We start from the raw sequence: 46646 nt of genomic DNA, 5'->3' as shown, positions 1-46646 counted from the left end.
ATGCGGCAGCAACCGCCCCAAACCCCCTGAACCGCACACCCGGTAGATGCCCAGATCAGGCAGGTGACGTCACAAGATCCCCGACAGAGCCGAATTACGTGACCGTCGACACCCGTACCGGTCAGCACGCCGCCGGCCTTCTACGCCGCGCCCCCGTAATCGATCAGCCGGCAGCCCACGTCCCCGGCCCGCTCGGCGAGCGGCTGCACGGCAACGCCGAGCGCCTGCGCGACCTCGCCGACGCCCACCACCGCACCCGCATCACCCTCCAGGACGGAGCCGTTGGAGCTGCTCGCCATGAGCGGCGCGGAACTGGGTGACGATCTTCCCGCCCGATCCGAATCTCGACGCGCCCTTCGTCGACCTCGTCGACACACACGGACCCGACGCCATCCTTGCCGCCATCGATGAACTCACCGCCGAGAAGCACGCCGACGTCACCGTCTCCACGGTCCACAAGGCCAAGGGTAGCGAATGGCCTACCGTCAAGATCGCCGAAGACTTTCCTCCGCCCAAGGACACCGACCAGCATGACGCCCAAAGCCGCCCGATTCCGGAACCGGTCAACGACACGGATGCCCGCCTTGCCTACGTCGCCGTGACTCGGGCTCGCTATCAACTCGACCTCGGCGGCCTGTCCTGGATTGGCATGTACCCCACGGCTTCAGCGGGAACGAGTCCAGCGCGTCGGTAGCTGTCGCCTTTCCGGGCTTGGGGGCTGCGTTTTCGACGGTGGGCATAGGGGCAGCGGCCCATGAGAGTGGTGCCTGTCTTACGACCCGGCCATCGTGATCAACCGCGGCCCCGGGCCTGCTGCGACGCCTTCTAAGCGCTCGCTGTCGGTCCGGACACACACGACGATTGCGACCTCCTCGTCGACCGCGTCTCCGGCGCACTTTGCGAAGTCAGCTGCTCGCCCACCCGGGGCCGTATGGAAGAACTCAAGTGCCGCCTTGCCCATGGCAGCCGCCGGTGGGCCAGCCGGGGCTTGCTCACACTGCTGGCGGCCGCGTACCAGAGCCCGACCAGCGCGTAGCAGACGACGCCGCCCGAGCCAGCGACTTCAGCCGGTGCCAGGTGTGTCAGCCGGAGCCTTACTTCCGTACTCTCTTATGCGTTCAAGGATCTGCTCAGCTTCCGTTCCGCAGTCGAGCCGCGAGTAGAGTGCTGCGGCCAACTCTCCGCTGGCCACCGCCTCAGCGGTTTCGCCCGCCGCTGCGAGAGTTTCCGCGAGGTTGAACAGGGACAGGGCCTGACCGGGTTCGTCGCCCGCGGTGCGACAAATATCGAGATGCTCGCGGATAGCGGTCTCCGATTCGGTGTACCTCTCCATGCCCCGAAGGGTGGTGCCAAGGTTGTTGAGGGCATACCCGCGCAGAGTGGCCTCGCCGGCCCGGCCGAAGAGGTCTGCGGCTCGGCGCAGTTGGCGCGCCGATTTCTTCAGACGGCCCGCCTTTTCGAGGAGGAGGCCGGCCGAGTTGCGTAGCCGTCCCTCGTGCGCCCTGAGATCCTTCCGCTGCAGGAGTTCGGCTGCCGCCAGCAACTCGTCGATCACGCTGTCCGGTACGGAGTCCTGGCGCCCTAGTACTGCCTGGATGCCGGTCAATAACTTGATGGCTTCGTTCTGCTGTTCTCCCTCCAGCAGCAGGATTGCGCGGGCACTTGGAACAGCGGCGGCGGCGTAGTGTCCTTGGTTCCAGTGTGCCCTTGCTGCGTCGGCCCACGCGTTGCCCTCGGCTGCCTGCTCGTCGAGGGTGTGGAGGAGAGCGGCTGCCCGTAGGCAGACGTCGACGAGCCGCGCCCAGTCTTCCACCGATTGCAGTTCCCGCGCGGCGTTGATAAGGATGCTCACCTCCCCGTCCGGCTCACCGGCGTTCCGTAGTCGATCCGCAATCGCGAGCCAGGTATCGGCGGCTTCTGAGTTCCGGTTGCCCTTTCTCAGGTTTCTTGCGAGATTCGCCAGCGAATTGAGTTGTCTGAACGTGTCACCAGCTTTCCCAAGTAGGTCGGCTGCCTGACGGTGGGCGGCGGTACTCTCCTCCGACTGCCCGGCGTCCCAGAGGGCGTTGGCGAGGTTGTTGAGTGCCGTGGCCTCCTGGTAGTCGTCGCCGAGATCCCGGCATGCCCTCACGGACTGGCGGTGGACGTCGACCGACTCCGTATGGTGTCCCGCTCCGCGCAAGGCATTGCCGAGGTTGTTCAGTGCCAACTGCCGCTTCCGTGGCCAGCCCATTTTCGTGTAGATCGCGAGGGCCTCTCGGCTGTGTTCGGCAGATTCCTCGTACTGACCTGCCTCCCGGCAGGCCGTTCCCAATGCGGCCCGGATCAGGGCCACTTCCTCCGGGACGGCGCCCCGACGTACGGCTCCGAGTGCCGCCCGCAGAATTTCCACAGCTTCCAGCGGCCGATCTGCATTCGACAGTGCGAGTCCATGGGCCAACCGCATTTCCAGTTGGTTGTGAGCGTCACCAACCGAGTCGGCGCGTTCCAGAGCTACGCGGGTCAGCGTCACAATCTCCTCGCCTTGGCCCCACTGCACGAGTTCTGCGCCGAGGTTGCGGATGAGGTCGAAGGCGGCGGCTTCGTGCCCGTCGGAGTCCAGGGCGAGTTGGATGCAGGCGGTGATGTTGCCGTACTCCGTTTCCACCCAGCCCAGTGCTTCGGCCGTGGTGGTGAAGCGTCTTTCCGCTGGCACGTTGTCCAGGTGCTCGACCTGGCATCGAACCGCTGCGGCGCGCCATGCGTAGAAGGTGAGCAACCGCTGCAGCGCGATGTCACGCTCATCTCGGTGCGCGGGCTCCTCGCCCCGCTCCTGCGCGTAGATCCTGACGAGGTCATGCATCGACCAGCGCTCAAGCCCGCTGGGTGTGCGGCTCCGTTCGATGAGATGGGCGCGGGCGAGTTCGGCCAGCATGTGCCGCGTCTCCCGGACCGGTCGCCGTGTCAGGGCCGCCACTGTCTCGGAGGCCAGATCAGGGCCGGGATGCACCGCCATGACACGGAAGATGTGGGCGAGATCGGGTCGGAGGTGTTGATAGGACAGGTTGAAGGCGGCTCGTACGGCCAGGCCAGCGCCCGCTTCCCCTCCGCTCACCACCGACAGCGCATCCAACCGCTGCCGTGCGTCAGTCAGTTCGTCCACGAGATCGGTCAACGGCCGCTCCGGCTCCGCCCGCAGAATGGCCGCGATGATCAGCAGCGCCAGCGGAAGGCCGCCGCACAATGCAGAGAGCCGGATCGCTATCGCGCGCTGGGCGCCGGATCCACGTGGATCGGAGCGGCGGGCAACGCGCAGGGCCCGCTCGATGACTCTGGCTCCCTCCCTCGACTCCATAACCATCACGTCGAGAAGCTGGGCGTCTAGCGTGGTCAGCGTGTGGCGCGAGGTGATCAGGACGCGATGGTACTGAGCAACGGGCAGCAGCGGAGCGACCTGGCCAGCGTCGAGGGCGTTATCCAACACCAGGAGTACGGGTGATGCGGCCCGGTCCAGGACGGTGAGGTGCTGACGCAGCGTCGTTAGCACGTCGTACGTTCCGCGTGGCATGTCGTCCTCCTGCATGCCGAGGGACCGCAGCAACTGGGCTGCCACCGCCTGGGGTTCGATGCGGGCGGCCGGGCCGTGGCCGTGCAAGTCGATAAGGTGCGCGCCACCGCTGAACCAGCCCCGTGAGACAGCCTCGCCTGCGGCGTGGAGTGCCAGGGCGCTCTTGCCGACGCCCGCCATTCCGGCCAGTGCCATGACTGGCACGCCGCGCTGGTTGCCCTGGCCGTCCCGGGCTGGCCGCAGGAAGTCGAGCAACAGGCGCACTTCGGCCCGTCGCCCGGTGAATGCCGCCGGAGGCGGGGGGAGTCCGGGCACTACGCCGGAGGGCTGCGACCGGGCAGCCAGCAACGCGGCTGCTGCGGGGGAAAGATGGTCGGTGAGAGCCGTAGGGACGCTGCCTCGCAGGCGCCGTGCGTCTTCGGGTGTCAAGAAGAACTGGAGGACGTCGCCGTAAATCTGGCCAGCGGCGACGGAGAAGTCCGACGCCTCGGCGACCGTCCTGGCCAGGGCCGTCTCCGGTACGGACCCGGACCGAGTCAGTGGGTGAGCTGATGGGATGCCGGGCGAGTTCAGCTCGTCTGCCCGCCCGGCGGGGAGGGGTTTCCCAGGCCCGCATTTCCCGGGGCCTCGGTTCCGGCGTCACCGTTGCCTGTGTCCCTGTTCCCCAGGCCCACGTTCCCTATGGTCACGTCGCCGACCCTTTGTGCTGCGACGGAACCTCGGTCTGCGCGGTTGCTCACGTTTCCAGCGATGGCCACGCCCTCGTCGGATGCCACGGCCCCACCGGCTGCCTGGACAGCTGACTGCGCCTCCCGTACCGCCGCGTCGAGGGCTGCGGCGAGATCCGCGTCGTCCTGGGCCGCGGCGGTCAGAGCGTCGGCTACCCGGCGGCGCGTCAGTACCGACACCTCGCCCGTCTCGGTCGCTGCTTCTGCCCCGGCCCGCTGCAGTGCCGGGTCGTCGCCAAGCGCGCGCGACACCACGTCGTGCACCTTTTCCGTCGCAGCATCCACGAGCCGGTCGACCTCTGCGTCTGCCTTGCCCGCAGCCCGGCGCGCCTTGCGTACCAGGTAAGCGCAAACGTACCCGACAGCGACCTCGATACCTGTCATGGCTGCCCCCCTGTCGTTTCCTGGCCTCGACCGTAATCCCGCCCAGGCCCCGCTCGCAGTCGAACTCCGGAACAGCGGCGTTCCTCGCTCGGCGGAACGCAGCGCTTCGCACCCTCTTGTCGCGGTCGTAGCCCACGCGCGGGTCGGGCTCCTCCGCCACCGGGAGCCGATCGATCGCCGTGAACAGCGAGACCGTCTCCGGCGCCGCCCGGTGTCTGCCCGCCGGGGGCCTGGCAGGAGAGGTTGCCGGCGTGGGCGGGCGGGTGTCGGCCATTGCCGCTGGTGAAGCCATGGCGGGCAGAGGCAACAGGGCGAGCGCGGGCAGGAGTCGCAGGAGGCTCTTCATCATGAGCCGGTTGTAGACCCGCGCCCCTGCTCTTCTCCCTCGGTGCGGTGCCTGCTTCACCCAGCCGGGTCCGGCGATTCACTGCAGAAACGATGCGGTGATCCGCCGCTCGTATTCGCTGCATCGCCCTGGTGGGGTACTAGATCAGGATGCGTGCCCACACCGCCTTGCCCTGGCCCTGCGGGCTCCACCCCCAGACCGCCGAGAGGCCGGCGACGACGGTCAGCCCCCGCCCGTCGGTGGCCGGGTAGTCGGCCGTACGGGGAGCGGGCTGCTGGGGGCTGGGGTCGAGCACAATGCACACCACGGTGCGCGGGCTGGTGGCCAGGGCCAGCCAGGCCCCGTCCTCGGCCGTGGGCGTGTGCCGGACGGCGTTGGCCGTGAGTTCTCCCATCACGCTGGTCACGTCGTCGACCACTGTCCCTTCCAAGCCCCACCGCAGCAGGTGGCATCGGGTGAACTGGCGTGCGTGGGCGAGTCCGTCCGCGCTAGCGGTGACCTTCGTGGCGGCGAAGTTGGCGTCGGAGATGCCCATGGCCAGCCCCCAGTCCAGCGCCCGTGATTCGCCAGGAGTCGCTACCCCTGCAGATCCAGCCAAGCTGACCACCGGCACGGCCTCGCCCGAGGACATCGACACCCACCCCCATTCATCGGATCATCACACACGAAGAGAGCCCTTTCGAGGGACGGCATGCATGAAAATCACCCCCTAAAATCGACCATATTCCACGCGTCCATGAAAATTTCACGGACGCCACGGTCCCAGCCCTGCTCGCCGATGCCTGGATGAGACGGGGCCGACCGTACGGAACTATGGCGTCGACAACGGCGAAAGGACGAGACTTGGCAGCCTACGCAAACGGGGTCGCGGCCGACTCCATCCCGGGTGTGCAGTGGGTGAAAAGTTCGGCGAGCACCCCTGCGGGCGGCAACTGTGTAGAATTTGCGGCCCTGCCGAACGGCGATACGGCCGTGCGTAATTCCCGGTTCCCTGCCGGGCCCGCACTGGTGTTCACGTGTTCGGAAATCCTGGCGATGCTCGCCGGTGCGAAAGAGGGCGAGTTCGACCACCTGACCGTCTGAAATTCGACGTTCCAGGCTTGCGGTCGCCCGTCCTGCGTCCCCACTCTGGGGAACTGATGTTGAACCATGGGTGATCAAGGAGTCTGAGTGTCGGACGGTCAAGTCCTCCGGACTGTCGGGGACAGCGACGATCCCGGCAGCCTTCCGGCCGGCGCAGGCAGGGTGGTGGGAGCTCACCTGCGCCGGCTGCGCAAGGAGCAGGGCCTGCGGCTGGCGGATGTGGTGCGGGCCGGCGTGGTCGGCTCTGTGGCGACACTCAGCCGCATCGAGAACGGCACCACGCCGCTGAAGGCGAACATGGTGCTGGACCTGGCCCAGTTCTACGGGGTCACCAGCGAGCGCCAGCTCGACTCGCTGGTCAAGCTCGCCAGCAGATCACGCGAGACGCTGTGGTGGGAGGAGTTCCGGGACGTGATCCCCGGCTGGCTGGAGCGTCTCATCAGCGTCGAGACGGCCGCCGAGGAGATCCGCACCTATGAAGTGCAGTATGTGCCGGGCCTGCTGCAAACGCCTGAGTACGCGCGCGTGCTCGCGCAGCACGCTCTTCCCGACATTTCCTCCGACGATGCCGATAAGCAACAGGCGTGGCGTGAACGCGTGGTGAGGGTGCGGCAGCGGCGGCGGCAGCTTCTGCACGAGGCCGACGCGCCCAACTACTACGCCCTGGTGGACGAGGCCGTGCTGGCCCGGCCGATCGGCGGAGCGGCTGTCATGCGTCAGCAGCTGCGCGAGCTGTACAATCTCGAGGAGAACGCAGAACACATCCACATCCGTGTGCTGCCCTTCAGCGTGGGCGACGAGGCCATGGCCCCGGCCCCGTCCATCACCTACCTGTCGTTTCCCGCGGACCGGGAAGAGGACATGGTGTATCTCGAGGTGCACAACGGGGGCAGCTACCTGACCAACACCCAGGACGTGGACCGCCACCGGCTTGTGCTGACCACCTTGTGGCACCGGGCGACCACCCGCGACGAGACACTCGCGTTGCTGCAGCGCTACATCGACGGCCTGGCCAAGTGAGATAAGACTCCTTAGGGTTTGCGGGCGATCCCGCCGTAGATGATCCAGGCTGCCTCGGGCAGCGGGAGTTTCAGGTCGGTGCCGGGCCTCCAGCGTGCGACGTCGCCAATCGGGCCGCCCACCGGTTCCAGACCGTCGAAGAAGCGCTCGACCTCGGCACGCGAGCGCACCCGGGCCCACTGCCGGCCGGTGAGCCGTCGCATGAGCCGGGAGGCTTCTTCACGCAGCGCGGCATCGTCGCTGACGAGATGACTGAGCACGAGACAGCTGCCGGACGGCAGCTGGTCCATCAGGTCTGTCACGCGCTGCCAGGGGTTGCGCTCGTCAGCGATGCAGTGCAACGCACACAGAAATAGCGCCCCCACCGCCGCGTCGCGCTTGAGGAAACCGGCCTGCCTGCTGGTGGCGAGGATGTGGCCGGTGTCGAGCATGTCGGCATCGAGGATCAGGGTGTGGGCGTCGTCCACCATCATGCGGGCGTGTGCCAGGACCACCGGATCGTGGTCGATATAGACCACGCGGGCGGCCGGGTTGGCGCGGCGGGCTACTTGATGGACGTTGTTGCGGGGCATGGGCAGCCCCGCGCCATGGTCGAGAAACTGGCCGATGTCGCAGGCTCCCGCGAGATAACGCACGGCTTTGACCAGGAACTGCCGGTTGATGCGGGCGAGTTGCCGGGCGTTGGGGACCACGTCCAACAGGCACCTGACGGCTTCCCGGTCGGCCCCGTAGTGATCGCTCCCGCCGAGCAGGAAGCTGTAGATGCGTGCATCGCTGGCCTGGCTCACATCGATCAATTCTGCGCGCCCCCGCATGCCGTCACCGCCGCACACTCCCGCACAGGAAAACCTATGTGACGGCGTGTCAAGTAGGCGCACCATGCTAGGAGTTACGCACCACATGATCCACCCCGGCAGACACTTTCGTGTACCCCCCTCAGGAGTGAAACTGCAGCCCGGTGGCCCGAACCGGGGGTGGTCGGGGGCCGGCGTACGCGGGCGCGCCACGTCGCCGGTTTGTGATCAGGGGGTTTCAGGCTGCTGCGCCGGAGCGTACGGCCGCCTTCAGCAGACAGGTGAACTCGCCCGGCTGCCAGCCCATGACCTCGGCGGCCTCCGCGGCAGGAAGGCCCAAGCGGTAGCGCAGCAAAACCGCATCCGCCTGCAGGGCGGGCAGCACCCGGTACAGCTGAAGGTCGTCCGGCGCCACGCCGCTGATGCGGGCGGCGAGCAGCCGCCAGGCAAGCGCAGCGGGTGACGGGCTCTGCAGTGCCTCCGCCCACGCCATGGCCAGATCTCCCAGCGCTGCCTGTGCCAGCACCCGCGCCTGCCGGTCGTCCCCGACCCGAAGCAGCGCATAGCGGATGTAAATGTCGAGGTGGCGCTGGCAGAACGCGGCGAAGGCCGCCGGCATGCCGATCTCCACCTCCGATCGTCCGGCCCGTGATGCCGCCAGCACCGCCGTCCGGGGGGACGAGGGGGGTGCAGCCGGGGATGGCCGCCGTCGGATCGCCAGGTGATCGCGCCACCCACGGCGGCCCCAAGCCCTGTCAAGAGAGGTCGCTCGCACCAGAAACTCCCAGAGCCGGAAAGAAGTCGTGCGCGATCAGGAACGTGTACTGGACGTCCTCCCACAACGGCCGCACCTGAGCCGGGTTCCCGCCCAGCTGCTGCACGACCTGGTGCGTCGTTGCCCAGTCAGGAACGAGATCACCGCTGAGCACAGCGGTGAGAACGTCGCCGCGTACGCCTTCGCCTTGCGGGGGGCGGGTGCCTGCCGTCCGTCCCGAAGCCCACTGCAGGCCGCGCAGCGCGCCGTGGAACCGGGCCAGCGAAGCCGTCGCGGAACTTCGGGGCGTCTGACGCTGCCCCCGCGCCCACTCCCACAGCAGCCGGAACTCCTCGGGCCGCCCGCCGGCCGCCGTCACCACGGTGAACACCGTTGGCCAGTCGGGGATCCGCTGCCCGGTCAGCAGCCGGGACAGGCACGAGGGGGACACACCGGCTTCCCGCGCCACCGACTGCGCCGTGACCTCTTTCGAGCGCAGGAGAAACGATACCGCCGTGCCCAGACGCTGCCGGTGCTCCGATGCTCCCGTGGGCAATCCCGCTTCGGCGGGCACTGCGAGGGGGACGGCAGCAGCCTGTTGGGCGCGCTGGCGCATCTGCCGCCGAAGGGTTCGCTTTCCCCATTTGGCGCGCGCCGTCGCCTCGCTGACACGGGTCTTGCGCGCCACCTCGCCCCAACTGGTGCCCTGCGCACGGGCATCGTGTACGGCTGCTCCCAGATAGTGTGTGACCTCGGCGCCGACGGCCGCGGCATGTCCGACCAGTTCTTCGAGGTCGCTGCCCCGGTGTTCGGCTTCCACCAGCTCTGCGGCCAGTGCCTGCAGCCGGTGCGCAACCCCCGGCCCCCAGCGGGGTGAGTACACCACTGCCGGCTCCAGCCCCTGCTGGCGGCTGCGCATCCGCTGCGCGCGCCGCCGACAGACGTCCTGGCAGTACGTTCGCGGCCGGCCCGGCCGTTTCAGCCGCCGAAACCGGCGCCCGCACGGCGCGAACCCGCAGGTGCCGTACTCATACGGCTCACCGTGTGAGGAGCGTGTTCCGCTCTGCTTCATGTTTTTCGTCCATCCGCTGAGTCTGTGGCATCCCCGGGAGCGGAAACCCGCACCACCCCGCCCCAGGCCGAACTGCACCGCGGTGCAGGCGGGACGCCCTTCGACGGGAGCCCCGCCCACACCGCACGTGTCAGCGACGGCGGAAGCGCTGGTAGCTGAACACCGACCCGTCGGTGATCGCCCCCGCCACGACGCCCCACCACACCTTCTCCGGCACCACCGGACCACAGGCCGCCGACACTGCCGCCAACGACGACATGGCGGCCGCACCCCAGCGCACCTTGACGGCCAGACAACTCAGCAAATGGGTTTGGGCGAGCAAAACCAGCGGAATGCTATTTTCTGTTGCTGCCGGACGTAGCGATACGAGCAGCCGGCGAACGTGAGTCATGTTGCAACTCCTTCGGGAAAGCGTGAGGCATGGTTCACCGTCGGGGCCCCTCTTCCCAGGGGCCCCGACTCATGTGCGGAAGAACGCTATAGGCGAGCCCTGACCAACACCACGTCACCGCGGGCCCGTGAAAACGGAACCCGTCACGCCTCATGAACCAACTGAACAGCCACATACGACAACGCGCAGTCAAATCCGATCACTTTCGGAGCATTGCCGCACAGGTACGGACGACGACAGACCCAGGGAATGCCACTTCACCTGTAGGGCGCATTCATCCGACCCTCGGAGAAGTAACCCGAACGAGTGAGCACAGGAGCCCTCTTCCGCCCTTCCGTGAAAACGGCCCGCCAGGAGTTCCACCGCGGCAACCTCGCCGACGTCTGAACTACGTTCCCCGTGTGCTCCAGTGCCGGTTCACCCCCGCACCGACGGGGACCACGTGCAAACCCTGTGGCAGGCCGACGTGTGCGGCGGTTCACCCCCGCGTCGGCGGGGACGGCGAGTTGAGGACGATCACGCACCCGGCGACGGACGGTTCACCCCCGCGTCGGCGGGGACAACAGAACCTGCTCGCCTCGGAGCGCAGCAGCGGCGGCCAGCGCCAGTACGCGGACAGCGCCGTCGACCGGATCCACCTCATCCGCCAGCTGTACGCCGCCGGACTGAGCAGCAAGGCCATCGCCGAACTGGCGTCCTGCGTCATCGACGGCAAGGCCACCCCCGAACTCCTTCAGCGCCTGGCCGCGGAACGCAAGCACCTCGACCAGCGCATCGCGGACCTCGCCCACGCCCGCGACCGACTCAGCTCCGTCATCGACGGAGCCTCGTCCAACATGCACACCGGCACCCCCTGCCAGCGGAACGGGCAGGCATAGAGCTGAGTTGGCCCTGTGTTTCAGCCGGTCGCCGCTTCGGTGAACTGGTTGGTGTCGAAGAGTTCGTTGATGTGGCCGCCGAGTTCGGACCAGTGGTGACCGGAGAGTTCGGCGGCCGCGCGGGCGTCGCCGCCCGCGCAGACTGCGATCAGTTCGTCGTGGTGCCCGATGGTGTTGCGGCCGCCCAGCAGGGTGGAGAACTTGCGGTAGAGGATGCGGTGGATCTGCGGGTGGAGTTGCTCGACGATCCGGCTGAGTACGGGGTTGTCCGCAGCCGCGATGGGTACGGCGTGGAAGCGGTCGTCCGCGGCGAGCGCGGCGGTGGTGTCGTTGGCGGCGACGGCCCGTTCGAAGTCGTGGTTGGCCTCGCGCATGCGGTCCAGGTCCTGTTCGGTCATGGCCGGGACCGCCGTCTCGACGGCGAGCTGGTCGAGGGAGCGCAGCACGGCGAGGGTCTTCTCGACGTCGCGCCGGTTGAGGGTGGTGATGCGGGTGTAGACGCCGGGCTTGGCCTCGACCAGACCGATGTCGGCGAGCCGGGCGAGTGCCTCCCGCACCGGCGTCCGGCTGAGTCCGAGGCGCTCGGCGAGATCGCCGTCCTTGACCTTCTCACCGGGCAGGAGTTCGCCCCGCACGATCGAGTCACGGAGCCGCTCGAAGACCTCGTCGCTGAGGAGACGGCGTGAGACAGGGCGGTCAAGTGACATATTGCGTACGATACATCGCTCCTCCGTCGTCCCGTTCTGCCGTGCCCGCGGGCCTGGCCCGGCGGACGAGAGCCCGGGCCAGGACGAGCGCCGGGTCGACGAGGGGAACTGCCACGGCGTCGGCGGGCAGGCCGAGAGGGATCTCCGTGCAGCCGGCGATCACCGCCTGCGCTCCCTGTTCCGTCAGGCGATGTGCGGCGCGGGCCAGGAGCGCGGTCGCCGTGTCGTCGCGGGTGCCCGCCTTCACCGCGTGGATGGCGGCCATGACCTCGGCGTCCTGGGCCGCGGCGTCGGGCAGCACGAGGCGGATACCGACGCTCTCCAGCCGCTCCTGGTAGAGACCGGCGCGGACGGTGCCCGTGGTGGCCAGCAGTCCGACGGTGTGGATGCGGGGGCGCAGGGCGGTCAGATGCCGGGCGGTCTCGCCGATCATGTGGACGATGGGCAGGCCCACATGACCGGCGATGCGGGGGACGAAGGCGTGGGCGGTGTTGCAGGGGATGGCGATGACGGTGGCACCGGCCTCACGCAGGACGCGGCCGCCGTGCAGGAGCCAGGGCGTGGGATCGGGGCCGCCGCCCAGCAGGGCCTCGGTGCGGTCGGGGATGGTGGGGTCGGACCAGATGACCGTACGGAGGTGGTCCTGGTCGCCGGTGCCGGGGGTGGCCGCGACGAGCTTGGCGTAGAAGTCGGCGGTGGCAGCCGGCCCCATGCCGCCGAGGATGCCGATGATCTCGCCGTCGGCCATGCGGTTGTCGATGGTCACCGTGCGGGTTCCTCTTCCAGGGCCGCGAGTTGGGGTTCGGCCGGGGTGGCCGCAGGACTGCCGAGCCTGGCCTCGCGCCGCTTCTCCGAACTGTCGACCACGGCCGCCGCCAGCGAGTTGCCGACGACGTTCACGCCGGTGCGCGCCATGTCGACGATGAAGTCCACGCCGAGGAGCAGGGCGATGCCCTCGGCAGGCAGGCCGATGGAGTTGCCGGCGGCGATCAGGACGACGATGGACGCGGAGGCGACGCCGGCCATGCCCTTGGAGAGGATCACCAGCACGCCGACCATCAGGAGCAGGGCGGGCAGGGAGGTGTCGGCGCCGTAGGCGTTGGCGAGGAAGACCAGGGCGGCGGCCTGGTAGAGGACGGAGCCGTCGGTGTTAAAGGAGTAACCGAGGGGGACGACGAAGGAGGTCGTGGAGCGGCTGAGGCCGAAGTCCTCCAACTTGCCCATCAGCGGGGCCAGGACCGATTCCGAGCTGCGGGTGACGAAGGCGATCCCGGCCAGCCCGCCTATCGACCTCAGCAGTTCGACGTAACGGATGCGGAAGATCGCGGCGATGAGCGGGAAGAGCACGCCGAGGACGATGGCCAGGCCCGCGTAGACGACCGCGATGAAGCCCAGCAGGCTGCGCAGGTTGCCGAAGCCGTAGTACGCGACGTCGTAGGAGATGAAGCCGAGCACGCCCAGCGGCGCGACCCTGATCACGTAGCCGACGACCTTGAACATCACCGCGGCGACGGAGTCCAGGAGGTTGGCGAGGGGAGCCGACTTCTCGCCGATCGCGGCCATGGCGACGCCCACGAGGACGGCGAAGACGATCACGCCGAGCAGGTTGCCCTCCCCGAACGCGGCGAAGATGTTCTTCGGCACGGCGTTCAGGAGCAGGGCGTGGAAGTCGACGCCGTGGCTCAGGCCGTCGAGGTCCTTGCCGTCGGCCCCGTGCACGGGGGCGCCCTTGCCGATGCCCGTCAGCTTGGCCAGGCCCACCGCGATCAGCAGGATCACGGTGGTGACGAGTTCGAAGTAGAGGATGGCCTTGCCGGCGATCCGGCCGACCTTCTTGACCGACTCCATGCGGGCGACGCCCAGCACGATGAGCGGGAAGACCAGGGGCAGGACGACGACCTGCACCAGGTTCACGAACACGTCGCCGAGGATTTTCATCTGCTCGCCCGCGGACGGGGCGAAGGTTCCGATGAGGGCGCCGAGGCCCACGGCGATGAGCGACTGAATGCCGATCGGCATCCGCAGACATCGCCTCCAAGGACTCGGTGGGGCGTCTGTGCTGGTGGGGCGGGTGTGCGCGGTGTTCATGTGATCCTCCGGCCAATCCAGTGTGCAATATATTGCGTTCTGCGTGTTGGCCGGTAACACTGAGGCCGGAGACGGCCGCCTGTCAAGAGGTGCCGCGCGAACGAGGAGCACTCAATGACGGAGCACTCAATGGCTCAGGCCACCCGTATCGAGCACGACCTGATCGGCGACAAGGAGGTTCCGGCCGACGCCTACTACGGCGTGCACACCGTGCGGGCCGTGGAGAATTTCGCGATCACCGGGTCGACCATCGCCCAGTTCCCCGACCTGATCGCGGCGCTGGCGGCGGTCAAGCAGGCGGCCGCGCGGGCCAACCGCGAACTCGGCCTGCTGCCGCCGGACATCGCCCAGGCGATCATCCGCGCCTGCGAGGAGATCCGCGCCGGGCGCCTGCACCGGCAGTTCGTCGTCGACCCCGTCCAGGGCGGCGCCGGCACCTCGACGAACATGAACGCCAACGAGGTCATCGCCAACCGGGCCCTGGAGATCCTCGGCCACCCCCGCGGCCGCTACGACGTGATCCACCCCCTGGACCACGTCAACCTCGGCCAGAGCACCAACGACGTCTACCCCACCGCCGTACGCCTCGCCCTGGTCACCTCGCTGCGCCGGCTCGGCGGCTCACTGAAGGCACTGGCCGCGGTGTTCACCGAGAAGGCGGCCGAGTTCGGCGACGTACTGAAGATGGGCCGCACCCAGCTCCAGGACGCCGTAACCATGACGCTGGGCCAGGAGTTCACCACGTACGCCGTCATGATCGAGGAGGACCGCCAACGCCTCGTCGAGGCCGCGGCCCTGCTGCTGGAGTCCAACCTCGGCGGCACGGCGATCGGTACGGGCATCAACGGCCACCCCCGCTATGCCGAACTCGCCTGCGCGTACCTCGCCGAGATCAGCGGCGAGGACGTCCGCCCCGCGGGCGACCTTATCGAGGCCACCCAGGACTGCGGGGCCTTCGTCCAGCTCTCCGGCGTCCTCAAGCGGGTCGCCGTGAAGCTCTCCAAGACCTGCAACGACCTGCGCCTGACCTCCTCCGGCCCCACCGCCGGGCTCGGCGAGATCAACCTGCCGCCGGTGCAGGCCGGTTCGTCGATCATGCCGGGCAAGGTCAACCCGGTGATCCCCGAGGTCGTCAACCAGGTCGCTTTCGAGGTCATCGGCAACGATCTGACCGTCACCATGGCCGCCGAAGCCGGACAGCTGCAGCTCAACGCCTTCGAACCCGTCATCGCCTACAGCCTGCTGCGCTCACTGACCCACCTGCGCGCCGCCTGCGACACCCTCGCCACCCGCTGCGTCCCCGGCATCACCGCCAACCGCGAGCACCTCCACGACAGCGTCCACCGGTCCGTCGCACTGGTCACCGCACTCTCCCCGCACATCGGATACGCCGCTTCCACCGCCCTCGCCTGCCAGGCCCTGGCCACCGGCCGCCCCGTCAAGAGACCTCGCCGCGGAGAGCGGTCTTCTCACCGCCGGCCAACTGGACACGATCCTGCGGCCGGAGAACCTCACCGGGCGCTCCGCCCGCGCCTCGACAGCGGCCACCCCGTGACACGCGCGGCCGTGACACGCCGCTCTGCCGCCCCGCGACCGCGTGCTCGGGTCCGGCGACCGGGTGCACTCACGCGGACGCCGCCCGCGAGGGCGACACCCGGGCCGAGTTCCTGTGACGCGGATGGGTCCATGGCTTCCTCGGCGGGCGGATCCGGTGCGAGTCCGCGGTCGCGACGAGCCGCCACGACGCCGAGGGCGCACCGCGGGCCGTAGAGCGGCGTCCGGGCAGGGCATCGGCCACCTCGGCCTCGCATCCACGGGTGTGATACTTGCCGCGTGACGGAGAGCAGGCCGACGAAGGCGCCCACGATCATCGACATCGCACGTGAGGCGGGCGTGTCGAAGTCCGTGGTGTCGCGGGCCCTGCTCGACCAGGGCGGGGTCAACGAGGACACCAGGCGGCGCGTCGCGGAGGTCGCGAGGCGCCTCGGGTACGTCAAGAACGCCATGTCCCAGGGACTCGTCGCGCAACGCACCCACACCATCGGGGTCCTGGTGCGCAATGTCACCCAACCCGTTCTACGGCCACCTCCAGGCGGCCCTGGAGGAGCGCGCTGCACACCTCGGCTACCGCGTGGTCGCGACCACAGGCACCGGCGCCTTCGAGTTGACCCAGGAGCGCAACGCGCTGCGCACCCTGCTGTCGCTGCGCGTGGAGGGACTGGTGGTGTGCAGTGGACTGCTCTCGGCGGCGGACATCACGCCATTCGTCCAGCATGTGCCCACCGTGGTCGCCGGGCGGCCAGAACGGGACCCCGCGCTCGGCAGCGTCTACTGCGACGAGCAGGACGGCGCCGCCCAGCTGGTAGCGCATCTCACCGGGCTCGGTCACCGCCGGGTGGGGGTGCTCATGGTGCCGCAGAGGCTGTCGATCACCCAGTACGAACGCGGCACCGCAATGGTCAGATCGCTGCGCGAAGCGGGGGCCGAGCCGGTCGTGGTCGAGCTGGACGAGGGCGCGGACAGCGTCGCGCGGGCAGTCGGTTTCCTGCTGTCCGCGGGCGGTGCGCCGGAGCGGGTGACGGCGGCCACGTGCCCCTCGGACCACGCGGTGCTCGCCGCGACGGAGTTCCTGCACGGCCGGGGGCTGAGCGTGCCCGGTGACCTGTCGCTGACCGGCTTCGACGGTGTCGCGCCCCTGTCGACGCCGGTGCTCGGGCTGACCACCCTGCGCCAGCCCGTGACGGAGATCGGCCGCCGGGCGATAGACCTCGTCCTGGGCCGCTCGCGCCCGTACCCCGGGGACGTTCCCCATCTCGCCCTCCGCGGAACCCTGGTCGCCGGCCGCACCACGGCACCGCGGCACATCTGACGACCACACACGCTCACGCCGCTTCATCCCGCCGGGCGACTGGTCGCGTTCAACAACTGTTTCCGTGTTGCACCTTGCCCGTTTGTCCGGCGCGTGCTTATTCTCTCGCTCACGTTCGGGAACGTTCCCTATCGCTGTGATCAGCGCAAACGCAGAGGCGCAACACTGGGCCCGTGGCTCCTGGCCCCGGCCCTCGTGCTTCTGCTGGTCTTCCTCTACCGGCCGCTCGCGGCCACGGTCGGACTGAGCTTCCGCGGCACCGGCCTGCTCGGAAACCCCACCCGGTTCGTCGGGCTGGACAACTACCGCGAGCTGTTCACGGACCCCGCGAGCCGCCGGGTCCTGCTGACCACCCTGGTCCTCAGCGTGCTCAGTACGGCGCTCGCGACGGGCGGCGCTCTGGCCGCGGCCCTGCCGCTGCGGCGCCGTATCCCCGGTGGACCGGTGTTCCGCACGGTGTTCTCCGTGCCGTTCGCCTACTCGGCCGCCACCGCCGCCACCTGCTTCGCCGGAATGTTCGCGCCCTCGGTCGGCACTCTCAACCAGGTCCTGGCCTGGTTCGGACTGCCCGGCCCCGACTGGCTCCAGTCGCCGACGCTCGCTGTGCTGTGCGTCGCGGTCACCACGGCCTGGTACGAGTTCGGATTCACCTTCCTCGTCCTGCTGGCCGCCCTCCAGGGGGTGCCGGGCGAGGTACTTGAGGCCGCCGAACTGGACGGAGCCGGCGGTGTCCGGCTGGTGCGGAGCATCATCGTGCCGCTGGTGTCGCCGAGCCTGTTCTTCCTGGCGGTCACCCAGACGGTGAGCGGCCTGCAGATCTTCACCCAGGTCCAGGTGCTCACCAAGGGCGGCCCGTCCGGCTCGACCACCACCCTCGTCTACGAGTTGTACCGGCGGGCGTTCGGCGCGGGGCTGCCCGACTACGGCCGGTCCTCGGCGGTGGCCGTGGTACTGGTCGTCCTGGTGGCGCTGGTGACGGTGACCCAGTTCGCGTCCTGGAGCCGGAAGGTGACCACCTCGTGAGCGCCCTGCCGCCCGCACTGCCCCGCACGGACGCCTGGACCGCCGCCCGCTGGCTGTGGCTCCTCGCGTTGGCCCTGCTCGTCGGCTTCCCCGCCTATGTCAGCGTGCTGAGTGCCTTCCTGCCCGCGCAGGACGTCGCCCGCGGCGTGCTGCTGCCGCACCGGCTGACCCTGGACGACTTGCGCACCGCGCTCGACAGCGTGCCGCTCGGCAGGCAGTACGCGGTGAGTTCGGCGGTCGTCGTGCTCCAGACCTCGGCGCAGCTGATCACCTCGGCGCTTGCCGCGTACGCGCTGGTCTTCCCGCGCTGGCGGGGCTGTACGGTGATGTTCGCGCTGATCGTGGCCACCCTGGCGATCCCCAGCGAGAGCCTGGTCATCCCCAACTACACGCTGGCCAGTGACCTCGGACTGCGTGACACCCTGCTCGGCGTCGTCCTGCCCTTCCTCGCCGCCGGCTATCCGGTGTTCCTGCTGCGGCAGGCGTTCGTGTCGCTGCCGCGCGAGGTGTGGGAGGCCGCCCGGCTGGACGGCTGCGGCGATCTGCGCGCCCTGTTCCTCGTCATCCTGCCGATGGCGCGACCCCAGGTGACCGCCGCGACCCTGTGGAGCGCGCTCTCCGCCTGGAACGGCTACCTCTGGCCGCTGCTGATCACAGACTCGCCTGACCGGCGCACCGTCCAGGTGGGCATCGCCCAGCTGACCAGCGCCGAGTCCACCGGCCCCGCAGTGCTCTACGCCGGACTGGTCCTCGTCCTCCTGCCCACCCTGGTGCTCGTCACCGTGGGCCAACGCTTCCTGGTCCGCAGCCTTGCCGCGGGCAGCGTCCGCTGACGTCTCCGTGATCAGCCGGACGTCTCCTTCCCTTTCCCTGATCCGCTGACGTGTCCCCGATCCGTCACGCACCCGTTCCCCCGCACCGCTTCCACCCGCGCCTCTTCCGCCCGCATCTCTTCCACGCGCACCTCTTTCACCCGCACACGTTCTGGAGCGAACCATGAGAAGAACCGTTTCCGCATCGATGGCTGTTGTCACCACCGCCCTGGCTCTCACCCTCGTCAGTGGCTGCGGAGGCTCGACAGGCGGCTCCGGCACCATCGCCGAGGCCACCGCGCCCGGCCCCTCGGCGCTGGCCGGCCACAAGGGCGAGATCACCGTCACCCTCTGGCACGGCCTGGACACCAACTCGGCCACTGCCCTCGACGGGCTGCTGGCCGAGTTCAACGCCGCCCACAAGGGCAGGATCAAGGCGAGGGCCGTGTACCAGGGCGCCTACGCGGACGCGCTCGCCAAGTACAGCGCCGCCGTACGCGACAAGAGCACCCCGAGCATCCTGCTCTCGTACGACGTGAGCACCGGCTACCTCGCCGACGCCGGCCAGAGCGTCAGCGCCGCCGCCCTCGACAAGGCCAACCGGGGTACCGTGCCGACCGGTTCGCTGCGCCCGGCCGCCGCGAGCTACTACAGCGCCGGCGGCAAACTGCTCGCCGTCCCCTTCAACACCTCCACCCCGCTGCTCTACGTCAACACACGGTTGCTGAAGAAGGCCGGGCTGCCCGCCGACACCCGGCTGAACACCCTCGCGCAGGTGGCCGCCGCCCGCACCGTTCACGCGAAGCTCCCCGGGGTCAAGGGTCTCGACCAGCCCTTCGACGGCTGGTGGGCCGAGCAGTTGACGGCCGCCGCGGGGCAGACCTACTGCACCCCGGACAACGGTCGCGCCGGCAAGCACCCCTCCGGCGTCACCCTCACCGCCCCGGACCAGAAGGCCGCCATCAAGACCGTCGCCGACCTGTACACCAGCGGCGCGGCCCTGGACACCGGCACGGCGGGCGCCGACGCGGTGAAGGCGTTCCAGGGCGGCAAGGTCGCCATGATCTTCGGCAGCAGCGGGGCCGCGAACACGGCGACCTCCGGTGCGGACTTCCCCGTGACGGCCCACCCGTACCCGTTGTCCGGTCCAAAGGCGTCCTCGGGCCCGGTCATCGGAGGCGCCGCCCTGTGGGTCGACGGACCCGGCCACAGCGCTGCCGAGCAGGTCGCCTCCTGGCAGGTCATCGGCTTCCTGACCTCCGCCAAGGCACAGGCGGAGTTCGCCCGGAAGACCGGCTACCTGCCGGCCAACCGCCAGGTCGACACGGACAGCGGCTGGAAGTCCTTCCTCGCTGAGAACCCCGTCGTGAAGACCGCCGCCACCCAGCTCGACGCCGTTCCGGCGGTCACCGCCACGGCCGGCTGCCTCACCGGCGCCCTGCCCCAGATCCGCACCGACGTCGTCAGCGCCCTGCAGAGCGCCTTCTCCGGCCGTACCCCACTGGACACCGCCCTGAAGAACGCCCAGAGCGCCGCCGACCGCGACATCGCCCAGTACCGCAAGCAGGCCGGCCAGTGAACCACCAGCACCCCCGCACCGGCGGCCACGGCGAGCACTCCGGCCACCGCGGCTACCGCTACGGCGTCTTCCTGCGCCCCGACGCCGCCACCAGCCTCGCCGTCACCACCGTCACGACCGCCGTACGGCAGCAGTACGGCCTCGTCTCCGCCGGCGCCTTCCCTCCGCACGCCACCCTCGCCGGGCACGTCGTCGTCGCCCGCAACGACACCGCCACCGCCGACCGCCGACCGCGCGGTCATCGACCATGTCTCGGCCGGCCTGTCCGCAGCCGGCACCACCGCCTTCGGCGTGCGCAATCCCGGCACCCTGGTCCGCGTCGGGCCCACTATCGCCTACGCCCTGCACGGCGACCACGAACCGGGCCTCGCCGACCTGGCCGCCACGGTCAACGCGGCGCTGGACGACCTCCGCAACCCCGACGACCCACACCCCCACCGCTACGCGCCCGACACCTTCCGCGCCCGCCTCTCCCTGGCCTCCCACGACCTGTACGCCCGGCCCGACCTGACAGAGGAGGTCGAGCAGTTCATTCAGGACCTCCCCGTCACTCCCACCCCCGCCTTCACCGCCCGGGTGGTCAACGCCTACCGCTTCCACAGCCCCGACTGGTCCGCCGAGTGGTGGCGGACCATGACCTGGGAGCACCTCCACACCTGGCACCTGCCGCCGCGGGCCCACTGATCCCGCACCACTCGCGAAAGAGACACAGCTGGGGAGCGTGTCTGAAAGATCGTGTAAGTCCGTGATGTGACAGGCTGGCCGGAGCCCAGGCTCGGGCTCTGGTCAGCTGGGACGGACATGGCATGACGGACAACGAGAATGCCTCGGCTGTCGAGTCGGTCGAGGACAAGCTGGTGGACGAGGTCGTTGAGCGGCTGATGGACCGCGCCGACGCCTCGGGAGCCGCTCTGCTGGGCCAGGGCGGGCTGCTGACCGAGGTCACCCGGGCTGTGCTGGAGCGGGCCCTGGATGCCGAGATGAGCGAACATCTCGGCTATGAGAAGCATGATCCGGCCGGCCGCGGCTCGGGCAACAGCCGCAACGGGACCTCGCCGAAGACCGTGCTGACCGACGCGGGCGCGGTCACCGTGGCGGTTCCCCGGGACCGCAACGGTGACTTCGAGCCGAAGCTCGTGCCCAAGCACGCGAGGCGGCTGGCGGGCTTCAACGAGCAGATCCTGTCGCTGTATGCGCGAGGCATGTCGGTGCGGGACATCCGCTCCCACCTGGCCGGCATGTACGGGGTCGAGGTGTCACCCGATCTGATCAGCAAGGTCACCGACGCGGTCGCCGACGAGCTCGCCGCCTGGCAGAACCGGCCGCTGGACGCCATCTGGCCGATCATCTACATCGACGCACTGTGGATCAAGATCCGGTCCGGATCGGTCGCCTCCAAGCCCGTCTACCTCGCCGTCGGGGTCGACATGGACGGCTGCAAGGACGTCCTTGGCCTGTGGGTCGGCGACGAGGGAGAGGGCGCCACGACCTGGATGACCGTCCTGTCCGAACTGCGCAACCGCGGAGTTGAAGACGTCTGCATCGTCGCCTGCGACGGCCTGAAGGGCCTGCCGGATGCGGTCACCGCGACCTGGCCCAAGGCCACGGTCCAGACCTGCGTGATCCACTTGATTCGCGCATCGCTGCGGCTGGCCGCCAAACAGCACCATCCGGCGGTGGTGTCGGCGCTCAGGGCCATCTACACCGCGCCCACCGAACAGGCCGCCGAGCAGGCGCTTGCAGACTTCACCGCATCGGAGTTGGGCCAGCGTTACCCGGCCGTCGTGCGCACCTGGCGGGCCGCCTGGAACGAGTTCACGCCCTACCTGGCCTTCCCGCCCGAGATAAGGAAGGTCGTGTATTCGACGAACCTGATCGAGTCGATCAACGCGCGGCTTCGCAAGACCACCCGCAACCGTGGGCACTTCCCCTCGGAGCAGGCCGCGCTGAAGGTGCTCTACCTCGCCGTCCGCGAGCTGATCACCCCCAAGGCCCGCGATGTCAACCACGTCGCGGCACACTGGAAGAAGGCGCTGAACCAGTTCTCACTCTTCTTCGAGGACCGGCTCAACACCAGGTGAACCCCAAGGACTTACACAAAGCTACTGACACGCCCCAGCTGGGCCGCAAGGGGCGTTGGTCAGGAACGCCGGCTCCGGTAGGCCGTCAGTGGTCGGCCGAGGAGCTTTCCGAACGCGGCCGTATAGGCCGCAGGATTGTCGTAGCCGAGCAGAGCCGCGATGCGGGTGACGGGCATGCCCGCGGTGAGGTGCTCCAGGGAGTGCAGGATGCAGGCTCGTCGCCGCCATTGGGAGAAGCTCAGGCCGGTGCCGCGCCGGAAGAGGCGGGCGAGGGTGCGTTCGCTGATGTTGAGGGCCGCGCACCAGCGGGCCGGCGGGTCGTGGATGGTCGGCTTCTGCAGGAACGCCTCGCACAGGTGGCGCAGTTGTGGATGGGACGGCAACGGGACTTCGAGCGGTAGCGGCGTGAGGTTCCTCAGCTCGTGCAGGACGAGGGCGGCGACCGCGGCGTCACGGCTGTGCTCGGGGTGGAACGGCTCCATCTCCACTGCCGCCAGGATCAGTTCCCGCAGCAAGGCCGAGACGTCGACGGCCTGGCAGCGGGCGGGCAACCAGGGCACGGCGCCCGGCTCGATGTAGAGGCTGCGGGTGCTGACGCCCGCCATGGTGACCTGCGCGACCGGTTCGGTGGCATTCTTTCGGTCCCCTGATTCCTGACAGTCAGCTCGCCATACGACCGCATTCGCATCGGTGGCAGCTCTCACGGTGTCGGCCGACGTGTACCCGGCAAGCAGGCGCCAAACCGGCGCCATCCATTCCTGCGTGCGCATGCGGGGGAACCGGGTGCTGATGCATACGCCCCCCGCATACTCCCTTCGCTCACCAGCGAGTCTTACGGAGGGTACGCAAGGGGATGAATTCCGTAACCGCGAAAATCCAGGAAAGCGGCGACCCAAGGAGAATCCTGTGCACAGTCACGCCCTGTTATTGTTACGCACGGTTGCAATGCGTGCCGTTGAGTTATGCCAGCGGTGGGGAGTCGTCCTCGTCCGTACGACTCTCGGCCTCGTCTACATCTGGTTCGGCGCCCTGAAGCTGACGAACGACACGCCGGTCGCGGACTTGGTCCGCGACGTGATTCCGTTCGCCACGCCGGCATGGTTCGTTCCGGTGGTGGGAGCTGTCGAGGTCGCGATCGGCGTGTGGTTCCTGGCCGGCCGGGCGCTGCTGTACCTGGCACCGGTCTTCGGTGCCCACATGGCCGGGACCTTCGGCGTCCTGCTCTTCCTCCCCGGCCAGGCGTTTATCCACGGTCACGTGTGGGAGCTGACGATGACCGGCGAGTTCGTGGTGAAGAACCTGGTGCTGCTCGCCGCCGGACTCCTCGTCTGCACCTCCTGTCCGGCCAGTACGCGGACCGAGGTGCCGGCAGCGAGCGCCCTGAGGCCGACGGCTGACCCAGCACTCTGACGGTTGACCCCGCACTCTGAGGGGCACCGGCGCCCAAGTCCCGGACGGGACCTGGGCGGCGGCACACCGGACAGATCTGAAAGTCGATCAGCCCGATGCGGGTGAACAGCTCGCCACCTCCCCCCCCAGGTGCGCCGCTATGGAGGTCAGCTGCCGCGAGTTTCGTGGCGGCTGATCTCGGCAGTGGCGGTTCGGGGCGGGGGGTGCGCCGCTGCGCGTACATCATCCGAATCCACTCCGCGGCCCCGCACTTTTTGCGGGTGATTTTCACTGCGCCTGTAGTGCAGGTACAGGTCCTCGGAAGAGGACGGCGCCAGCCGGGAGGCTCGTCGTGGCGGTGGGATCGGCAGGCCCGTCATTTTCCGCGAAGGGCAACGTGGAGGTGCACGGCACCAGCTCCGCGCCAGCGGATTCGGTCCGGTCGGCCGTGAACGGGTCGTTGACGTAGGTGACTCGGTGCCCGCGGGCCACCAGCTCACAGATGAGCGCCAGGCTGGGTGGACATGGCTGACTATGGGGACGCCGACCATCGCGATAGGGGCGCGGCGACGGGAATGGGCGATTACTCGTTTCTGGCGCGGGACGGATGCGGGCGGTGTGGGCGAGAACGCGGTGTCAGGGCTAGCCGATCTGCGCTGCGGCCTCCTCCAGGTCGGCGACGGTCCCCGACATGATCGTCCGTACGTGCCTGGTGATGGACTGCAGGGGCCAGTCCCACCACGCCACGGCGAGGAGCCGGGCGATGTCCGCAGCGTCGTAGCGGGTGCGGATGAGCCGGGCCGGGTTGCCGCCGACGATGCCGTAGTCGGGGACGTCTCCGGTGACCACGGCGCCGGCGGCGATGATCGCGCCGTGACCGATGCGTACACCGGGCATGACCGTGGCGCCGTGGCCGAACCAGACGTCGTTGCCGACGACCGTGTCGCCCCGGCCGGGCAGGTCGCTGATCAGGTCGAAGTGCTCCGCCCAGGAACCCCCCATGGTGGGGAACGGAAAGGTGGAAGGACCGTCCATGCGGTGGTTGGCGCCGTTCATGATGAACCGGGTGCCTGTCCCCAGCGCGCAGTACTTGCCGATGACAAGCCGCTCGGGACCGTAGTGGTAAAGGACGTTGCGCGTCTCGAACGCGGTCGGGTCATCCGGATCGTCGTAGTAGGAGAAGTCACCGACGTCGATCAGCGGCGACTTCACCAGCGGCTTGAGCAGAACCACGCGCGGGTGCTCGGGCATCGGGTGGAGCACGGTGGGGTCAGCGGGAACGGGCGGCATCCGGGAGTCGGTTCCTCTCTGGTGGACCTGGCTGGTGGACCTACGGCGTAATCCTGGTGTGTGCTGGGAGGTGTCCCGCTGGAGGAGCCTCCAGCGGGACACCTCCCAGCCGAGACTGTTGTCGTTGTCAACGGCGGTTCGCGGATGCCACGTTCGACGTGGTGACCGCATCTGGATCGGTGGAACGTTGCGGCGCCACGGAGCCTTCCGCGGGCTTGGCCCTCGCCAGCCACAGGCCGGTGAACACGGCTGTGGCCAATGTGATGGCGCCGGCCGCGAGGAAGGCGCTGTTGAGGCCGGTCTCGAAGGAGGCGCCGCCGGATTGCCGGGTGCGGACGATGGCTCCGAGTACCGCCACGCCGAGCACCGCGCCGATCTGCCGTGTGGTGCTGCTGATGCCTGATGCGAGGCCGCCCTCCTGCGGGCTGACTGCTTGGATGGCGGCACCTGTCAGTGGGGACATGGTCAGGGCGAAGCCGGTGCCTACGATTCCCAGTCGCCACCACACGTTCCCGTAGCCGGTGTCGGCGTGCACCATGCCGAGTGCCAGCAGTCCCAGGCCGGCCAGGCCCAGGCCGGTAGTGACCACGATGCGGAAGCCGTGCCGCGCGGCGAGACGGCCCGCATACGGGCTGACGATCACCATGGCGAGGGAGACGGGGAGGGTCTGCAGGCCGGCGCGCAGGATCGAGCTGCCCTGGACGTACACGAAGAACTGGGAGAAGAAGAACGACGAACCCATGAGCGCGAACCCCACCACGACCATGGCGGTGTTGGACACGGTGAACAGGCGCTGCCGGAACAGCCGCAGCGGCAGCATAGGCGCAGAACGACGCGCCTCGACGGCGACAAAGACGGCGAGGAGGATCACCGCGACGGTGAAGCTGCTCAGGATCACCGGCGACGTCCAGCCGCGGGCACCACCCTCGATCAGCCCGTAGGTCAGTACCCCCACCCCCAGAACGGACAGCACCGTCCCCGGGATGTCGATCGCGGGGGCGCTTGGATTACGGGTCTCTTCAAGGCTGCGCAGACCGACCAGCAGCAGGACCACGCCGATGGGCAGATTCACCAGGAAGATGGCGGGCCAGCCGAAGGCATCCGTCAGCACGCCGCCGGCCACAGGGCCCGCGGCCAGACCGATTCCGCTGAATCCGGCCCACATCCCGATCGCCTTGATCCGTTCTTGCGGCGCCGGATAGGCGGCGGCGAGCAGGGCGAGCGAGGCAGGGCTCAGCGCTGCGGCCCCGATGCCCTGCAGTACCCGGCCGGCGATCAGCCAGCCGAGCGAGGGTGCGAGGCTGCACAGCAGCGACGCCGCGGTGAACACCGCCACGCCGGTCAGGTACACCCGCTTGCGGCCGAACCGGTCGGCGAAGACACCGCCGGACAGCAGCAGCATGGCGACCAGCAGTACGTACGCGTCGACGATCCATTGCAGTCCGGTCAGCTCAGTGTGCAGCCGGTGCTGCATATCGGGCAGTGCCGCTCCAACGATCGTGTTGTCGAGCAGGACCATGAATTGGCCCAGGCAGGTCACCGTGAGCAGCACGGCCCGGTTCGATCGACTGCCTACGGTCGCATGCGATGCAGCCATGGATTCCCCCTCAATCATTAGGTGTGCCCGGTCGCGTTCGAGGCGGGTGGCGATACACCTGACACTGAACGGCCTAAAGCAGTCAGCAACTGCGTTAGGTGACTATAGGGAGGTTCGCCTCGCAAACGCAAGTCGTGACTGCGTTAAGGTGAGGGGCATGAACGAGCGACAGCGAGCCCGGCGGCCCGGCGGGCGCAGCGCCCGCGTCGGCGCGCAGGTGCACCAGGCCGTCACCGACCTGATCAGCGAGCGCGGCTACGGCAACTTCACCGTAGGCGAGGTCGCAGCCCGCGCAGACGTAGCCGACAGCAGCATCTACCGCCGGTGGGGCAGCCTGGAAACCCTGCTCACCGACGTGGCGCTCACCCGCCTCAATGCGCAGTCGCCGATGCCCGACACCGGGAGCCTCGCCGGCGACCTGCGCACTTACGCGGCCCAAGTGGCCCGCGAGATCACCGGACCCGACGGTCCGGCGGTGCTGCACCTGGCCGTCGCCCTGTCGAGCAGCGGTCAGCAGGGCGTGCAGGCTGGTGCCGACCTCCTCGCCGAACGCACCCGGCAACTGCAGTCCATGCTCGATCGCGCCCACGACCGTGGCGAGCACGCACCCGACGCGTTCGACGTGCTGGACCACATCCTGGCCCCGATGTATATCCGCGTCCTGTTCGGCATGGGCCCGCTCGCCCCTGACTACATCGACGGGCTGGTCGACCGATTGCTGTGACCTGAACCCGGTTCCCGTGATCAGCTCTCTGACGCGGTGCCAGGGCTTCGTGAGGTGCTTGCCGACACGTGCCGGGCCGGCTCAGGCATCTGGCCCTTGGCCGGCGGCGGAGATCCTCCAGCAGCGGAACGAGGAGGTCCGGCCGCTGTTCGCCACGTCCTCCGGCACCGGGGCTCTGTGGCCTCGAATGACGACTCGGTTCGCTCTGAAACCGATCTACGTTTTCGGTTTTCCGGTCGCTTGAAGTCCTCGGGTCAGGCGCGCGAGCGGCTCAGGGATCTTGCGCACGGTCATGCTTTGTTGCAGGAGTTCGAGGTCCGCGCCATGAGCGCCGAGGTGGGCCAGGAGTGGCTGGTAGCGGTCGGGGCGATCGCGGAGGAACTCGGTGGTCAGCCTCAGCTCCAGCCGCACGCATTCAATGTGGTGCCCGCCGCAGTCCACGGTGGCGTAGTGCCGCCAAGGGCTGGGTCCCTGGCACTCCCATCCATCCTCGTCGCACGGTACTTCCACGGTGCTGACGCCGAATCCGACGCCGTCGAGGCTGTACTCGGCGAAGTACTGCGGAGCCGATGCGAGCCGTTGCGGAGCGGTCAGACATGGCAAGTGCGCCAGTGCTACGGCAACGGCGTCGACGTCCTGACGTCGGTCAACGGGGATGTCGATGTCGCCCACCGGTAGGTCGCCGCCTTGCAGGCAAGCCGCTGCTGTGCCGACGAGCCGGTACCGCAGCCCCGGATCGACAGCCTTGATCAGGTCAAAGCCGGTGCGTAACACCGAGTCCAGTTCGTCGCGGTCGCGCAGCGGCCGAGTCTCGATCTCATCCATGGTCGACAGGATGCCCGCCGCGTCTGACATCGCCTGCTCCCACTGACGGGTGAGGTGGCCTGTTCCAGGCGCATCATGTGATCGTCCAGCACTGTCGAAGATCAAGTTTTCCCTGTCTCGGACAGTTTGAATGCCATGCGATCTCTAAGGGCTGTCCCGTTGCCTGGGACGGCGCGGGACGGTCCATTCATCGATGGGCTCGGACAGGAAAATCTTGCGCTGCTGTCCCGTCTCATGAGGGGGATGCGGAGCTTGACGTCGGGCCGGTTGTCGAGTCCGGGGCGAGGTCGAAGTGGAGCTGGTGGCCTCGGACGTCCTTGGTGGCCAGCAGGTTGACCTCGACGGTGTAGCCGACGACATCCTCGAAGCGGCCCCCGGGCGTCGGCCTTGAACCGGAGAGCCGGAAGTGGAGGACGGGGCTGCTGTGCGGGTCCAGCGTGAGCGGGATCGCGGCGGAGAGGGACGGGGAGTCCTCGGATTCGTTCTGCATCCGGGTGGCGATCTCGCACCATCGGTCGCGGTAGTGGATCTGGAGACCGCCGCTGAATGTGGGGATTCTCTGCGGGCCGCTGATGGTGAAGGCGAGCGAGGCCCGACGGGATGACGGAATCGCCCCGGGTCTTCGGGCAGCCGGAGGCGCCGGCCCGCAGGGCGCCGGAGGTGGCGGACGTCTTCGTGTCAGTGGAACTGTCGCAGCCGGTCAGGGCGGCGGCGAGCAGGAGCAGCGCGACGGCCGACGCGGCAGATGTGCGCCGGCTGCCCGTCGTTGATGCGAACTCAAGGGACACCTCTGCCACGTCCTTGGTCGGTGATCCATGGTCGATCGGTTTGCCGAGACGTCAGACGCCCGGTGCCGATGGTTCGGTTCCGTCGGACAGAGACGGCGGCCTCTACGGCGCCGGCTACCACCACATCGCCTGCGAGCGCCGCGGTTCACCCCCGCACCGGCGGAAGACCACTTCTTGGTACTGGCGTCGTTGAGGACCTTGAGCGGTTTACCCCCACACCGGCGGGGACCACGGAGTCTCGCTGATCGCCGGAGACCCGACGATCGGTTCACCCCCGCACCGGCGGGGAGGCTCCAGTCCAGCAGCCCGTGTGCGGCGGCTGACGTTCGGCGACGAGGTGACGGTCATCGGGCACCGGTTCCGAACAGCACATCGAGACTTTCCGGCCGGTACTCGGCTGCCGGAGGCCGAGCGACGCGGGCAGCTGCCTGCCGCGTCTGCTCAGCATGGTGGGCCAACAGTCGCCGGATCACCACCTCCTTGCGAGGCGTGAGGTAGAGCTGTGTCGTGGTCAACTGGGCGTGCCCGAGGACGAATTGGACATCGGTGAGTGGGAGACTCGGATCCTCGGCCATCCGGTAGGCGGCGGTGTGCCGCAGCGCATGCAGCGTCGCAGACGTCCCCGCCTTGGCATTCGCCCGCTTGAACATGCGGTGAACCGCGTGGTAGGTCAGCGGCCTCGACGGCGAGCGCAATGTCCACCACAGCGGGAGGCGCCGCCCGCGCGGGATCGCGTCGTCCATCTCCAGTTGGTAGAGCCGAAGCCAGACGAACGCATCGGTCGAAGCGGGCAGTTCCTGGACCTCGCGGGTGCCCTTGCGGACCACTGAGATCAGCTGGCGTCCCGGATCGGCGCCGGCCTGCCAGGTGCTGAGCAGTTCGCTAGCACGGGCGCCGGTGGAGACGTAGAAGGCGACCAGGGCCCGGTCGCGGTGCGACGGGAGCCGGGCGAAGATCTCGTTGAACTCCTCGTCAGGGACACTGCGAGGCACCCGCTTGGGCACTCTCGGCCGATAGAGCCCCGTGTGTTCGTTGCGGGCCGGGTCCATCGGGTTGTGGTGGGCATGGGCCCGCCGGCCACGACGTGCTCGGTCCAGCGGAAACGGGTTGAGTACCGGTCCGGTACTGATGTCGCGATGGAAGTCGTAGAAACTCCGCAGCACTGTCTCACTGTGTGCTCGCACCGACGCCGCGTATGGCTTGCCACCTACAGCCCACCGGCCCGCCTCGCTCGGGCGTCGCCAGTGCGGGCGCCTCGGCTGGCCGGCGACTTGAAGCCAGCGAGAGAAGTCCCGTGCCTCGAGCCGGCTCGCTCGGTCCCACGGCACCTCGACAGCCCAGAGGAAACGGAACCAGCGCAGCAGGTCCATCCCGTAGGAGGACGCAGCTGTCTGGTCGAGGTTCGTGCGAGTGGTGAACATGGTGGCTTCCCCCGCCGTGCTGTTCCATCCCGCCGTGGCCCTGAAGGTCCTGTCCACCACGCTCACCCTGCGGGGCTGACCTCTCATGGACAAGGCTCGCTGACCTCGTCCATGTCGCCACGTCGTACATCAAGCTGGCGGATGGTGTCGTTACTCGGCGTGGCGGGCTATTTTCTGTATCGGCACTGGACTGTGGCGCAGCGAGCGATTACTCATCCCGTCACGTGGAAGCTGCTGCTCAATGCCCCACGATGCGTGAGCGATGCGGAGCGGACCGTGTGGCACGGGCGATCACGGCGTGAGTTCAGCAGGGTGCACCACCCTGCCTGACCAAGTGGTTCCGGAAGCCGAACCAGCGTCCAGAACCACCCATCAATATCACGTCAGGACTTTTCCGGCGATAGCGGGGAATTACTGCGTCTGCCTCGCCCCCTGCCTCGGGCTAGGACGAAAGCGTTCACCTGGACAGGTCCGTGATCACTGTCGCAGCCGTCTGCAGTGGCTGGACCGACGTGGCCTCATGAGAACGGGCCCAGCGCGACGAGGGCCGACCGCATTGCCCGGGCTGCGTCATGACCAGGGCGCGGAGGGGGCTCGCCTGCGCCGTGTAGATCAAGCACATTTAGCCCCTGAATTCCGTCGCGATTGGCACATTTGGGTGCCACCATCGGAAGCCTCTCAATCCTGCGCACAAGGAGGCTCTGATGGTGCAACTCCCTTTCGACAACAGGCAGTACAGCCTGAACCTGGTTCCGGCCCGGGACCTGATCACTCTCCAGTCCGGGTTCGGGGTTCATCGGCTGGGGCTGAGATTCGACCTCACAGCCACTGGCGACTATCCCAAGAATGCTGTGCATCAGCTGAGCGGCGAGGCGTGGGTCCGTGATCTCCCTGGCGTGCAGGGTTGGCTGGGCACACTTCACACTGAGGGGCCTGCGGTGGCCCGAGACTTCAAGACGACCCTCACGGTGTACTTGTCGATCAACGAGGAGCAGCTCAGGCGGTTGGAGAAGGATCGCGCAGGCCGCGACCTACAGCTGACAGTCGACTTCCGCGCGGTGGCGCTCGGCGGCGATCTGACCTGGCCAGCCGCGGAGGACCAGGGCATAGTCATGATCCCGCATTCGGAGTGGGGCAAGGCCCTCGCCCAGATTGAGCTGGGCGCTTATGTGGACGTGCTGGTCCCGATCACATTGGTGGAGGGCCGGGCTACGGCGGCGAAACGCCTCCGCGAAGCGAAGCAGGCGATCCAGAATGGCCAGTTCGAGCACGCCGTCACGCTGTCCCGGGGATCTCTCGACGCTGTCCGCGACTCCTACGCCCACGACGCTGCCTACCGTACGGCGGTTGGCAAGAAGGCCAAGGAACGGAACCAGGTTGAGCGCTGGGCGATGGTCATCCAGGCCGCTTATGATCTGTTCAGCGGGGCACCCCACGACGACCCCGGCACCACCGAGCACTTCACGTGGCCCCGGGCGGATGCGGTCGCCGCAGTCGCCATCGCGTCTGGACTCCTCGCGCGGCTCGAAGACTGAACGGAGCCGAGGCCGTGCCAGCCCGCGGGTATGACGTTGAAGCCGTCTACCCGTGGGCGGAATCAGAGGCACTGTGGTCTCAGTTCTGGTCTCATTCACCCCCGTCCGGCACCGTCCAGAACCCCAGGCACGAGGCGCTCCGCCCCAGGTCAGAAGACCCCCGTCCCCCACCGAACCCCAGACGAAGACTTGGAAAGCGTGTTGGGGGACAGGCCACCCCTCACAGGTTCGAATCTCGTATCCTCCGCCAGGGCCGACCAGCCGAAACGAAGGTCCTGCCCGCTCAGCGGGCAGGACCTTCGTCGTTCCGTGGTTGTAGCTTTGGGCTTGAGTGTCTCTGCGGCCCCTATGGCTGACCGCAGCATGATGTGCATCCTGTGTGACCACTCCGGGGCCCGTGCCGCGGCCTGCACTCAGTTGTTTATCCCGTATCCGCCGCGCCTCCTGCGCAGCGTTCGATGTCTCAACTCAGCCATCCGGCAATGGCGTTGGCGAGAGCATCACCGCCGTGCTGAACCACGGTTCCCGCCACCAACGCGGGGAGCGCCTGGGCGATCCCTCGAAGTACGCCGGCCTGTGCGTCGGGCGCGGCCAGCGAGGTGTCGACGGTGTCCGCCATGGCACGCAGAACCGCCGCGTTGGCCAGGCCCGCCTCGTTGCGCTCCACGTCGGCACGGAACGAGGTGAGGAGGTCTCGTACGGCCTCGACGTCGACTGCGCCCTGGACAGATGCGGACTGGTACACGTGGGAGATGTTCTGCCCAACGACGTTCTGATTCGGGGCGTTGTTGTTGCCACCGATGCTGATACCCGAGCCGTCTCCCTGCTCCGGTTCGGGGCGACGCCGTCCCACCATCATCACTTGCCTCCCTGATTGCCGTTGCTCTGGCCGACCCCGCGAATGTCGCTGCCCGCGACGTTCTGGATGGGCGCGTTGTTGTCGCCGTACACCTGGATGTTGGTGATGACCGCGGCCACTTGGCGCTCGTACGGAGCGGTGTCCACGCCCAGATCGTCGAGATACTCGGCGACGGTCCGAAAGATGCAGGTCTGCATCAACACGACGTGCCTTTTCGCGTCGTCGCTCTGGTGCATGTCGGTGACTTCTTCGCTGGAGTATCGATCGCGCAGGCTGACCGGATCCTTTTCCTCGGCGCGGCCGTCCTCGGCCTGCTCGCCGAGCCCAAGCCGCGCCACGAAGCGCCACAGCGCGAGGGGGCCCGCAGCAGCGTCCAAGAGCGACTGCGTTACCACCCAACCGAGCAGCCGTGTCCCACGCTTGGCGACGGGAGCGTCGGTCACCCGCAGCTCGTTGTACAGCGGCGTCATCACGTGTGGACGCACGGTCAGCCGCAGTTCGCCCGCCTCCAGCGCCGCGTGCACGAACACACTGACCACGACCTGGCCGTCCCAGCTGACACACTGGGCCCGCAGATACAACCGGTCCGGCACGCTGGACGGTGACCGGCGCCCCCGGCCTCGCAGGTCCGGCAGCGCCAGCTTCTCCGCGCGGGTTCGCCGCAGCCACAGCGCCGACGGCAGACCCTTCACCTCCGTGACGGAGAAGCCGGGCAGCGGATCAGTGATCTCCCGGGCTCCGCGCCCCAGCTCCCGCAGCGCCCCGCCCATCCGCCGCAACAGCTCTGCCTCTCCGAACGACTTGACCGATTCGTCCGGGTCCTTCGGCTTCAAGGGGATGTCGATGTCGGCGGACCCCCACACGTCGCGCCCGGCTCCCACGAAGTACTCGGGCTCGTCGTACGGCAGCTCCCGCCTCGCCTGTTCGTTGCCTATGCGTGCCATCCGGCGTGCGCCCTTCGGGGCGGCCCAGGGCAGCCGATCGGACGACACGCCATCCCGGACGAGCCGGGACAGCGCCGCCCTCGCTGCAAGCCTGTCACCGACACACACCAGCGCGGCTCCGACCAGTAGTGCGAACGGCAATACGAGAAGCTCGATCCGCAGGGCGACGACCTCGCCGCCGACCGGCTCGTACGGAACAACAGCGAGCACCCACGGTGTGCACAGCACGAGATACGCCACCCGGGGTGAACTGGCCAGCCGCGACTTTCCTCCCTTGCGTATCGCCCGGTACGCGGCCCACCGCATCAAGAGAGCCACCAGGGCGACCGCTCCCCAGACGACGGCCGCCCGCGGTGCCACGTACATCACGAGGGCAGCCAGAAACAAAACCGCCAAGCGCCGAGCCCATCGACGTCGCCGGGCACGCAGACTGTGCGCCATCACGGGTACGAGATCGAACCCGTACGACGGCACAGGCAGCGGCGGCCCGTGCAGCACATGGTCCACCACCCACTGCGCCACAGGCTCACCCAGCGGCGGACAGTCGTCGCTGCCCTCCAGGTAGATGCGTCTGCGAGTGCTGCGTCGAGGCTTGTTCGGCTTCTTGCCCTTGCCCCGGAATTTGCGCCACCACGCCTTGACCTCTCCGACTCGGTCAGGACGCGCGTAGACGGTTTGACACAGGAGCCTCGTCACCTCAGAAGATGTTGGATCCACCTCGCCGGTACGGCTACCGAAGGTCGTGGGGTCAACCTGAATAGGCACCGCCGGCCCCTCGACCACCCCGGTCCCGGCCCGTCCCTGAGCCCGCGGTCCCCACCCCAACGCCATGCCCGCCCCCCGTTCGCCGATCCGGCGGGCATCATCACGGTGAACTTCGAAATCCACCAGATCGCAAACGCGACAATGCACTCAACCTCGGCTCCCAACACAGGGATTGACCGAAATCCGCTCCCTCAATAAGGGGCTGTCGCTGCACGCTGCACAGGAAAACGCCACTCCCTGGGACGTACAGGACGACCCACGGTGATCGGGACACGGCCTCCCCTTCGTCGCGGAACACCAGCGACCGCTCTTCATTCGGAGGAATGCGGCGCCCCCACGACGTCACGGCCAGATTCGTGACCCGGTCGTCGCGCCTGGTTTCCACTGCACCTGCGGGTGTGACGACGAGCTGCACTCGGCCCGTGGGCACAGTCGTACAAGTGACCACCTTGGGTGACGAGGTTCAGCTCAACTACCGTGCGCCAGGCGTGACCTGCAGACCATGCCTGAATGCGTTCTTGTCAGCCTGGCATCAAGGGAGCATAGATTGGCTCCAGTTGATCGCCAGGGGGAGCAGTGGCAAGGCGGGACCTTCGAACGCTGTTCAGCTCGAACGACCGGAGCATCGCCGCCAATGAGGCGTTCACGAACCGGCAGGCACAGTGGCAAGCAGTGACGGCCGGCCTCACCGAGCAGGTACGGCACATGATCCGCGCGGACTTCGACGTGGAGGACCTGGAAGGTCCCCGCCGCAACATCCTCGTGTTCCACGGTGTGGGCGGGATCGGCAAGTCCACACTCTCCCGCAAGATCGAGGCATCGCTCGCCCACAGCGAGCACCGCCCCGTGCAATGGGAATTGCCGTCCCACCCCGAGGAGCGGACGCTGCCGGTCCGCATCGACCTCGCTCGTGCCGCGGGTGTGGACTTCGAACGCGTCATCCTCACCATCCGCCTGGCCGTCGCCGCGCTCGGCCGGCCGATGCCCGCCTTCGACCTCGCTCTGCGCCGCTACTGGGAGCACAACCACCCGGGCGAACTGATCGAGGACTACCTGCGCCGAGGCGGGCTGCTGAGCCGCTTCAGCGCCGCTGCCGCCCTGCCGCAGCAGATTCAGTCCGTCCTCAGCGACATCGCCCAGGCGCTGCTCCTGCCCGGTACCGTCGGGAGCGCGCTTGGACACGGGGCCGGAGCGCTCATCAAGGCGTTACGCGAGCGGCACCAGTCCGTACGCGCACTCGCCGGCTGCTCCCGTCTGGCCGATCTCCTGGAGGCCGAGCCCGACCTGGACGCCCTCAGCTTCTACCCGCACCTTCTCGCCTGGGACCTGGCCCAACTCCCGGCCGACAAGAGCGCACTGCCTGTGATCCTGCTGGACACCTTCGAGGACACCGGCGACCGCACCCACCGTGACTTCGAGCGCCTGCTCCAGCGCATCGTGTGGCTGATGCCCAACGCCTTCTTCGTCGTCACCGGACGCAACCGCCTTCAGTGGGCGGAGACGAGCCTGGAAGGTCAACTCGACTGGACCGGGCCGAACGCGTGGCCTGGACTCGCCCCCGAAACAGTACCTACCGGGTCGGGCGCATCCAGCCGCCAGATCCTGATTGGCGACTTCTCCCCCGAAGACTGCGAGGAGTACCTCGCCCGCAGACTCCGCCGGGACGGGCAGCCAGTCATCGACGAACCGATCCGCCGGACCATCGCCGAGCGCTCCCACGGTCTGCCGCTGTACCTGGACCTGTCGGTCATGCGCTACCTGGAACTTCGGCGCAACGGCAGTCAGCCGCAGGTCACCGACTTCGAGCACGACTTCCCCGCTCTGATCACCCGAACCCTCAGCGACCTGACCGCCGAGGAACGCCACGTACTCCGCTCGGTCAGCCTGCTCAACGCGTTCTCCGTGCCCCTGGCCACCCGGGCCGCCGGCATGCAGCACGACGCGCCTGCCCTACGGCTGATCGAGCGCCCCTTCATCCGGGAGTCCCCCTCCGGGGTGTGGCCCTTCCATGTTCACGACCTGATCCGCGCCGCCATTCGCAACGCAGACGACGGCAGTGACGACCGCTGGTCGGAGCAGGACTGGCAGCGCGCGGCCCAACGCGCCTTCCACGCCCTGGAATCGCAGTGGCGCCAGGACCTGCGACGCGATCGCGCCGTCCTGGTCGGTTGCCTCCAGCAGGGGCTGCTCCTCGCACGGGACTTCCAGCTCGATCTCGGTTGGCTCGCCGATGCCGCCTTCCAGTACGTAGGGGACTCGATCTGGGAACCGCTGGTGCTCCCCGCCGACGATGCCGCATCGTCGGACGGCCTGCAGACTGCTGCGGATGCCCTGGTGGAAACGCTCAGTGCCATCGCCCGGCGCCAGCACGAACACCGTGAACGCACGGTCAGTCGACTCTCTGCCGTCCTTGCATCGGAGTTGCTCCCCGATGACCTGGTCGAACTGCCCGCGTATTACCGGGCGAAGGCGCAGCGGGACCTCGGGCTGACCGACGATTCTCGCCGCGGCATGCAGCGTGTCGCATCCACCGGCGGGCGGCTCGCCTTCGCCGCTCGGCGGGGCCTTGCGCACCTGAACCGAGTGTCCGGAGACTTCCCTGCAGCCGTGGAGGCCGCCGAGAGTCTGGGCTGGGCTGGGCGGCACCATCGGGTGCTTGGGGACGTGTGGTGGGTGGAGGGAGACATGGAACGGGCGGCAGTCGCGTATCTTGCAGCCCGGAGCGACGCCGAAGAACACGGTGTGGTCGGCGAGACCGCTGTGGCCCAGGCACATCTCGCCTTCGCCGTGTCCTTCAGCGACCCGCTTCGGGCCGACGACGAACTCGACCTCGCGGACCGGTTGCTGTCGCCCCTTAGCCTGCGCTCGAACGAGATGACCGCTCGCATCGCCGCCCTCGTGCGCGACGCAGGATTCGCCCTGGACCTGCCTGACCGGGCGGCCGTCCAGCTCGCAGAAATCGGCGCCTCCGGCATCTCCTACGCCGCGGCCAAACTGCAGCTGGCCCTGTGCTTCCACCACGCGGTCCTGGATGCCCAGGACAACCTCGCGGCTGGTATCGCCCGCTTGCGTGAGCTCACGCAAAACGGCTACTACGCCTACTACGTCGAGATCGCGCACTTCATGGGCGACCTCCCACTGCCTCCGAGCACCGTACAAGCACGTTGGATCGACGGGGAACAGCAGCCCCGGGAACGATGGCGCAACATAGTGCTGGGACGCCGCGATCACGTAGGTGGGGTTCGTTGAGCCGCAGTACACGTCCTGCTACTGCTGGGAAATTGCCAGCTCTCCACAGGCCACCCCCGGCCCCGCCCCCGTCTGTGGGCGGGGGCGACCTGCATCGGTGATGGGACTCATGGGCGGAACACCCCCAAGGCACCGGCGACACTGCCGGACTACCCACAGCCAGGCTCGGAGGGCCGCCCACCGGACCGTCACGCACCCAGCAGTAGCCAGGACCAGCGGGATCCTTCCCGAAAACTCCGAAAGATTCACTGACAGCCCGTCAGGGCATCACATAAGAGCAGGTCAGAGGCACAGCAGACGCGCCCTCGCCAGGCGCCTTCTAAGAAGCCGTATCTCAACCGATCATGGAGCGTGTGGGTCGAACATGCTTCCCGCCGGGGTGATCTTCGTGTTGTGCGCGCATGAAGACAGTGCCTCTCGGTAGCTCGGGGATGCGAATCTGACCGAGCAGTGCCGGGAGGCCCTGGTGTCGTTGTTGTACGCGTCCGAGCCCGTCCAGTTCAACTCGGCTGCACCATCGTGTGATTGCCTCGCGCACGTGTACGGCAACGCAGCCGATCATCCAGACCGGGTGCGCCGCTATCCGTCGGACACTATGGACGCGGAGTGGGCGGCTGTCCGACCGTTGCTGCCGGTGCCGGCCTGGCTGAAGGGCAGGGGCGGGCAGCCCGAGAGCTACTGCCACCGCCAGCTGCTGGACGCGGTCCGCTACCTGGTCGCGGGCGGGATCTCGTGGCGGGCGATGCCGAGGCCGAGCAGATCAAGCAGCGCCTGGCCGTGATCTCCCTGGCCTTCAGCGGCCCCTGGCCCGCAGGTTGCCGCTCGTCGAGCACGCCCAGAATCCGCTGGTAGTCGGGCGCCAGCACCGTCACCTGCAGTCCCTCGCGCCACGGCGGCACGATCGAGCCCGGCACCGGCGCGGGCGACGACACGGTTTGCGCCTGCACCCCGGTCACGGCGGTGGTCTCGGCAGCCGAGGCTGCCAGGGCCTCGACCAGCTCCTCCCGTGCGATCACCCGCCGGTCCAGCTCGATCTCCGCGGCCTCCAACGCCCCAGCCAGCCGCGCGGCTTCCTCCCGCAGTCCTTCCACCCGCACCCGAGCCGCTGTCTCCCGCTCCTCCAGCATTCCCAGCACCGACGCCATCGTGCACCCTTCGATCACGGAGCCGACACAAGACGCCGCATGCCTCCCTGACTCCGAGCTAGACCATGCCTGACCAGCGGAAATCAAGCGATCACGTTCGGTTGAGATACGGCTTCTCAGGCGTCCAGGAACGCCCCCACATTGGGCGCCGCATACCCGACGCTGCGCCCCTCGCTGTCGAGCAGTCGACCCATCTGATTCACGGTGTGCAGGCAGGCGGCCCGGTCCACTATGGAGAGATTTCGAGAGCGCTCAGTGATCGTCGCCTCCAACTGCGGCAGATCTCCGAGGGACCGTAGCCAGACCATCAGCAGGAGGTTCCGCTCTCCCGTGAGGGCGCAGCACAGGCGTACGTCAGGGAGCGCCGTAAGCGAGCGTGCCGTGGACTCCATGTGCTGCGGTGCCACGCTCGCCCACAAGAAGGCCGAGTACGGCCAGCCCGACAGGGACTGTGCCATCTCGCAGCGCAGCCGGAGCAACCGGTGGGTCAGCAGGCGCTTGACGCGGCGGCGCGCGGTGGGCTCGCTGATCCCGGCGCGGTCGGCGAGCGCGGTGTAGGACATGCGGCCGTCCTCGTGCAGCAGCCGGAACAGTTTCCGGTCCACAGCGTCCATCCGGGCACCTCCCACCGTCGTGGACGGTGTGCCGGCCGGTTCCAATGCGTGTCGCTGTGACCGTTCGAGGCTGCGCAGACGCCATCGGCTCGGCTCGCCGTAGCCCACGGTCCGTATCTCCGCTCGGTACGCCCGGACACCGGACAGCTGCCCTACCGTGCCGCGCAGGCATGCCGACACCTCCGCGGATGTGCGCAACGTCGCCACGACCAGCAGCCCGTACAGGCCTGTGAGGTGGTGGACGTAGCGCACGTGGGGCTCGGTACTCAACGCGGTGGCAATGTGGTCCAGCCGGCCGGGAATGCAATCGATCTCGATGTACACCATGCAGAACTCGCTGTGCAGGGCCGTGCCGGCCACACAGGTGACCCACGCCAGTCCCTCCTCGGCCAGCCGCTCCCAACGGCGTGCCACAGTCACCGGGTCGAGCGCGAGCGCCCCGGCCATCTGAGCCCAGGAGGCGCGCGGGGAGAGCTGGAGCGCATGGATCAGCTCCAGGTCTTTCTCATCGACGGAATCGTGCGACATGCCTCTGCTTATCACGGTGTACGAGCTGCGTATAAGCCTCCCGTTCGCCTGTCGTGACGGAATGCTGCGTTTCGGTAGTCGTTCCACGAAGCCTGCCGATTCTGGTGGCCCGAACACTCTTGGGGCACCGAGGAGGTCCGAGATCGTGAGGATTGCGCAAGTCGATCAAGACAGTGAAGGCGGTCGACAGCAGCGTGACCGAGCTGTCCGCGAGGCGGTGCGGTCCGGTCTGATCGGCCCCGCCCATGTGGCGGCGGGATTCTTGGACGCCGACGGGATCCAGGAGTCCGTGCGCGACCTCCAACGGGCCTTTGGCGACGCACCAGTGCTGCACACGTTCGCCGCCAAGGCCGCGCCTTTGGTCCCCGTGCTGCGACTGCTCGCCCGGTCCGGCATGGGGTGCGAGGTCGCCAGCCCGGGCGAACTCGCCCAGGCCGTCGCTGCCGGCTTCCCGCCGGAACGCATCGTGCTGGACTCACCCGCGAAGACCCGTGCCGAGCTGGCCGACGCGCTCGCCTTGGGAGTGGCGGTGAACGCCGACAACTTTCCCGAGTTGGACCGCATCGGCGAACTACTCGCTGTGAGCGAGAGCACCTCGGTGCTCGGGCTGCGGATCAACCCACAGGTCGGCGCCGGAGCCATCGACGCGATGAGCACCGCCTCGCTCAGCTCGAAGTTCGGCGTGCCACTGCGAGATGCCGGAGCACGGAAGCGCATCCTCAAGGCTTTCGCCGAGCGTCCCTGGCTCACTCGGCTGCACGTGCACGTCGGTTCGCAAGGCTGCCCCCTGGAACTCATCGGCCAGGGAGTGCGCGCCGCGTACGAACTCGCCGAGGAGATCAACGCGATGGCGGGCCGGCAGCAGGTGACCAGTCTGGATATCGGCGGCGGCCTGCCGGTCAACTTTGACGACGACGAGATCCGCCCGACCTACGCAGACTACGTTCGGCAGCTGCGCACCTCCGTTCCCGAACTCCTCGGCGGGCGCTACGACCTGGTAACCGAGTTCGGTCGTTCACTGGTCGCCAAGAACGGCTTCACGGCCGCGGTCGTGGAGTACACCAAGGACACCGGCGGCCGCCGCATCGCGCTGACACACGCGGGCGCGCACATCGCCACCCGTACCGTCTTCATGCCGGAGGCGTGGCCGCTGCGGATCGCCGTGTACGACTCCGACGGCAGGCCCAAGCATGCTCCGGAGCGGGTCCAGGATGTCGCGGGCCCGTGCTGTTTCGCTGGGGACCTCGTAGCCCGCGGACGCAAGCTGCCCGAACTGGCACCTGGGGACGTCGTGGTGCTGTTGGACACCGGCGGCTACTACTTCTCCTCCCCCTGGTCGTACAACAGTCTCGCCCGACCCGCCGTACACGGCTTCACCACGCGCGAATCGGACATACGGTTCGCCGCGGTCCGCCCGGAACAGACCCTCGTCGAGATCCTGGCGGAAAGCGGCGTCGACCAGGCAGACGCACTCCTCTTCAGTGACGTGGACAGCACCCCGGCCCACGCGCGATTCGCACAGACAGAAGCCTGATCATGACACTGACCGAAGTTCCGACGACACCCGTTCGCCGTTTGCCCGCGGCCAAGGAGGCCGCACCCTACGCCGTTGCCGTAGCGGGACTGATCGCCACACTGACACTCGGTTGCGTTCCACGCGCCGACGATCCGGGACCTGCTCCCCTTCGTCATGTACGCCGTGCTCTCGCTGTGCGGCATGAACCTTCTGCCGGCCACCATGCTCTCCCTGCCAGCCGCGATCCTCCTCGTCCACCGGCCACCCATCGACATCGCCACCCTCCTCGGCACCAGCATCGGCCTCACACCTGCCGCCTGGGCGGTGACCTATCTGCGGGGATCGAAGGCCGACACCTGCGGCCCCTACCCCAACGCGAACACGATGGGCGCTCTCCGCTTTGCCCAAGGCACTGGGCTGAGGGCGCTGCTCTCGCTGGGGCTGGACGCTCCTCATTCCGGCAGCGGTCATGTACGCCCTCATCCTCGTACGGCTCACCCGACCGCCGCGCACTGCCAGGTACCCGAACCGAACTCCACTGCGAAGGAAGAAAGTTGAACCAATTCGATGTACTCGCCGTCGGCGGCACCGTCATCGACGGGACCGGCGGCCCGGTCCGACGGGCGGATGTCGGCATCCGTGGCGACCGCATCGTCTTCCTCGGACGGGCCACGACTCACGCCACCGCACGGGAGGTGCTCGACTGCACCGGCCACGTCGTCGCGCCCGGCTTCATCGACCTGCACTCGCACGCCGACTACACCGTGTGCGACGTGCCCAGCGCCGAAGCGTGCATCAGACAGGGCGTCACCACCATCGTCACGGGCAACTGCGGCGCTTCCCCCTTCCCCGTCACCTCCGAGCGGCGCCAAGCGTGGGACACCACGCTCGCACGCGGCGGCCTCAGCACCGCCGACATGCCCTGGGAGGACTTCGACGGCTTCGCACGCGCGGTGGAGAAGGCCGAACCGTGCGTCAATCTCGCAGCGCTCGTCGGGCACGCGGCCCTCCGCGTGGCCGTAGTCGGCACCGAACGGCGCCCCGCGACAGCCGACGAGACCGCCCTCATGCGCAAGCTCCTCGCCAGGGCTGCCGAACAGGGGGTGTTCGGTCTGTCCACCGGACTTATCTATGCCCCGGGGTCGTTCGCCGACACCGACGAGGTCGTGGCGCTGGCCACCGAGGCTCGGCAGGCCGGACTGCTCTACAGCACCCATGTGCGCGACGAGGGTGACCATCTCGTCGAGGCCGTGACCGAAGCTCTGGAAACCGCCCGACGCAGCGGCGTGCGCCTTCAGATCTCGCACCTCAAGGCCATGGGTCCCGCCAACCACGGCAAGGTGCACGAGGCGCTGACCCTCATCGACTCCGCTGTCGCGGAAGGAGTGGACGTGGCGTGCGATGTCTACCCCTACGCCGCCTCCTCCACCCGGCTCACCTCGCGCCTTCCCGACTGGGCGCTGGACGGCGGTCTCCACGCGCTCCTCGCCCGACTGGAGAATCCGAAGACCCGCGAGGCGATCACTTCGGAACTCCGGGCGAAGACCGGGCACACCTTCCTTCCCGAATGCACCGTCATCGCTGCGATGCCGCCGGGCCGCTACTCCTCGTGGGTGGGAAGCACGGTCCAGGACATCGCCGCCGCCACTGGCCGCGATCCGGCCGAGGCATCCCTCGACGTACTGCGCGCGCACCAGGCCCAGGTCTGGATCGTCAACCATGCAATGTCCGAGGCGGATGTGGAAACAGTGCTGCGCCACCCCGGCAGCGCAGTCGTCAGTGACGGCTCGGTCCTGGACACCGCCACCGACGGCCACCCCCACCCCCGTAACTTCGGTGCCTTCGCCCGGGTCCTGTCCCGGTACACCCGCGACGGCCAGGTCCTCACGCTCCAGGAGTCCGTCCGCAAGATGAGCGCGCTGCCCGCCGCCCGCCTCAGCCTCACCGACCGAGGAACCGTGAGCGAAGGTATGGTCGCCGACCTCGCCGTCTTCGATCCCAAGACGGTCAGCGACACCGCCACCTTTGACGCCCCGCTCTCTTATGCCGTGGGCACTCGTCACGTCCTCGTCAACGGCCGCCCCGTACTGCGTGATGGCGACTTCACGACACACCGCCCTGGCACGGTGCTCCGCAAGACGGCCGTGCGCTCCCTCTCCCATCACACAAGGAGGTCCCCGTGAGTTCCACCCTCGTCCAGTCACAGCCGACTGAGCCCCAGTCGAGAGCCTTGCACACCGCGTTCCGGGAACTTCGTGACCTTTCCGCCGCCGGCCACCATCCTCATCGTCGGCTTCGGTATCGCCGTCAGCGAGGCGAGCCGGCTGTTCCCCGCGCCGCTGTGCCGCACATACCCGACCTTCGCGCTGTCGATGACGGTGAGGGGGCGGTCCGCTCGGAGTTCCACGCCTCCGCTTCTTCCTTCGCGCCTGGTCAGGAGTCGTGATGACCCTCTCGTCCCCTGTCTCTTTGGCTTCGAATGCTCTGGCCGACACGTTCTTCGACTGGGGCGTGATCGCCGAGACGTTTCCGCGGTTGATCTCCGAGGGCCTGCTGAACACGTTGGCGATCGCCGCAGGGGCCATCGTGCTCGGTGTGGTCATCGCTCTGGCGGCCGCGATGCTGCTGCTGTCGAACCGATGGTGGGTGAGGCTGCCCGCCCGGCTCTACGTCGACGTCTTCCGCGGCCTTCCGGTGATCATCACGGTGATGCTGGTCGGTGTGGGCCTGCCCGCCGCCGGGATCCGCCCCTTCGGCACCGACCCCCTCGGCTACGCGGTCCTGGCGATCGGCATCATCTCCGGCGCGTACACCGCGGAGATCTTCCGCTCCGGCATCCAGAGCGTCGATCCCGGCCAGTTGCAGGCCGCCCGCAGCCTGGGTCTGAGCTATCTCAAGGCGATGCGCCTGGTCGTGGTGCCGCAGGGCATCCGCCGCGTGCTGCCCGCCATGACCGGCCAGTTCGTCAAGGACATCAAGGAAAGCTCGCTCGTCTACCTCCTCGGCCTAGCCGTCGGACAGCGCGAGCTCTACTTCATCGCCCAGGAGGAGGTCGCCCGTACCTACAACTCCTCACCTCTGATCGCCGCGGGCATCTGCTACCTCGCGCTGACCATCCCCATGACCTACTTCGTGAACTACCTGGACAGACGGCTGCGCGAAGGCCCCCGCCCCGACAAGACACCGGCCTCGGCCGATCCGGACCTGCCCACCACCCCGCTCCAGCCTGCCGGAGGAGAAGCCCGATGACCCCCGCCACCGCCGGTCCGAACCCAGTCGCCCCCCTGCCCGAAGCCAAGACCGAAGCCGCGCCCCGGACACCGGACGACCTCGCCGCCCTGCAGGTCAAAGGGCTCAGCAAGAGCTACGGCTCCAACACCGTGGTACGCGAGGTCACCCTCGATGTGCAGCGCGGAGAGACCCTCTGTGTGATCGGCCCGTCCGGCTCGGGCAAGTCCACCCTGCTGAAGTGCCTGAACCTGCTGGAGATCCCCGACTGTGGTGAGATCTGGCTCGGCGAGACCTGTCTGACCGCGCCGGACGCCGACGTCGACGCCGCCCGCTCCCGCGTCGGCATGGTCTTCCAGCACTTCAACCTCTTCCCGCACATGAGCGTCGAGCGCAACGTCAGCCTCGCCCTGACCTCGGTCAAGGGCATGGGCCGCGAACAGGCACGCGCCACCGCACGACGCCGCCTCGAGGAGGTCGGCCTCGCCGCCTTTGCCGAGCAGCGGCCCAGCCGGCTGTCCGGCGGGCAGCAGCAGCGCGTGGCCATCGCCCGCGCTCTGGCCATGGAGCCGGAGGTGATGCTCTTCGACGAGGCCACCTCCGCGCTCGACCCCGAACTGGTCAAGGACGTACTCGCCGTGATGCGGGATCTCGCATCGGGCGGCATGACCATGGCCGTCGTCACCCACGAAATGGGCTTCGCCCGGGAGGCCGCCGACCGCGTCGCCTTCATGTGCGACGGCCGCCTCGCCGAGATCGGCACCCCCGACCGGATCTTCGAAAGCGCCGAACACCCCCGGCTGCGCCAGTTCCTCTCCCAAATCCTCTGAACCGCCCTCCCAGCACAGAAAGTCCCAGCCATGCACATTTCCCGTAGAACACTGCTCGTCGGCGCCGTCACCACCGCACTGCTGCTCCCCCTCACCGCCTGCGGCGGCAACAGCAATGCAGCGGACTCCGGAACAGCCAAGTACAAGGACCTGGTCTACCCCGGTGTGGTCACCGCGAGCACTGTGTCCGAGCAGCCGCCCTTCGCGGTCACCGACGAGTCGGGCAAGCCCAGCGGATTCGCTATCGATCTGATGAACGAGGCAGCCAAGCGCCTCGGCGTGAAGGTCCAGTACAAGGCCACGAGCCTGCAGGGCGCGCTCACCGGCCTGACCGCCAACCAGTACGACATCGGGGTCGGCGGGTTCATCGCCGCCCCCGAGCGCAGGAAGCAGGTCGACTTCACCACCCCGTACTACTGGGGCTTCACCAAAATCCTGACCCGGAAGGGCGACAAGCAGACCAAGCTGTCGGACTTCGACGGCAAGCGGGTCGGGGTCGTCAGCGGCTCAGTGCAGGAGGACTATATGGACAAGCGCATGCCGGACGTGCGTAAGGTGAAGTTCGAGGACCACACAGCGCTCGTCACCCAGCTGCTCTCCAAAAGCATCGACGCTGCCATTCTCGGTGGTGGCGTCGCGGACACATACGCCGCGAAGTCGCCGGTACGCATCGCCGTCACACGGGAAGCCCCCCAGGGCACCGCCTTCCCCATGCGCAAGGACGGTGACCCGAAGCTGCTCAAGGACATCGACACCCAGATCAACGCGATGATCGACGACGGAACCTACATCAAGCTCTACAAGAAGTACTTCCAGGACCCGGTCAGCGCCGACCTGATCAAGGAACGACCCAAGCTCGCGAAGCAGGTCGAGAACACCAGCCTGGCCCCTTCCGAGAAGTGACACGGCCGTGGGGGCGCCTCTCAGAGGCAGCGCCCCCACCGACCGATTCTCATCACTTCTGCCTGGACAACCGTTTCGGCCAGGAACTCTTCCGCCGGCCGGTAGCAGGAGCCCGGCTCAGAGGAAGTCCGCGAGGCGCCTTCAACGCGGTGACCTCCATCGGGAGCGGGGCGGTCTGAACCGCTCTTCGGCCCTGGACGCCTCGATTCGCCCATCACGCGCAAGGCCGAACAGTTCCAGTCCGTCTAAGAGGCCCTAACAAAGGCGTCGTACGTGTCTGTAGGTGATGAGGCAGGTGGCGAGGCCGAGGAAGGCTTCGTGGATGTCGTCGCGTCGTTCC

Annotated in this window: 41 protein-coding genes and 4 pseudogenes; 23 read left to right on the top strand and 22 right to left on the bottom strand. The window is 68.2% G+C overall.

Annotated features, from left to right (window positions below):
- Positions 1-140: 140 nt before the first annotated feature.
- Entirely contained in the window at positions 141-299 is a 159-nt protein-coding gene (locus ACFY10_RS54035; protein WP_390672807.1) for a hypothetical protein, read from the bottom strand.
- Positions 300-352: 53 nt separating this feature from the next.
- Between ACFY10_RS54035 and ACFY10_RS54030 the strand changes: the two are divergent.
- Positions 353-694: pseudogene (locus tag ACFY10_RS54030) on the top strand (3'-5' exonuclease); the annotation flags it as partial.
- Positions 695-1063: 369 nt separating this feature from the next.
- Here ACFY10_RS54030 and ACFY10_RS54025 read toward each other — a convergent pair.
- From ACFY10_RS54025 to ACFY10_RS54015, 3 genes are all read right to left on the bottom strand, one after another.
- Positions 1064-3862: a tetratricopeptide repeat protein gene (locus ACFY10_RS54025; protein ID WP_390672806.1), complete on the bottom strand. Its 2799-nt coding sequence runs from the start codon at positions 3860-3862 to the stop codon at positions 1064-1066.
- A 254-nt stretch (positions 3863-4116) separates the two neighbouring features.
- Complete coding sequence (locus ACFY10_RS54020; protein WP_390672805.1) at positions 4117-4659, bottom strand: hypothetical protein; 543 nt, start codon at positions 4657-4659, stop codon at positions 4117-4119.
- 485 nt (positions 4660-5144) lie between these two features.
- Complete coding sequence (locus ACFY10_RS54015) at positions 5145-5540, bottom strand: ATP-binding protein (protein ID WP_390672804.1); 396 nt, start codon at positions 5538-5540, stop codon at positions 5145-5147.
- A gap of 278 nt (positions 5541-5818) precedes the next feature.
- On the opposite strand from ACFY10_RS54015, the gene ACFY10_RS54010 reads away from it, so the two are divergent.
- Both ACFY10_RS54010 and ACFY10_RS54005 read left to right on the top strand, forming a co-directional pair.
- Complete coding sequence (locus ACFY10_RS54010; RefSeq protein ID WP_390672803.1) at positions 5819-6088, top strand: DUF397 domain-containing protein; 270 nt, start codon at positions 5819-5821, stop codon at positions 6086-6088.
- A gap of 87 nt (positions 6089-6175) precedes the next feature.
- The gene (locus tag ACFY10_RS54005; protein WP_390672802.1) at positions 6176-7108 is read left to right on the top strand and encodes a helix-turn-helix domain-containing protein; all 933 of its coding nucleotides are present in this window, start codon (positions 6176-6178) and stop codon (positions 7106-7108) included.
- Between the two features lie 11 nt (positions 7109-7119).
- Here the strand turns inward: ACFY10_RS54005 and ACFY10_RS54000 are convergent, their stop codons facing one another.
- The 4 genes from ACFY10_RS54000 to ACFY10_RS53985 all read right to left on the bottom strand — a co-directional run bounded on the left by ACFY10_RS54000 (position 7120) and on the right by ACFY10_RS53985 (position 10119).
- On the bottom strand, positions 7120-7923 hold the full coding sequence (locus ACFY10_RS54000) for an SAM-dependent methyltransferase (protein ID WP_390672801.1): 804 nt from the start codon (positions 7921-7923) through the stop codon (positions 7120-7122).
- Positions 7924-8140: 217 nt separating this feature from the next.
- Entirely contained in the window at positions 8141-8521 is a 381-nt protein-coding gene (locus ACFY10_RS53995; protein ID WP_390672800.1) for a hypothetical protein, read from the bottom strand.
- Between the two features lie 136 nt (positions 8522-8657).
- On the bottom strand, positions 8658-9542 hold the full coding sequence (locus ACFY10_RS53990) for an XRE family transcriptional regulator (RefSeq protein WP_390672799.1): 885 nt from the start codon (positions 9540-9542) through the stop codon (positions 8658-8660).
- Positions 9543-9858: 316 nt separating this feature from the next.
- Positions 9859-10119 carry a hypothetical protein gene (locus ACFY10_RS53985; protein WP_390672798.1) on the bottom strand — a complete coding sequence of 87 codons (261 nt, stop codon included), beginning with the start codon at positions 10117-10119 and terminating at the stop codon, positions 9859-9861.
- A 506-nt stretch (positions 10120-10625) separates the two neighbouring features.
- Here ACFY10_RS53985 and ACFY10_RS53980 point away from each other — a divergent pair.
- Positions 10626-10997: a MerR family DNA-binding protein gene (locus ACFY10_RS53980; RefSeq protein WP_390672797.1), complete on the top strand. Its 372-nt coding sequence runs from the start codon at positions 10626-10628 to the stop codon at positions 10995-10997.
- A gap of 20 nt (positions 10998-11017) precedes the next feature.
- On the opposite strand, the gene ACFY10_RS53975 is transcribed toward ACFY10_RS53980, so the two are convergent.
- The 3 genes from ACFY10_RS53975 to ACFY10_RS53965 are packed head-to-tail and all read right to left on the bottom strand — an operon-like array spanning position 11018 to position 13723.
- Positions 11018-11704 (bottom strand): GntR family transcriptional regulator, encoded by a 687-nt coding sequence (locus tag ACFY10_RS53975; RefSeq protein WP_390672796.1) that lies wholly within the window; start codon positions 11702-11704, stop codon positions 11018-11020.
- Positions 11694-12470, bottom strand: coding sequence for an aspartate/glutamate racemase family protein (locus tag ACFY10_RS53970; RefSeq protein ID WP_390672795.1), 777 nt, complete (start codon positions 12468-12470; stop codon positions 11694-11696). Before ACFY10_RS53970 ends, ACFY10_RS53975 begins: the two co-directional genes overlap by 11 nt.
- Positions 12467-13723 carry a dicarboxylate/amino acid:cation symporter gene (locus ACFY10_RS53965; protein WP_390672794.1) on the bottom strand — a complete coding sequence of 419 codons (1257 nt, stop codon included), beginning with the start codon at positions 13721-13723 and terminating at the stop codon, positions 12467-12469. Before ACFY10_RS53965 ends, ACFY10_RS53970 begins: the two co-directional genes overlap by 4 nt.
- A gap of 198 nt (positions 13724-13921) precedes the next feature.
- Between ACFY10_RS53965 and ACFY10_RS53960 the strand changes: the two are divergent.
- From ACFY10_RS53960 to ACFY10_RS53925, 8 genes and pseudogenes are all read left to right on the top strand, one after another.
- Positions 13922-15347: pseudogene (locus tag ACFY10_RS53960) on the top strand (aspartate ammonia-lyase).
- A 278-nt stretch (positions 15348-15625) separates the two neighbouring features.
- Positions 15626-15781: pseudogene (locus ACFY10_RS53955) on the top strand (LacI family DNA-binding transcriptional regulator); the annotation flags it as partial.
- Positions 15782-15851: 70 nt separating this feature from the next.
- Positions 15852-16661, top strand: coding sequence for a LacI family DNA-binding transcriptional regulator (locus ACFY10_RS53950; protein ID WP_390672793.1), 810 nt, complete (start codon positions 15852-15854; stop codon positions 16659-16661).
- 195 nt (positions 16662-16856) lie between these two features.
- Positions 16857-17684: a carbohydrate ABC transporter permease gene (locus tag ACFY10_RS53945; protein WP_390672792.1), complete on the top strand. Its 828-nt coding sequence runs from the start codon at positions 16857-16859 to the stop codon at positions 17682-17684.
- Positions 17681-18517, top strand: coding sequence for a carbohydrate ABC transporter permease (locus ACFY10_RS53940; protein WP_390672791.1), 837 nt, complete (start codon positions 17681-17683; stop codon positions 18515-18517). Before ACFY10_RS53945 ends, ACFY10_RS53940 begins: the two co-directional genes overlap by 4 nt.
- 163 nt (positions 18518-18680) lie before the next feature.
- Positions 18681-20075: an extracellular solute-binding protein gene (locus ACFY10_RS53935; RefSeq protein ID WP_390672790.1), complete on the top strand. Its 1395-nt coding sequence runs from the start codon at positions 18681-18683 to the stop codon at positions 20073-20075.
- A 291-nt stretch (positions 20076-20366) separates the two neighbouring features.
- Positions 20367-20759, top strand: a complete 393-nt coding sequence (locus tag ACFY10_RS53930) for a hypothetical protein (protein ID WP_390672789.1) — start codon at positions 20367-20369, stop codon at positions 20757-20759.
- Positions 20760-20881: 122 nt separating this feature from the next.
- Positions 20882-22156, top strand: coding sequence for an IS256 family transposase (locus ACFY10_RS53925; protein WP_390672788.1), 1275 nt, complete (start codon positions 20882-20884; stop codon positions 22154-22156).
- Positions 22157-22215: 59 nt separating this feature from the next.
- Here the strand turns inward: ACFY10_RS53925 and ACFY10_RS53920 are convergent, their stop codons facing one another.
- Positions 22216-22761 (bottom strand): AraC family transcriptional regulator, encoded by a 546-nt coding sequence (locus tag ACFY10_RS53920; protein WP_390672787.1) that lies wholly within the window; start codon positions 22759-22761, stop codon positions 22216-22218.
- A gap of 340 nt (positions 22762-23101) precedes the next feature.
- Here ACFY10_RS53920 and ACFY10_RS53915 point away from each other — a divergent pair, with 340 nt between their 5' ends.
- Complete coding sequence (locus ACFY10_RS53915; protein ID WP_390672786.1) at positions 23102-23566, top strand: hypothetical protein; 465 nt, start codon at positions 23102-23104, stop codon at positions 23564-23566.
- 321 nt (positions 23567-23887) lie between these two features.
- On the opposite strand, the pseudogene ACFY10_RS53910 reads toward ACFY10_RS53915, so the two are convergent.
- The 3 genes and pseudogenes from ACFY10_RS53910 to ACFY10_RS53900 form a co-directional block, all read right to left on the bottom strand.
- Positions 23888-24096: pseudogene (locus ACFY10_RS53910) on the bottom strand (glycosyl transferase); the annotation flags it as partial.
- A gap of 91 nt (positions 24097-24187) precedes the next feature.
- Positions 24188-24835 (bottom strand): CatB-related O-acetyltransferase, encoded by a 648-nt coding sequence (locus tag ACFY10_RS53905; protein WP_390672785.1) that lies wholly within the window; start codon positions 24833-24835, stop codon positions 24188-24190.
- A gap of 127 nt (positions 24836-24962) precedes the next feature.
- Positions 24963-26432, bottom strand: coding sequence for an MFS transporter (locus ACFY10_RS53900; protein ID WP_390672784.1), 1470 nt, complete (start codon positions 26430-26432; stop codon positions 24963-24965).
- A 157-nt stretch (positions 26433-26589) separates the two neighbouring features.
- Between ACFY10_RS53900 and ACFY10_RS53895 the strand changes: the two genes are divergently transcribed.
- Positions 26590-27156, top strand: coding sequence for a TetR/AcrR family transcriptional regulator (locus ACFY10_RS53895; protein WP_390672783.1), 567 nt, complete (start codon positions 26590-26592; stop codon positions 27154-27156).
- A 216-nt stretch (positions 27157-27372) separates the two neighbouring features.
- Here ACFY10_RS53895 and ACFY10_RS53890 read toward each other — a convergent pair whose 3' ends face one another.
- The 3 genes from ACFY10_RS53890 to ACFY10_RS53880 all read right to left on the bottom strand — a co-directional run bounded on the left by ACFY10_RS53890 (position 27373) and on the right by ACFY10_RS53880 (position 29932).
- Positions 27373-27981 carry a hypothetical protein gene (locus tag ACFY10_RS53890; RefSeq protein ID WP_390672782.1) on the bottom strand — a complete coding sequence of 203 codons (609 nt, stop codon included), beginning with the start codon at positions 27979-27981 and terminating at the stop codon, positions 27373-27375.
- Positions 27982-28213: 232 nt separating this feature from the next.
- Complete coding sequence (locus ACFY10_RS53885; protein WP_390672781.1) at positions 28214-28471, bottom strand: hypothetical protein; 258 nt, start codon at positions 28469-28471, stop codon at positions 28214-28216.
- A gap of 642 nt (positions 28472-29113) precedes the next feature.
- Positions 29114-29932: a tyrosine-type recombinase/integrase gene (locus ACFY10_RS53880; protein ID WP_390672780.1), complete on the bottom strand. Its 819-nt coding sequence runs from the start codon at positions 29930-29932 to the stop codon at positions 29114-29116.
- 962 nt (positions 29933-30894) lie between these two features.
- Between ACFY10_RS53880 and ACFY10_RS53875 the strand changes: the two genes are divergently transcribed.
- The gene (locus ACFY10_RS53875; RefSeq protein ID WP_390672779.1) at positions 30895-31725 is read left to right on the top strand and encodes a hypothetical protein; all 831 of its coding nucleotides are present in this window, start codon (positions 30895-30897) and stop codon (positions 31723-31725) included.
- A 463-nt stretch (positions 31726-32188) separates the two neighbouring features.
- On the opposite strand, the gene ACFY10_RS53870 is transcribed toward ACFY10_RS53875, so the two are convergent.
- Together ACFY10_RS53870 and ACFY10_RS53865 are read right to left on the bottom strand one after the other, a co-directional pair.
- The gene (locus ACFY10_RS53870) at positions 32189-32584 is read right to left on the bottom strand and encodes a hypothetical protein (protein ID WP_390672778.1); all 396 of its coding nucleotides are present in this window, start codon (positions 32582-32584) and stop codon (positions 32189-32191) included.
- On the bottom strand, positions 32584-34416 hold the full coding sequence (locus tag ACFY10_RS53865; protein ID WP_390672777.1) for a hypothetical protein: 1833 nt from the start codon (positions 34414-34416) through the stop codon (positions 32584-32586). The genes ACFY10_RS53870 and ACFY10_RS53865 overlap by 1 nt, the downstream gene beginning before the upstream one ends.
- A gap of 453 nt (positions 34417-34869) precedes the next feature.
- On the opposite strand from ACFY10_RS53865, the gene ACFY10_RS53860 reads away from it, so the two are divergent.
- Together ACFY10_RS53860 and ACFY10_RS53855 are read left to right on the top strand one after the other, a co-directional pair.
- Positions 34870-37542: an ATP/GTP-binding protein gene (locus tag ACFY10_RS53860; RefSeq protein ID WP_390672776.1), complete on the top strand. Its 2673-nt coding sequence runs from the start codon at positions 34870-34872 to the stop codon at positions 37540-37542.
- A 538-nt stretch (positions 37543-38080) separates the two neighbouring features.
- Positions 38081-38323 carry a transposase gene (locus ACFY10_RS53855; RefSeq protein WP_390672775.1) on the top strand — a complete coding sequence of 81 codons (243 nt, stop codon included), beginning with the start codon at positions 38081-38083 and terminating at the stop codon, positions 38321-38323.
- A gap of 480 nt (positions 38324-38803) precedes the next feature.
- Here the strand turns inward: ACFY10_RS53855 and ACFY10_RS53850 are convergent, their stop codons facing one another.
- On the bottom strand, positions 38804-39829 hold the full coding sequence (locus ACFY10_RS53850) for an Lrp/AsnC family transcriptional regulator (RefSeq protein WP_388843023.1): 1026 nt from the start codon (positions 39827-39829) through the stop codon (positions 38804-38806).
- A gap of 145 nt (positions 39830-39974) precedes the next feature.
- Here ACFY10_RS53850 and ACFY10_RS53845 point away from each other — a divergent pair, with 145 nt between their 5' ends.
- The 3 genes from ACFY10_RS53845 to ACFY10_RS53835 all read left to right on the top strand — a co-directional run bounded on the left by ACFY10_RS53845 (position 39975) and on the right by ACFY10_RS53835 (position 43528).
- Positions 39975-41363 carry a diaminopimelate decarboxylase gene (locus ACFY10_RS53845; protein ID WP_390672774.1) on the top strand — a complete coding sequence of 463 codons (1389 nt, stop codon included), beginning with the start codon at positions 39975-39977 and terminating at the stop codon, positions 41361-41363.
- A gap of 183 nt (positions 41364-41546) precedes the next feature.
- Positions 41547-41903, top strand: a complete 357-nt coding sequence (locus ACFY10_RS53840) for a hypothetical protein (protein WP_390672773.1) — start codon at positions 41547-41549, stop codon at positions 41901-41903.
- Positions 41900-43528, top strand: a complete 1629-nt coding sequence (locus ACFY10_RS53835) for an amidohydrolase family protein (protein ID WP_388843020.1) — start codon at positions 41900-41902, stop codon at positions 43526-43528. Before ACFY10_RS53840 ends, ACFY10_RS53835 begins: the two co-directional genes overlap by 4 nt.
- Before the next feature lie 17 nt (positions 43529-43545).
- Here the strand turns inward: ACFY10_RS53835 and ACFY10_RS53830 are convergent, their stop codons facing one another.
- On the bottom strand, positions 43546-43752 hold the full coding sequence (locus tag ACFY10_RS53830) for a hypothetical protein (RefSeq protein ID WP_388843019.1): 207 nt from the start codon (positions 43750-43752) through the stop codon (positions 43546-43548).
- A gap of 62 nt (positions 43753-43814) precedes the next feature.
- Here ACFY10_RS53830 and ACFY10_RS53825 point away from each other — a divergent pair, with 62 nt between their 5' ends.
- Genes ACFY10_RS53825 through ACFY10_RS53815 form a run of 3 tightly spaced genes read left to right on the top strand, consistent with a single transcriptional unit; the run spans position 43815 to position 46306 of the window.
- Positions 43815-44594, top strand: coding sequence for an amino acid ABC transporter permease (locus ACFY10_RS53825; protein ID WP_388843018.1), 780 nt, complete (start codon positions 43815-43817; stop codon positions 44592-44594).
- Entirely contained in the window at positions 44591-45403 is an 813-nt protein-coding gene (locus tag ACFY10_RS53820) for an amino acid ABC transporter ATP-binding protein (protein WP_119104714.1), read from the top strand. Before ACFY10_RS53825 ends, ACFY10_RS53820 begins: the two co-directional genes overlap by 4 nt.
- Before the next feature lie 30 nt (positions 45404-45433).
- Positions 45434-46306, top strand: a complete 873-nt coding sequence (locus tag ACFY10_RS53815) for a substrate-binding periplasmic protein (protein WP_388843017.1) — start codon at positions 45434-45436, stop codon at positions 46304-46306.
- Positions 46307-46646 lie beyond the last annotated feature (340 nt).

Source organism: Streptomyces sp. NPDC001401 (assembly GCF_042895385.1).
In the GTDB taxonomy this organism is placed as follows: domain Bacteria; phylum Actinomycetota; class Actinomycetes; order Streptomycetales; family Streptomycetaceae; genus Streptomyces.
The sequence above is the reverse complement of the archived record's forward strand: the minus strand, read 5'-3'. Positions and strand labels throughout refer to the sequence as shown.

Excerpts from the sequence above, each read along its gene's own strand:
- ACFY10_RS53975 (WP_390672796.1), bottom strand. The coding sequence starts at position 11,704 with ATGTCACTTGACCGCCCTGTCTCACGCCGTCTCCTCAGCGACGAGGTC.
- ACFY10_RS53890 (WP_390672782.1), bottom strand. The coding sequence starts at position 27,981 with ATGGATGAGATCGAGACTCGGCCGCTGCGCGACCGCGACGAACTGGAC.
- ACFY10_RS53870 (WP_390672778.1), bottom strand. The coding sequence starts at position 32,584 with ATGATGGTGGGACGGCGTCGCCCCGAACCGGAGCAGGGAGACGGCTCG.
- ACFY10_RS53995 (WP_390672800.1), bottom strand. The coding sequence starts at position 8,521 with ATGCCGGCGGCCTTCGCCGCGTTCTGCCAGCGCCACCTCGACATTTAC.
- ACFY10_RS53935 (WP_390672790.1), top strand. The coding sequence starts at position 18,681 with ATGAGAAGAACCGTTTCCGCATCGATGGCTGTTGTCACCACCGCCCTG.
- ACFY10_RS54010 (WP_390672803.1), top strand. The coding sequence starts at position 5,819 with ATGGCGTCGACAACGGCGAAAGGACGAGACTTGGCAGCCTACGCAAAC.
- ACFY10_RS53820 (WP_119104714.1), top strand. The coding sequence starts at position 44,591 with ATGACCCCCGCCACCGCCGGTCCGAACCCAGTCGCCCCCCTGCCCGAA.
- ACFY10_RS53815 (WP_388843017.1), top strand. The coding sequence starts at position 45,434 with ATGCACATTTCCCGTAGAACACTGCTCGTCGGCGCCGTCACCACCGCA.
- ACFY10_RS53900 (WP_390672784.1), bottom strand. The coding sequence starts at position 26,432 with ATGGCTGCATCGCATGCGACCGTAGGCAGTCGATCGAACCGGGCCGTG.
- ACFY10_RS53965 (WP_390672794.1), bottom strand. The coding sequence starts at position 13,723 with ATGCCGATCGGCATTCAGTCGCTCATCGCCGTGGGCCTCGGCGCCCTC.
- ACFY10_RS54020 (WP_390672805.1), bottom strand. The coding sequence starts at position 4,659 with ATGACAGGTATCGAGGTCGCTGTCGGGTACGTTTGCGCTTACCTGGTA.
- ACFY10_RS53985 (WP_390672798.1), bottom strand. The coding sequence starts at position 10,119 with ATGACTCACGTTCGCCGGCTGCTCGTATCGCTACGTCCGGCAGCAACA.
- ACFY10_RS53905 (WP_390672785.1), bottom strand. The coding sequence starts at position 24,835 with ATGCCGCCCGTTCCCGCTGACCCCACCGTGCTCCACCCGATGCCCGAG.
- ACFY10_RS53920 (WP_390672787.1), bottom strand. The coding sequence starts at position 22,761 with ATGGCGGGCGTCAGCACCCGCAGCCTCTACATCGAGCCGGGCGCCGTG.
- ACFY10_RS53925 (WP_390672788.1), top strand. The coding sequence starts at position 20,882 with ATGACGGACAACGAGAATGCCTCGGCTGTCGAGTCGGTCGAGGACAAG.
- ACFY10_RS53885 (WP_390672781.1), bottom strand. The coding sequence starts at position 28,471 with ATGCAGAACGAATCCGAGGACTCCCCGTCCCTCTCCGCCGCGATCCCG.
- ACFY10_RS53895 (WP_390672783.1), top strand. The coding sequence starts at position 26,590 with ATGAACGAGCGACAGCGAGCCCGGCGGCCCGGCGGGCGCAGCGCCCGC.
- ACFY10_RS53840 (WP_390672773.1), top strand. The coding sequence starts at position 41,547 with ATGAACCTTCTGCCGGCCACCATGCTCTCCCTGCCAGCCGCGATCCTC.
- ACFY10_RS53950 (WP_390672793.1), top strand. The coding sequence starts at position 15,852 with ATGTCACCCAACCCGTTCTACGGCCACCTCCAGGCGGCCCTGGAGGAG.
- ACFY10_RS53850 (WP_388843023.1), bottom strand. The coding sequence starts at position 39,829 with ATGTCGCACGATTCCGTCGATGAGAAAGACCTGGAGCTGATCCATGCG.
- ACFY10_RS53875 (WP_390672779.1), top strand. The coding sequence starts at position 30,895 with ATGGTGCAACTCCCTTTCGACAACAGGCAGTACAGCCTGAACCTGGTT.
- ACFY10_RS54000 (WP_390672801.1), bottom strand. The coding sequence starts at position 7,923 with ATGCGGGGGCGCGCAGAATTGATCGATGTGAGCCAGGCCAGCGATGCA.
- ACFY10_RS53915 (WP_390672786.1), top strand. The coding sequence starts at position 23,102 with ATGCGTGCCGTTGAGTTATGCCAGCGGTGGGGAGTCGTCCTCGTCCGT.
- ACFY10_RS54035 (WP_390672807.1), bottom strand. The coding sequence starts at position 299 with ATGGCGAGCAGCTCCAACGGCTCCGTCCTGGAGGGTGATGCGGGTGCG.
- ACFY10_RS54015 (WP_390672804.1), bottom strand. The coding sequence starts at position 5,540 with ATGGGCATCTCCGACGCCAACTTCGCCGCCACGAAGGTCACCGCTAGC.